We start from the raw sequence: 53,923 nt of genomic DNA, 5'->3' as shown, positions 1-53,923 counted from the left end.
AGCAGGCCGCGGAAGTATGGATATGGGTCGTCAATCTGTTTGAGGATGTCCAGGACCGCGCGGTCAAATAGACCGGCACCAGTGGCATTCTGCACCAGCGGCACTTCCGATATGCGTGTGACGAACCGGTAGTAGGCGCGTCGTGCAATAAACATCAGCCGCGACTCTTCGCTTTCCGGTTTAACTGCCATCACCGTCTTGAAGCCTTCCTCCCACTTTTTGACGAACTCCTCGATCATCTCGGGTGGGTCCTGCAGGTCGGAGGCGATCAGCACGGCGGCGTCGCCACGAGCCTGAAGCAGCGCATGGTAGGGCGAGCGGATGTGACCGAAGTTGCGCGCGTTCAAGATGAGTTTCACGCGCTGGTCCTGTGCGGCCAAGGCGCGTAGCTTGACGATGCTTCCGTCAGTTGAACAATTGTCAATGAAAATATGTTCGTAGTCGTAGTCAAGGCGGGACATCACCTCGACGATGCGCTGATAAAGCTCATCAATATTGGCTTCTTCGTTGTAGCAAGGTGTCACTATGCTGATGAGCTTACGCATAATTGAAAACATACCTGTTATTAATGACAAATGAGAGAAGTGCCATGGGCACGATCAGCGCTATACCGGCTAGGTAGGGACTTACCCCGAATAGCTTGAGTGCCGCAATTCCTGCAACGTTGGCGCCGTAAACAACCGCATACCCGAGCACAAAGCGAAAGATCAGCTTGTTGTTCTTCGAGCCAAACACCAGGGCACCGGTGCTTTTAAAGTTGAATAGAACGCCTAAAATTGTTGCCAGCAGCAAGGCCGCGCTGTAATGCAGGCCGACGTAAAGGAAGCCAGCAAAACAGCCGTAGCCGAATACCGCGTTCATTACCCCTACTAGTAGGAATCGAACCAATTTCATTTTCAACAGCGCACGCAGCCGCGGCAGTCCTTTTTCAATCTCTTGCATTCAGCGCCTGCCTGATTTCACGCAATACGCCGCTCAGCGAGGATTCGCCGGGTAGGTAGCCGAACAACTGTTCGGCTTTGCGATTGTGCGAATAGTAATGTGCCTTGGGGCCGGTGGCATTAACACGCGCTTGGTCTCCCGCTACGGTAAATCGCAGGCCAAATTGCTCGGCCAGGGCTGTCAGTAACTCGAATTTACCCACAGGCGCCAAGCTGTAGCAGTCCACTGCTGTATTACACGCGGGACCCCGAAGTACCTTGTCGATCAACTGCATGAAGTCGGCAGGGGTGAGGTAATCCCGGAGCATGTCATCTGGTGCGACCTCCAGCAATGTTCCCGCGCGCAGCGCTCGCAGGATATCGCTGAGGAAAAAGCGTGCTTCGGGCGCCTGGCGATAGCTGAAATAGCTGAACACCCGCACATCGACGATTGCGGCATCCGGCAGCGCCCGATGGCGGCACTCGGCTTGAAACTTTGCAGCGCCGTACCAATCCTGGGGCTGCAGCGAATTGATCGGGAAGACTGCAGCAGAGGCTGCAGTGACGGGGGTAGCGAAGTTGCTGCCATAGGCAGCGCCACTGCTCAGGTACACATATCGGCATGCGGGGTGGTTGCGCAGGTAGGCCAAGGCCAGGTTGTCATACTGCTCGGTGATGGTGAAGATGGCCGAGCCCATTTGAACGGCCCTGGCCGGATCTCCTACTCCGACGAAGTTGATGACCGCGTCAAACTGGCAGCTTTCATTGAACGCTGTGTAGTCGGACACGGCAAATCCACTGTTTGCGACAATCGCTTGAAACTCTGCATCCAGTGTCCCCGGTGTACGCACGAACAAGGTACAGCGGTAAGCGGTGTGCTTGGCCAGGCTGGCGATCAAGTCCTTGGCGATATGGCTGCTCGCTCCAAGGATGGCCAGCTTCATTGGCCTAATTCCAGCAGGGGCGACTGCTCATTGATCGGGCGGCCGAACTCCAGACGGGGGCGGCATTCCCGCGCATCAGGCATCAATACCTCGATGAGCGTGGGCTTTCGGTCGGCCAGGAATTCAGCCACCGCAGCCTTGAATGCTTCCAGGCCAATCACGCTGAGTGAATGCAATCCATAGGCGGCCCCCAGCGCCTTGAACTGCGAGGTGTAACCGTCCCAATAGGTTGATGAGTTACGACCTTCAAAATACATTTCTTGGAAGCCGCGAACCATGCCTAGCGAATGGTTATTTAGCACAACGGTCAGGATGGGCAGCCGCTCACGGGAGATAATATCGAGCTCCTGAATATTGAGCTGGGCGCCGCCATCGCCAGTAATTACTACTACCGGCTTATCGCCCGCTATGCAGGCGCCCACGGCAGCTGGAATGGCAAAGCCCATCGTACCTAGTCCGCCGGAGTGGTGCATGGCCTGGCGCGGGCCTAGGCGCAATGTGTGAGCCGCCCACATCTGGTTGTTACCCACATCAACGACGTAATCCAACGGCTGGTTGGCAGCAAGCTCATTGAGTGTATTGAACAGTTGGAAAGGACTAATGCTCCACTCTAGGTACTCGTCCATGAAGGACTGTTCGAACACCTGTGCCAAACGTGCGCGCCAGATCGCCTGGGTGGGACTTGCTTTAGGAGCGGTGGCGATGAACGAGGCAAATACCGCCTCCAGGTTGGCGCTTATCGACTGCTGTGCCTTTACCCGATTATCCAGCTGGGCAGGATCCAGATCGAATTGCACGATGTGTGCATTTGCTGCGAAGGTTTCTGTCTTGGCGCCAGTTTGGCGAACATCCATGCGGCTGCCGAACACGACCAGCAAATCGCAGTTCTGCACGGCGTAGTTGGCTGCGCGGGTACCGTACGCACCGAGCATTCCAAGGTAGTGCTCGCTGGCAGTAACTTTTTCTGCGCCCTTGAGGCTGGCAACATGAGGAATTCCTAGCTTTTTGACCTCGCTCAGCCATTGGTCGAAGCCCGGCATGTTTACCGCGCCTCCACCAATCAGGAACAATGGCTTCTGTGCCGTCTCAAGCATCGTCCAGACGTCGTCGAACGAGCTGTTTTGTACTGGGGCAGGCGCCGAGGCATGGGCCCAGGTAGTCAATAGCTCATCGAGTGTTGCTTCATCAATTTCAGCGCGCTGGATATCCATGGGGATATCCAACAGCACGGGGCCCGGGCGCCCCTCGCGAGCGATAGTAATCGCCTTGAGCAGGCAGGGAATCAAATCGTCGACGTGGGTAACCTGGTGAGCGTATTTAGTAATACTGCTAACCAGTGCAACGCTATCGAGCTCTTGAAAACCCTGCTGCCGGATCGCCCGTTCGCCCTTCAATTCGTGGGTGTTGACTTGGCCGGTCAAAAACAGGCACGGATGGCTGTCCAGCCAGCAGTCTGCAATACCGGTGATCAGGTTCGTGGCGCCGGGGCCGCTAGTGCCCAGCGCCACGCCCATGACTTTGTGATTGGTCGCGCGAGCGACAGCGGATGCAGCGAAGGAGGCGCCTTGCTCGTGGTGCATGGACAGCAACTTGGTCTTGCCTAGCAAGTTAATACTGTCGACCAGATGGGCAATCATTCCACCAATGAGCTCAAAACCATAGAGGACCTGGGTGTCCGCCAAAACCTTTGCTACTGCATCCGATGCTTTCATAAGTTAGAAACCGATCCCGAAGAACTCTTCCAGTTTTTCACCGACATAGTTGAAATGTTCCTGACCGAGCGACGGCTGCACACCCAGCCAGAAGGTCTGGTTCATGGTGCGGTCGGTATTGGTCAACTCGCCTACGACGCGGTATTCCACGTTGTGGAAATACGGTTGGCGAATCAGGTTGCCGGCAAACAGCAATCTGCTGCCGATCTTGTGCTGGTCGAGGAACTTCAGCAGGTCAACACGCTTGACGCCGGCGCTTTCTTTCAGGGTGACTGGGAAGCCGAACCAGGAAGGGTCGCTGTTGGGCGTAGGCTCGGCAATCTCCAGGAAATCGCTGAGGCTGGACAGGCGCTCTTTCAGCAGCTTGAAGTTACGCTTGCGAGTCTCGATGAATTCCGGTGCGCGGTCCAATTGGGCCAAGCCGCACGCGGCTTGCATGTCGGTAATTTTCAAGTTGTAGCCGAGGTGGGCGTACACGTACTTATGGTCGTAGCCATGAGGCAGGCTGCCGAACTGTTGGCCGAAACGGTTGCCACAGGTGTCGTCGCAACCCGGGGCGCAATAGCAATCGCGGCCCCAGTCACGGAACGATTCAGCGATCATTCTGAGTTGGGCGTTATTGGTGAATACCGCACCGCCTTCGCCCATGGTGATGTGGTGTGCCGGATAGAAGCTGAGGGTGGCGATATCGCCAAAGGTGCCCACCATCTTGCCGTCGTAGGTGGCGCCCAACGCATCGCAGCAGTCTTCGACCAGCCACAGGTTGTACTTCTCGCACAGAGCCTTGACCTTGCCCAAGTTGAATGGGTTACCCAAGGTGTGGGCAAGCATGATTGCCTTGGTTTTCGGCGTAATGGCCGCCTCGATCAGGTCCGCATCGATGTTATGCGTCGCCATATCTACATCGACGAACACCGGAATGGCGCCGAACTGTACGATTGGGTTGACAGTTGTCGGGAAACCAGCGGCGACGCCAATGACCTCGTCGCCTTTCTTGATAGCGCGGTCACCCAGTTTTGGCGAGGTGAGAGTGCTGAAGGCGACCAGGTTCGCGGAAGAGCCCGAGTTGACGGTCAGCAAGTAGTTCACGCCGAGGAATGCGGCCAACTTCTTTTCAAACTCTGCGTTGAAGCGGCCAGTCGTGAGCCAGCCGTCCAGCGACGCCTCGACCATCAATTGCAGTTCGCGGGCGCCGATCACCTTGCCCGAGGGAGGGATGACGGTTTCGCCCCCAACAAACGGTTTGGTCGCCAGGGCAGTCTGGGCGTAACGCTCTACGAGCTGGCTGATTTCCTGACGGAGCATATCGGGGGTCATAGTAATTCCTGCTCAAGCTAATTATCGGTTAGGCGCCAGAGTCCATGGCGGCCATGTAGCTATTGATTTCGTCCACGCACCGGGCGTGCATATCGTCACCTTGCAACCAGCGGCGATGCCAGTCGACGATATGGGTCAACGTAGTTTCCAAGTCCCATGTGGGCTCCCATTTCAGATGGGTGCGAGCCTTGGAAATATCCAACTTCAAATAACGTGCTTCGTGTGGCTGCGGATTCTCGTCGAGCTGCCAGCTCGCACCCGCCCCCCACGCTTGCACCATATGATCAAGGATCCATTCGACGGGCCTTGCGTCTTCATCTCTGGGGCCGAAGTTCCAGCCTTGTGCGACTGCATGGCCATGCTCCCACAGGTGCTGGGCCAGGACAAGGTAGCCGCTGAGTGGCTCCAGAACGTGCTGCCAGGGGCGTGTCGCCTTGGGGTTGCGCACAATCACGGGGGAGCCCTGTTCCACTGCGCGCAGGATGTCCGGGATCAATCTATCTTCGGCCCAGTCACCGCCGCCGATTACGTTGCCAGCTCTCGCCGAGGCCAGCGCAGCGCTGTGTTCTGAATTGAAGAATGAATTGCGGTAAGCGCTAGTGACCAGTTCTACACAGCCCTTACTGTTACTGTACGGGTCGTGGCCGCCCATGGGTTCATTTTCACGATACCCCCATTCCCATTCCTGGTTTTCGTAGCATTTGTCCGTGGTCACATTGACGATCGCGCGAAGCCCCGCGCATTTGCGTGCGGCCTCCAGCACGTGAACGGTACCCATCACGTTGGTTGCGTAGGTCTCGACCGGCTCCCTGTACGAAAGTCGCACTAGAGGCTGGGCCGCCATGTGGATAAGGATGTCCGGATCAAATGCGACCATGCTTTCGGTAATGGCCTGCAAATCGCGAATGTCACCGATTTCCGAAATCATCCCGTGCGCCACGTGCGCTTGCTCGAATAGCGCGGGTGTAGTGGGTGGGGCCAGGGCGAAGCCCTTAACCTGCGCGCCCATGCCCTGCAGCCAGAGGGCCAGCCAACTACCCTTGAAGCCAGTATGGCCCGTGAGAAACACCTTCTTGCCCATCCAGAAAGCGGGCGTCACAGAAGCTTTCATATGCGTACTCAGCTCCAGGATTTCCATGGCGCGGTGCCAGTCTGCCATAACTTCTCAAGCAGGGTTTTATCGTGGAGTGTGTCCATCGGTTGCCAGAAGCCAGGGTGTTCGAAAGCCATCAACTGGCCATTCTCGGCTAAACTCATCAACGGGTCCTGCTCCCAAACCGTGCTGTCATCCTTCAGGTATTCCAGCACTTGGGGGGAAAGCACAAAGAAACCGCCATTGATCATGGCGCCATCGCCCTTTGGTTTTTCCTTGAAGTTGAGTACCTGGCCGTCGCGAATGTCCAGTGCGCCAAACCGACCTGGCGGGTAGGTAGCGGTCAGAGTGGCAGCCTTGCCGTGGCGCTTGTGGAAGGCGATAGTGGCGCCAATGTCCATGCTCCCGACGCCATCGCCGTAGGTGAAGCAAAAGGCTTCATCATTGCGAACGTAGTCCGCCACACGGCGCAGGCGACCGCCCGTCATGGAGGTTTCACCGGTGTCCACCAGCGTGACGTTCCAATCTTCGGCGCGCTTATCGTGAACCTTCATGCTGTTGTCACGCATGTTGAACGTAATGTCCGAGGTGTGCAGGAAGTAGTTCGCGAAGTATTCCTTGATCATGTAGCCCTTGTAGCCACAGCAAATGATGAAGTCATTGATGCCATGAGAGGAATACATTTTCATGATGTGCCACAGAATCGGCTTCCCGCCGATCTCGACCATGGGCTTGGGCCGAGTACCTGTCTCTTCGCTCAAGCGAGTCCCCAGCCCACCCGCCAAAATGACTGCTTTCATAACCGCTCCTTGTTAGTTTGAACTCACGAATGCATCTGAGTAGAAGTGTTTGACGGGCAAGCCGGCAACCGTAAGTGCTTCACGAGCAGAATGAATCATTGACTCGGAACCGCAGGCGTAGACCACGGCCTGGGTAAGGTCGACGCCATCATCAAGCAACGCCGCCTGTACATAACCGGTGCGCCCTTGCCAGTCTTCGCCGTTGCGAGACAGCACAGGAATAAATGTTGCGTTGAGCCCTTCAAGTTGAGGGGTCCAGTAGATATCGGAAGGGGTGCGACCGCCCCAGTAGATAAGAACCCTCTTGCCTGCCGCCAGCTCTGGGCTACTCTGCAACTGCTCAAGCATCGCCTTGACAGGCGCTATTCCTGTGCCGGTGGCGAGAAATACCAGAGTGCTGGCGTTCTTGTCCCGCAGGCAGAAAGTACCAAGCGGGCCTTCCAGGCGTAGCAGATCGTTCGCCTTGGCCGCACCGAACCAGTATTGCGACATCGCGCCTTGCTCGACCTCGCGGATTTGCAGCTCAAGCTTGCCGTCGGCGCGGGTAGCGTTCGCGATCGAATAACTGCGACGCAGGCCACCCTCGCCAATGACGTCCAGATATTGGCCTGGCAGGTAATGAAGCTTGCTGGTGGGCGGGACCCGCAGCACGACTTGCACCACATTTTCGGCGAGCCGGGTAATTGTGTCGATCCGGCAGGGGAGGGTCTTGACCACTATGTCGCCAAGTGCGCCGATGTCTTCCGCGTCGATCTCCACATCGCTGAGCGCCTGGCGGCAGCAAGTTAGGATCATTCCGGCGGCAAGCTCCTCCGCGGTTAGTGAGGTTTCGCCTTTCAGGGCTTCAGTATCACCGCTGAGTACGGTGGTCTTGCACACACCGCAGCGGCCCGTGCGACAGCTGTATTCCAAGGTGACGCCTGCGGCTTTGGCGCTGTCCAGGAGCGATGTGCCAGCCTCTGAAGTGAACGTTTTCCCGTTGTGAAGTTTTACTGAAACCATGGGCCTACCGGGTTCGAAATACTGAAGGGCTTTATAAGCCACTCTCGGCTAATTGTGTCAAATAATTCCAGGCGAGAGCCATATGCGGAAGAGGCCTCGATGCAGGCGCAGACGGGCTCAATCTAATGCAGCAGGCACACCTGGAGTGTTTCTGACGTTTCGTCGGGAGCCGGAGTCTAACACCCCGATACCACTTTTGTGTTGGATTATGCCGGACAGCTTTCAGCTGGAGATTTTCCTGCCATCACGCTCTTTTCCCGTTGCTTGAGCATCTGTTCCGGCGCGCTTCGTCCAATATTGCGCGCTATTCCCGACCGATGGCGTGGGACGCCAGCTAGCCCCGCCAATCTTGTGCGAGATCACCAAGATGGCTGGTTGCAGTCCACTGGATGGAAAATTGTAATAAATCAATTCGGTCCCTTGTACGCAAGTAAATGGGGGGGCGCGCGTTGGGGCCGCGCCGTCCGTCCTCCTCTGGATGGCCACCGTGCCTGTGAAAGGCAACGTTTTATTCCTTGGCAAGATCGATTTTTTGCAAAGCTATGCCCAAAACCCTGTTGTCAGTCGAACCAGTCAACGCTTGCGGCGATGTAGCCTGGGGAATGGAGACCGAAAGAATTCGGGCGCCTCTGGCTCCGGAAAAGGGAATTGCGACTTCCATGGGGCTGCCGGAGGTTGCTTCAGCCTGAATATCCCAATGCCAGGACTCCTGCTCGCTGGCAAACCGAATGGAAACAGGGTTCGCCTGGCTTGCGTTGAATGGAACGAACCTGAGAATTGCAGTGCACGTCCTGTCTGCACAATCTGCCGGAATGGGTAGCATCAATTGGGCGGTTCCGCTCGACCAGACAGACTTTGCTTCCAGCCCGTACCACCCTTTTCGAAGTATGAGAGTGCTGCCTTCTAAAACAGGACTGATTTCGATCGGGTACTGAGTGTCTTGAAGCATCGAAATTTCGGCTTTTTCGCGATGTCCCCTGAATTCCGGCCGTAAGCGTGCCACCGCGAAAAGCCTGGTCTCTGAAACTTCCATGGGGGCTAGTTTTTTCAAGGCGTCGACGAAGGGCTGTCTTACGAGCCTGGTATCGCCAGGGCAACGGAAGTCAGGAATGCCTCGCAGCTGTTGCTGCTGCTCTTCAGTCAGTTGTGCTGAAGTTTGAGTGAGGCAAGGCCATACGTGGGGGGCCCACAGCATGTGGAAGTACGGGATGACGATAGCGTCAGTTGTTCCCCTGATAAGCGTCATGGCTGCAGCTTGTGCGTTCACGGGGCTCAAATCCCCCCCAAGGCCGTTCAGGTCCTCTGGCCAGCCCGTTTGGGCAGCGGCGAGATTTTTGTCTCCGCCAATGTTGAAAGTGCGAAAGCCGACTTTTGGAGCTAGGTAGTTGGCGATGAAATCATTGCCCCACGGTAAGAACAGCGCTTTCTCTCCTCGCTGCATATGTGTGGCTAGAGCCTGTGCAAGCTGGTTGTCAATTTGTAGGAACATATCCCGGTTATCAGTCCCGTTTTGCCAACGGTCATGGAGGTTTGGAAGGTTGATGACAATCACGGCTGCCAATGCCAGCTTCCAGGCCGAGTGCAATTTGTTCTCTGCCCGTGCAGCCCCCATCATCGTCAGTGCCCACAGCGCAAATATGCCCAGTGCACACCAGCGGTAGGACGCTCGCATGACATTGAAGCCGGGCAGCTTCTCGGACATCCAGGCGTTCCCAGTTGGCATGACTGCGAGGTCTGCCGGCATCAGGGCGCTTTGTTGTTGCGGGTGGCTGGCTTGCAGGAGTGCAGGTTTCGTCGAGTCGATCTTTAGCGACGGCCCGAGGCCCATATAGATGCCGAACAGGCTGATGAGCAAGAAGCAGGAGGCAAGCTTCAGCTGGGACCTGGTCCTCCACCACCCGGCGATACCTAGTATCAGTATCGGTAGGAAAAAAGTGGTGGTCCATACGGAGGCGTCGCCGAAGTGGGCTTCATCGGTGCGCTTAAAGCTCAATCCCAGCGTGTCGGCGAGCCATAGCACTCCACGCGTAGGGGTGGTGATATAAGTCAGGTCTACGCCCCAGCCCCTGAAGAATTCGATGGGCGGGGTATCGAAACTGGATTTACCGATGTATGAACTGTAGAGAAGGTAGGCCGCGCCGAAGCTGGCGATATGGATGGGCGTGGTGAATGTCAATGCTGATTTGCGCAGCGTTGGCTGAGTAAGAACGGTGTAAAGGAGAATAAGGCTGGTGCCGCTTGCAAACATCACGAACGTGTAACCGTCCATGAAAATTGCGATAATGGTTGCGCAGAAATACAGAGTGATCGACGCCAAGGGCGGGGTGGTTGGTGCTGATTGAGCCGGAAATAGTTTCAAGGCAGCAAGAAAATAGAACGGCAGTAACGCGATTCCCCAAGACAGCATGCTGTAGCCGGCATGTGCCCAGATGATCGGCATGGTGGTCCACACGGCAGCGCCAAGCAGGGCGATCGTTCTCGTGGCGCCAAACCGATAAGCTAATTTATAAGCTGATAGGAATGCCAGCCCCAGCCATAGGGCAGCTACCATTGAGTACGCGTCAGCCGCTGACAGCCCCAATCTAATGAAAAAACTTGCCGGCCAGGCGCCTGATAGTCCGAAAGCGATCGCGGCGGGTTTGGGAATTCCAAAGTCATGAGCGAACAGGCTGAACAGGGGGCCGTTCGCCAGCGATTGGGAGAACCCCATCGACCATACGGCCTGGCCAAGCGTCGGCATCATCAAGAATGGCACTGTTTCTTGGACGAAGAGCACAAAAAAAACTGCTGCAAAGGCGAGTAGGACCTCCCAAGGCGTCCAATTCATACGTTTAAGCATTATGGGTGTCCGTGGTGGTTTTTTTTGGTATGAGGCATGAAGCGGCGACAAAAAATAATAGGTCGCCGGTGACGGTTACCAGTCTGCCGAGAAGAGTGGCCATGAGCAGGTCAGCTTCGTTCACGGCACTCTTCAGGAGTAAAAGTAAAATCATCTCGCGTATGCCCACTCCCGCAGGAGCCCCCGGGGTCACCAGCCCAGCGAGCCAGGCCACGATATACGCCCCTGCAAGGGCTGGCCAAAGTTGGAAGGGGATCATTTTATTTGCTGAAATGACATTGACCAGTACAGCGAATATCCCGCCTGATATTGCCAGGAATGCTGCCTGTTGGCTAAACGCTAATACGGTTTGTTTGCCCGTTAATCGCCGCAGTATCAAAGCGAAGACCGCAGCAGAACAAAGTAGTATCGGGACGCTCAAGGCTTCTTCGAACGTCGGAAACAGAATGGGAAACACGAGCGAAGTGAAAATCGCAGCGGTAACGACGAGCAGTCCTAGTTCCCATAGGGTGGATCGGGCTAGTGGGCCGGCGGGCAAGCCGGCCGCCATGCCTAGCGCCTGGCGTCCGGCCAGATGAAAAATATTTCCAGGCAAGTACTTGGCCAGTTGGGATATTCCATAGATCTTGATGGACTGTCGTCGGGGTAGGGATACCCCCAAATACGTCAGAAGGTGTCGCCATGCTGATGCCAGTAATACGTTGGCCAAGCCATAGATGACGGCGAGGATGCTAATGGCTAGCCAGACCTTCAAGTTGATTTTTGAAAAATCCAGGTCAAGCCAATAGGTGCGCATCCGAAGGATGACAAAAAAAATGCCTATGAGAGCGAGTCCGCTTCCAAGCCAATGTAGTTTTTTCCGGAGGCTCGGTTTGATGCTTACGTTTTTGCGCGGCATAACACCATTGTCCAAGGCAGCGGGTTGCTAGTTTCTATCACGTCAAAATACTGTGAAACTAGCTGGATGAAGCGTTGTTTCGACCAGTGTTGGAGATGTCCAGGCGTATTGCCGAGTTGTGTGATGTACTTTCCGCGGGAAAAGTTCAGTGCCCTCCAGAGAGGCTCGCGTGGGACACTGAGGATCACGTGTCGGGTAGTGACGCGTTGCAGCGCCCGTAGCCCCGCTTCAGGGTTCTCCAGATGCTCAAGGACTTCGCAGCAAACAATCAGGTCGGCACTGTCTTTGTTCGGGTCGAGGTCATAGATGCTGCGGGGTTCAAAGATCGTTGGTGGCAGCCCCCGCGCGATGGAGTTTTCTCGTGCCAGGGCAATCACGGATTTGGAGAAGTCACAGCCTCGAGCTGTCAGTCCTTGCTCCGTCCACCTGAGTACCCAGTACCCCTCTCCGCAGCCAATCTCATGTATTGATTGGGGCGCGGCTTGTGTGACAAAGTTGGACAGAGCAGTTTCAAAACCTTTCATCATCCATTGGACGATAGGGTTTGTTGAACCGTATTTGTCATAAGCATTGCCAGTAACAACACCGTCTTCTTCCGTGCCCCCGGAGATCTTTATTTTCATGATGGTTTGTTCACGTTGATTGTTGAAGGGTCCGCTTCAAGCGTGTCGTCGGTGTGGCCTGATTTAGCACCGGATTCGCGCGTGCTGGCCACTTTGAAGCGTATATCTTCAAGTAGTTTTCTGTTGGCTGCGAGCAAGTCCGCTACGAATGCGACGAGCAGTGTTTGAAAGCCGATGCCTAAAAATACAGACGCCAGGATCAAGGATTGGACATGGCCTTCGCCAGCGCCAGTCATATAGAACCATATGAAGCGCAAACCAATCAGTGTGCCGATTCCGAATAGCACGGCACCGATTGAGCCAAAAAAGGTGAAGGGGCGATAGATGATGAAGATTCGAATGATGGTGACGATGCTGCGCTGGATGTAAGAGGGTATGCTTTTGACGAGCCGTGAGGGGCGAAGGTCTTCATTGACACGAACAGGCACAGACGTTATTGCCATGTTCTTCTGGCCAGCCTGGATAATGGTTTCGAGGGTATACGTGTAGTCATTGAATACCATAAGGCGTTGCGCTGCGGAGCGGCTGATCGCGCGGAATCCGCTTGGTGCATCCGGGATGGCGGTCTTGCTGGCTACCCGTACTACCCAACTTCCTAGTTTTTGCAGTAATTTTTTTACCGGGGAGAAGTGATCAATCGTGTGTATGGGGCGGGCACCTACGACTAGCTCTGCTCTATGTTGCAGGATGGGTTCAACCAGTGCTGGTATATCGTCGGCGTTATATTGGTTGTCGGCGTCGGTGTTCACAATAACGTCGGCGCCCAGGCGCAGGCACGCATCTAGTCCAGTCATGAACGCTCTAGCCAGTCCCTTGTTGCTAGGGTGTCGAACGATATGATCTACACCGTTTTTACTGGCAACCTCTACTGTGTCATCTTGACTCCCATCATCAATAATCAGCCATTCAACCGAACTAAATCCCGGGATCGTACGCGGCAGGGCTGCCAGCGCAATGGAGAGGGTCTTAGCTTCATTGTAACAAGGTATTTGTATGATCAGTTTCATTGATTATGTTTTTGGTTACCAATGCCGAATTTCAGTTGGTAGGCGGGGAAACGTTACCCTTCTTGTCGCATTTTTGCACATTCCTTCGCTCGCAAGTAGCCTGGCAGAGTGGACAGTCACCGATGGTGCCTGCGATTATCAGCGCCTTGTTCGGGCAGGGTTGGCCTCTGAATGGCTGCCCTCGGCGAAATCACGACAACTGTCCCGGCGAGTCAGGGGCTTGAGCCAGGGTATGGTCCTCGGGTTGGCTTGGGCCTGCTGGGGGAGCATGCCGTCGAGCCAATAGCGTCACGGTTAGTCGAGCTGGCTGACCCTTGGATGTATACTGCCGATCCGTCGTGCATGCGTTCAGATTCAGTGCGGAGCTTTGCGTAGCGCTCGTTTGTCGAAGCCCCTTGTGGAACATAATGGAGTAGGTCAATTCACATGAAAGCAATCGTTACTGGTATCACGGGTCAAGACGGCGCCTACCTGGCAGAGCTGCTGCTGGAAAAGGGCTATACCGTCTATGGCACCTACCGCCGTACCAGCTCAGTCAATTTCTGGCGTATCGAAGAGCTGGGGATCCAAAACAACCCCAACCTTCACCTGGTGGAATACGACCTGACCGACCTGTCGGCCAGCATCCGCCTGCTGCAAACCACCGAGGCAACCGAGGTGTACAACCTTGCGGCCCAGAGTTTCGTGGGTGTTTCGTTCGAGCAGCCGCTGACCACCGCCGAAATCACTGGCCTGGGTGCCGTGAACCTGCTGGAAGCCATCCGCATCGTCAACCCGAAAGCGCGTTTCTACCAAGCGTCGACCTCGGAGATGTTCGGCAAGGTCCAGGCTATCCCGCAAATCGAAAGCACGCCTTTCTACCCGCGGAGCCCGTACGGCGTTGCCAAGCTCTACGCCCACTGGATGACCATCAACTACCGCGAGTCCTACGGCATCTTCGCCACCAGCGGCATCCTGTTCAACCACGAGTCGCCCCTGCGTGGCCGCGAATTCGTGACCCGCAAGATCACCGACTCTGTCGCGAAGATCAAGCTGGGCCTGCTGGACAAGATGGAACTGGGCAACATGGACGCCAAGCGCGATTGGGGTTTTGCCAAGGAGTACGTGGAAGGCATGTGGCGTATGCTGCAGGCCGATGAGCCGGACACTTTCGTCCTGGCCACCAACCGTACTGAAACCGTGCGTGACTTCGTCACCATGGCGTTCAAGGCTGCCAATATTGAGATCGAATGGCACGGTGAAGCCGAGGGTGAGCACGCCATCGACAAGGCTACTGGCAATGTGGTTGTCGCGGTGAACCCGAAGTTCTACCGCCCGACCGAGGTTGACCTGCTGATCGGTAACCCCGCGAAAGCTAAAGAAGTTTTGGGCTGGGAGCCGAAAACTTCTCTCGAAGAACTGTGTCGAATGATGGTCCTGGCCGACCTGCGCCGTAACGAAAAAGGATTTTCCTTCTGATGACCACTGCCGGCAAACGTGTACTGATAACAGGGATTCATGGTTTCACCGGTCGCTATATGGCGGCCGAGCTTCAAGCCCAGGGCTATGAAGTGCTGGGGATGGGGACTCATCCATCGCCGGAAGCCAATTACTATCAGATGGACCTGGCGGATGCGTCGGGCCTTGGCAAGTTGCTGGCAGTGATTCAACCAGACATCGTCGTGCACCTCGCGGCCTTGGCCTTCGTCGCGCATGGCGCGGCGGAAGCGTTCTACCAGGTGAACTTGATCGGCACCCGCAACCTGCTGGAGGCCATCGCTTCCTGCGGCAAGACGTTGGATTGCGTCCTGGTTGCCAGCAGCGCCAACGTCTATGGCAATGCCTCCGAGGGCTTGCTGGATGAAGCGACGGCGCCAGCGCCAGCCAACGACTATGCAGTGAGCAAGCTGGCCATGGAGTATATGGTCAACCTGTGGCATGGCCGCTTGCCTATTGTGGTCACCCGGCCGTTCAACTACACCGGGGTAGGGCAGGCCGACAATTTCCTGTTGCCCAAGATCGTTTCCCACTTCCGCCGCAAAGCGGAGAAGATCGAGTTGGGCAACCTGGACGTATGGCGTGATTTCAGCGATGTGCGGGCGCTGGTCAAGGCTTACCGTGGGCTGATCGAGGCTCGGCCGTTGGGCCAGACCGTCAACGTCAGTTCCGGAAAGGCTTACTCGCTACGCGAAGTCATCGACATGTGCAGCACCATCACCGGGCACCGCTTGCAGGTTGAAGTGAACCCGGCATTCGTGCGTGCCAATGAAGTGAAGACCCTGTGTGGTGACAACCGCAAATTGAAGGGCTTGGTGCCAGGTTGGCATACCCCTCCCTTGGAAGACACCCTGGGTTGGATGCTGGCTGAATAGATGAAGGTCATACTCTCTGTAGAGCCGGTTCGCTTTCCGCTGACCGGCATTGGCCGCTATACCTACGAACTTGCGCTCAGGCTGCAGCAAAATCCGGAAATCACGGAACTGCAGTACTTTGCCGGTCGCCGATTTCTCCCGGCCTTGCCGACGGCTGCCGAATCATCCGGCACCGGGTATGGCCTCAAGCGGGCGGTGCAGAAAAATTTCCTGGCAATCGAAGCCTATCGATTGCTGATGCCTTTTTTGCGCAAGCAAGCGCTCAAAGGGCACGGTGATTTCCTGTATCACAGCCCCAATTACTACCTGCCGCCTTTCAAGGGCCGCAGCGTGGCTACGTTCCACGATTTGTCGCCTTTTACCTGGGCGCATTGCCATGCGCCGCAGATGGCGCGGTACCTGCAAAAAGAGTTGAGTGTGACGGTGGCCCGCGCCGACGCGCTAATTACTGACTCCCATTACACCCGCAACGAGCTGGCCAATTTCTTCAATTGGCCGCTGGAGCGTATCCATGCGGTGCCATTGGCCAGCTCCCCCGAGTTTTTCCCCCGTGACGCCGAGGCGTTGCTCGCGCCGCTTGCCCGCCACGGCCTTGAGCCTGGTGGCTACAGCCTGTTCGTAGGGACGATAGAACCACGCAAGAATATCCAGACGTTGTTGGATGCCTATAGCCGCCTGCCTGTGGCGACCCGCACGCGCTGGCCGCTTATCCTGACGGGTTACCATGGTTGGGCGAACGAGGCTATCCACCAGCGGTTGGAAACCGCCAAGCGCGAAGGCTGGGCGCGCTACCTGGGCTTTGTGCCCAGCGAGGATCTGCCGTTGTTGTTTGCAGGGGCTCGGTTGTTCGCGTTTCCGTCGTTGTACGAGGGTTTTGGCTTGCCGGTCCTGGAAGCCATGAGTTCGGGGGTGCCAGTGGTTTGTTCCAACAGCTCGTCGCTGCCCGAGGTGGCAGGCGATGCGGCACTGATGTGCGACCCCCTGGATATCGATCAGCTAACGGCCCATTTGCAGCGCGGGCTTGAAGATGAAGCCTGGCGCGACCAGGCTCGCGCCATGGGTATCGCCCATGCAGCTGGGTTTTCCTGGGAGCGGTGCGCCGAGCAGACGTTCGAGGTTTACAAGAAGGTGGGCTTGGGGCAATGAGCAAGATCCTGCATTTTTTCAAGACCTATTACCCCGACAGCATGGGGGGAATCGAGCAGGTCATTTTCCAGATCGCCGAGGGTTGCAGTTCCCTTGGGTTCGATGCCGAGGTGTTATACCTCAGTGAGCGCGGCGCAGCGCGCAACGAGGCGCTCGCTCATCATGTAACTCACCGCTCGAAGTTGGACTTGCATGTTGCGTCTACCGGTTTTTCGATGTCGGCTTTCAAGGACTTCGCTGAGCTGGCCGCAGGCGCCGACCTGGTTCACTACCATTTCCCCTGGCCCTTCATGGACCTGGTGCATTTTGCCAGCCGGGTGCGCAAGCCCACCGTGGTCAGCTATCACTCCGATATCGTCAAGCAGAAGTACCTGCTCAAGCTGTACGAGCCGCTGATGAACCGTTTCCTGGCAAGCGCCGATGCGGTAGTGGCGTCGTCCCCCAATTACGCGCAGAGCAGCCCTGTGCTTCGCCGGTTGGGTGGCAAGGTTCGCATCATCCCGTATGGCCTTGACCAGGCAACCTACCCGGTACCGGATGCCGCGCGCTTGGCGCATTGGCGGCAGCAGTTGGGCGAGCGCTTCTTCCTGTTCGTGGGGGCGCTGCGTTACTACAAGGGCATCGACTATCTGCTGGAGGCCGCCAAGCTCACCGGTTTGCCCGTGGCCATCGTCGGCGGTGGTCATCTGGAATTGGAGTTGAAGGGCAAGGCGAGCGCGCTCGGGCTGAGCCACGTGCATTTCCTCGGTGGCCTGCCTGATGCGGACAAGGCTGCGCTGTTGCAGCTGTGCACCGGGTTCGTCTTTCCTTCCCACCTGCGCTCGGAATCATTCGGCATTTCGTTGCTGGAAGCAGCCATGTATGGCAAACCGATGATTTCCTGTGACATCGGCACGGGTACCTCATTCATCAACCTTGACGGGGTTACCGGGCGCCTGGTGCCGCCGCGCGATGCGCAGGCGCTCGCCGCTGCGATGGCCCAGCTGTGGGGCGCGCCGGAGCTGGCCGGCGAGTGGGGGCGCAATGCGCGCGCTCGGTATGAAAAAGTGTTTTCGGCCAATGACATGGCGGGCGCCTACGCCGGTCTTTATGATGAGCTGCTCGCCAAGGCTTAGCCTGTTGGCGGTCGACTTCCATCGGGTACGTGTTCATGTCATGCAGATCCATTCTGGTTACCGGTGGTTCGGGGTTCGTCGGGGGGGCGTTGTTACGCCACCTGGCCAGCAACAGGGGTGAGCGAATTCACGCGGCAGTGCGCAGGGCTGGTATTGCGTTGCCCGCCGGGGTCGCGCCCTTCGTGGTAGGTGAGATTGGCGCAGGCACCGACTGGTCGGCTGCACTCCAGGGCGTTGATGTGGTAGTGCATGCGGCAGCTCGTGTGCATGTCATGAACGAGCGTTCCAGTGATCCGCTTGACGCCTTCCGCCAGGTCAACGTGCAAGGCACCCTCGCCCTTGCGACCCAAGCCGCTGCGCAGGGTGTGCGCCGCTTCGTGTTTCTCAGCTCCATCAAGGTCAATGGCGAGCAGAGTGCCGAGGGGCGGCCGTTCATGGCCGATGATGAGCCCGTCTCGGTCGACCCCTACGGTCAATCAAAACGTGAGGCCGAGCAGGCATTGCTCGGCCTGGGCTCGCGGACAGGTATGGAGATCGTCATCATTCGCCCGGTGCTGGTCTACGGCCCCGGCGTGAAGGCCAACTTCCGTAGCATGATGGGCTGGCTCGATCGTGGCCTGCCTTTGCCGTTTGGCGCCGTGGGCAATCGCCGCAGCCTGGTGTACGTGGACAACCTCGTTGACCTGATCAGCGCCTGCATTGACCACCCGGCCGCCCGTGGGCAGATTTTCCTCGCCAGCGATGGTCAGGACTTGTCCACCACCCAATTGCTGCAACAGTTAGGGCAAGCGCTAGGCAGCCGGACCCGGCTGCTACCCGTTCCCGCCGCCTGGTTGGCCTTCGCGGGACGGTTGTGTGGCAAGGCGGCGCTCGTCCAGCGGCTGCTCGGGAGTTTGCAGGTGGATATAAGCAAGAACCGTGAGTTGCTGGGGTGGGAACCACCCGTGGCTGTCGAAGTGGCAATGAGGCGAACGGCGGCAGCCTATAAGGAGTCGGGGCAAGCATGAGTCATTGGATTTTGCTGTTGGTTGCACTGGTGGTTGCTTGCGGCTTGACGGGCGTCCTGCGCCGCTATGCACTGAAACGAAGCCTGATGGACGTACCTAACGGTCGCAGTTCACACACGGTGCCTACGCCGCGGGGTGGCGGGGTGGCGATCGTGCTGAGCTTCCTGCTAGTGCTGAGCGCCTTGTGGATGCTTGGGCCAGATAGTGGCCGCGGCTACCTGGCGATCGCCGGCGCCGGGGTGCTGGTGGCTGTGCTGGGGTTCATGGACGACCACGGGCACATTGCCGCGCGTTGGCGGTTGTTGGGGCATTTCGCCGCTGCAGCGTTGGCTTTGGCTTGTGTCGGTGGCATGCCCGCAGTGCCCCTGCCCGGGTTTGAGCTCGCCCCGGCTTGGTGGTTGAGCGCTGCAGGTGCGCTGTACCTGGTATGGATGCTCAACCTGTACAACTTCATGGACGGCATCGATGGCATTGCCAGCGTGCAAGCCATCACCGTTTGCCTGGGCATCTGCCTGGTGTACGCCCTGGCGGGCCAGGTGCAGTTGCTGTGGCCGCCGCTGCTGTTGGCCGCGGCCGTGGCAGGCTTCTTGCTCTGGAATTTTCCACCGGCCAGAATCTTCATGGGCGATGCCGGCAGTGGCTTCCTGGGTATCGTGCTGGCCGTGATGTCGCTGCAGGGTGCAGCCGTGGACGGGCGTTACCTGTGGGTATGGCTCATCCTGATGGGTGTTTTCATTGTCGATGCGACCTTCACCCTGATTCGCCGGCTGTTGCGCGGTGAAAAAGTCTACGAGGCGCACCGCAGCCATGCCTACCAGTACGCCTCTCGCCGCTGGGGTGCCCACCGCCCGGTGACGCTGGCCGTGGCAGCCCTGAACGTCGGCTGGTTGCTGCCGGTCGCATTGGCAGTGGCGGTACTTGGGTTGGATGGCCTGACCGGGCTGGTGGTGGCCTATGTGCCTTTGCTGCTATTGGCCTGGAAATACCGCGCCGGTGCGCGTGAGGCCCTGAATACAGCGGTGTGAGCGCCCCGTGCGACATTCCCGCTACAATGGAGTCGGACTAATGAATGCCAGACCATGAAGGTTGAGAAGTTATGGATCGATTTAGAGCATTTCTACTGAGTCTCCCGCGCCGCCAGAAGCGCATCATTCAAGTGGCGACGGACGTGGTGCTTGTCTGGATGGCGCTGTGGCTTGCGTTCATGGTGCGTCTTGGCATCGATGACATGTACAACCCGATCAGGGTGCACGGTTGGCTGTTCCTGTGCGCACCGGTCGTGGCTATCCCGCTGTTCATTCGTTTCGGCATGTACCGGGCGGTCATGCGTTATTTCGGCAACGATGCGCTGGTTGCCATCGTCAAGGCCGTCAGTTTGTCCTCGCTGATCCTGGCCGTTGTCGTCTATTGGTACAGCAACCATCAAGCGATCGTGCCGCGCTCGATCATTTTCAACTATTGGTGGTTGAGCATGGTGATCATCGGCGGCCTGCGCCTGGCCATGCGGCAATATTTCATGGGGGACTGGTTCACCTCCAACTACGTACCGTTTCGCAGCCGTGACGAAGGGCTCACCAAGGTCGCCGTCTATGGTGCAGGGGTGGCCGGAAACCAGCTGGTAGCGGCGCTGCGCATGGGGCGCACCATGCGTCCGGTAGCCTTTATCGACGATGACAGCAGTATCGCTGACAGGATCATTTCCGGGCTTCAGGTGTTCAATCCCAAGCATATCCAGCAAATGATCGATGTCACCGGGGCTCAGGAACTGCTGCTGGCACTGCCTTCCACCAGTCGCGCCAGGCGTCGGGAAATCCTCGGTTTCCTGGAAGGTTTTCCCTTGCACGTGCGCAGCGTCCCCAACTTTACCGACCTGGCCGCAGGCCGCGTGAAGGTGGACGATATCCAGGAGGTCGACATCGCTGACCTGCTGGGGCGCGACCCCGTGCCCGCCCAGGATGATTTGCTGGAGCACTGCGTGACCGGCAAAGCAGTCATGGTGACTGGCGCTGGTGGCTCCATCGGGTCGGAGCTTTGCCGGCAGATTCTTTCGCTGCGCCCCACGCTTCTGGTGCTGTTCGAGCACAGCGAGTTCAACCTCTACACCATCATGAGCGAGCTGGAGCCGCGGCTGGCGCGTGAAGCCTTGACTGTGCGGCTGCTGCCGATCCTGGGCTCTGTGCGGCACCCGCACAAGTTACTGGAGGTGATGAGGACCTGGAACATCAATACGGTTTACCACGCCGCGGCCTACAAGCACGTGCCAATGGTTGAACACAATATTGCAGAGGGCGTGCTCAACAACGTCATGGGCAGCCTCAATGCTGCTCAGGCAGCGCTGCAGGCCGGGGTGGCGAACTTTGTGCTGGTGTCCACCGACAAGGCGGTCAGGCCCACCAATGTCATGGGTAGCACCAAGCGCCTGGCGGAAATGACGCTTCAGGCAATTAGCCGGGAAGTGGCGCCGGTGCTCTATGGCGACCCGGGGAACGTGGCGCGGGTCAACAAGACCCGCTTCACCATGGTGCGGTTCGGCAACGTGCTGGGCTCCTCGGGCTCGGTGATTCCGCTGTTCCATAAGCAGATCAAGTCCGGCGGCCCGCTGACGGTTACCCATCCCAAGATTACGCGTTACTTCATGACAATTCCGGAAGCCGCACAACTGGTGATTCAGGCCGGCTCGATGGGGCAGGGCGGTGATGTCTTCGTCCTGGATATGGGCGAGCCGGTGCGCATTGCGGAATTGGCCGAAAAGATGGTTCACCTCTCCGGTCTCAGCATTCGCTCGGAAAAAAACCCTCAAGGCGACATAGCCATCGAGTTCACTGGCCTGCGCCCGGGGGAAAAACTCTACGAAGAGCTTCTGATCGGTGACAACGTGGCGATGACCCGCCACCCCATGATCATGAGTGCCCATGAAGAGCACCTTCATTGGGATCAGTTGAAAGAAAAACTCTTTGCATTAATGCAGGCCGTTGAGAGCAACGACTACGACCTGGTGCGCCAGCTATTGCGCGACACTGTCAGCGGGTATGCACCGGATGGCGAGATAGTCGACTGGGTGCATCTGCACCAGCGCCAGGAGCTTTGAACGAGGATGATGAGCGGGATGTAAGGCCTCTGGAAACATCCCCTAACCAGTCCTTTTTGGACAAGCTCCCCGGAGCAGCTAGGTTATGAAGGCGGCTTAGGAAAGCCGCCTCAGAACCCACTGACGTCAAGGAGCTTCACCCATGCGTAACCTCTCTCTCTCGGCCCTGCTGGCCGCTATCCTGTTCACCGCTTCCATTGCCGCGCACGCCGCACCTGCTGCCGCTGGGCAACCCATGGCCCCGGCGACGATGCAGGCCACCCAGGTGAACCTCAACAAGGCTGACGCCGACACCCTCCAGCGCGAGCTTACCGGCATAGGCATGGCCAAGGCCGAGGCGATCGTGGCCCACCGTGAGGCCAACGGAGTGTTTACTTCCGTGGACGAGTTGCTTGAGGTGAAAGGTATCGGCAAGTCCTTGCTGGACAAGAACCGCGAGCGGTTGGCAGTAGAGTAACCTCGACGGTAAAGGCCGGTGTGCTCCGGCCTTTACCCCATGGCGTTGGTCAGCGGACTTCGATGCTGCCTTCAGTGCTCTGCCGGACAATCGTGTAAGGCAGTGCAAGGGTGTCAAGAACGCCCGAGATCCCCATGTCCACCAGCAATCCCAGGGTATTGCCAGCGGAGGGCTTGAAGTCATTCGTTTCGGGTTGTGGCGCGTTCAACGAGCAAAAGTTGTACATGACGCCACTGTATACCCGAGGCACTGCCCCGCAGTAAGTTTTGACCTTGGTGAGATTTTGCTTCGTTACCGCGTCATCCCTGAATACCGTGTTGATGGTCCCACAGCCCGATAGCAGCGCCGCGGTGGCCAATACCAGTGCCACTAGCTTCATGATTGATGTCCTTCTTGATGAGGCAGTCCATTGTTCGTGTGCATGATGTTACGTCTGCGCAGCGGATATGGACGTGGAAATCTGTATCAAGCCTTGACCAAATTACTCATCTCTTCCCGGTACCGCCCACGGCTATCCACCAGCAACCGCGCATTCTCGCCAATCATCCCGTAGTCAAACCGATCATGGTCCGTAGCCAGCACCACGGCGTCGTACCCCGCCAGCCCTTCGGCAGTCAGCGCCACGCTGTCCATCTGGAAGTCGTAGACGCCGTGGCCATGGAACGCCGGGATATGCGGATCGCTGTAGCCCGCCAATGCCCCGCGCTCGCGAATCAGCTTGATGATCTCCAGCGCCGGTGACTCACGCATGTCATCGATGTTCTTCTTGTAGGCGATGCCCAGCACCAGCACCTTGCTGTTTTTCAGCGCCTTGCCGTGGTCGTTGAGGCCGTCCACCAGCTTGCTGACCACGTATTCGGGCATGCCTTGGTTGATCTCGCCCGACAGTTCGATGAAGCGGGTGTGCAGCCCGTAGGCCCTGGCTTTCCAGGTGAGGTAGAAGGGGTCGATGGGAATGCAGTGGCCGCCCAGGCCGGGGCCCGGGTAGTAGGGGGTGAAGCCGAAGGGTTTGGTGGAGGCGGCGTCGACGACTTCGAAGATGTCGATGCCCATTTTGTCAGCGACGATTTTCATTTCGTTCACCAGGCCGATGTTGACGGCGCGGTGGATGTTTTCCAGCAGCTTGGTCAGTTCGGCGGCCTTGGTGGAGCTGACGGGGACTACGCGGTCGATGGCCACCTGGTACAGGGCCACGCCCACTTCCAGGCAGGCCTTGGTGGCACCGCCCACTACCTTGGGGATGGTCTGCGTGTCGAAGTGCTGGTTGCCTGGGTCTTCGCGCTCTGGGGAGTAAAGCACGAACACGTCGGTGCCCACGGTCAGGCCCTGATGGATGATGCGCGGGATGATTTCTTCGTCGGTGGTGCCGGGGTAGGTGGTGCTTTCCAGGGACACGACCTGGCCAGGCCGAAGGAAGGGTGCGATGGCGTCGGCGGTGTTGGTGACGTAGCTGATGTCGGGTTCGCGGTATTCGTTGAGCGGCGTGGGCACGCAAAGGATCAGGGCGTCGCATTCGGCGACGCGACTGAAATCACGGGTAGCGTGAAAACCTGCTTCGCGCGCCTGGGCGATGCTGGCGCCGGGAATATGCTCGATGTAGCTCAGGCCGTCGTTGAGCATGTCGACTTTATGGGCATCGATGTCCAGGCCCAGCACACGAAAGCCGGCGGCGGTGTAGCGCAGCATCAGCGGTAGCCCCACGTAGCCCAGGCCAACGATGCCGATGAGGGCCTCGCGGCTGTCGATTCGGGCGAGGAGGGTGGTTTTGGCGTCCATTACGAAGGTGTCCTGTGTTTAAAGTGGCGCGTGGCGTGGCGTGGCGTGGCTTCAGGCGGTCAGGCGGGGCAGCCATCGAGCGATGCGCTGGTACCAATTGGGGGTGCGGGTGGGCAAGGGCTGGGCGGGCAGCTGCAGCACGTGGGCAAAGTCGCCGACCCGCTGTGACAGCCGATGACGCTCGCGCACCAGGGCCAGGCCATTGGCGGCAATGCGTTGCAGGCGCTCGGGCTGGGCTTGCAGCTCCTGGAGCTTGGCGGCGGCTTCTTCAAAGCTGTCGTAGTGCACCACGTTGTGCATGTCCACCAGGCCCAGGGCTGCGTCTTCCGACGCTTGGCGCTTGGCCATCAGCAGGCAGCCGCAGCTCATGGCCTCGAAGTTCTTGGCCATGTATTCGTTAAAGCCGATGTCAGCGCTGAGGAAGACGGCGATGCGGTTGAGCAGGTGCAGGTATTCGTCCGGGGTCTGCGTGCGCAAGGCCTGCAGGCCGTGCTGGGCACTCATGCGCTCGAGCAGGTGGCGGCGCTCGTTGTAGACCTGGCTCTTGGTACGGCCTATGAAGCCCAGGCCGATGTCGCGGGGTATGCCCAGGTCGTGCAAGGCGGCGTCGTCGTAGGCCTTGGGAATGCACCAGGTGTCGATGCCACGGGCGTTGAAGTAATCGCGCATGTGGTAGCTGGTGACAATGATGCGGGCGTTGCCCAGTTGCTTGAAACCGTTGGCGAACTGATTGCGGAATTTGCTTTCGGCCACCAGCTCCTGGCAGGCATCTTCTTCGTAGAACACCAGGCCCTGGATGCCTGCCAGGCCCTTGGCGGCATTGCCCAGGCGTCGCAGGGGGACGTCGAACAGCACGCGGTCCCAGGCGCTGAAGTCGGTCTGCCGCAGGTAGGGCCGGATGTCGTGAACCTGGGCCTTGGTCAGCTTGTGCACGGTGACCTGGGCGAAGCGCTCCTGAAGCCCGGCGAACAGCGTGTCGAACGAACGGGCGCGGCCTTGGCGGCTGACGATTAGTAATTTCATGTCACAGTCCTGCGGTGGAGGGCGGTACGCGGTAGTGCTCGCTGGCCAGCAATTGCTGGTAGTACTGCGCTTCGGCGCGGTCATCGGTGCCGTGCAGCCAGTTCTGCTTGCCGTAACGGCGTGACAGGTTTTTTCGCAACTCGAGCTTGATGGCCGCGCTAGCCCCTTGGGGCAGCAGGCAGGTGATGGCGGTGCCGGGCGCGCTCAGGGTGTACTGCTTGGCTGCCAGCCAGTTGCCACCCCGGGCCCACCACAGCAGGCGTTGCTGTTGAGCAGGGTTCAGTGGCTGGCGCGCCAGCACCGTGCCGTGACGGCTGAGCGTCTCGACGATTTCCTGTTCCTGTTGGTGGTCGGCGGTTTCCTGGCGGGTCACCAACACCACCAGGTCGTGGGGTGCGTTGGAGGTAGCGGCTTGCAGGCGTGCGTTTTCAAGCGTGTAAAGGGCAGCCAGCCACGCGTCCTGGTCAGGCCAACGGTGGATCAGGTCGAAGGGCATCGACCACCCTTGTTCGTGCAACCATTGATGGGCCTCCACCAGGCTGTCGAGGGCGGGCAGTGGCACTTGCTCGCGCGCGGCCTCGGCCAGCAGGCGTTGCCGATAGTCTTTCTTGGCGGGCAGGCGGCTGGCATCCGTGTCCCCGGGGCGCATGCGCAGGCCGCTGGCCTGGCGCTTGTGGTAGGCCAGGTGGTACACCAATGCCGGCAGGTAGTCGGCCGGTGCGATGCGGTACCAGCCCCGCGGATCGGCCACACGGGTGTCCAGCAGGTGCCGGGCGCGCACCGGCGGGTAGTAAGGCATGTGCCGGTAGGACAAGCCACTGCGGCCGGAGTCGCTATAGATATCGAACTTGACCTTGCTGGTCTTGCGCCCGAAGTTGAACAGCGGCATGGCGGCAGCAATGCGCGGCAGCGAGCCATGTGCCACGAGGATGTCGATGTCGTCTGCCAGTTGCCTGTCCAGTACCAGGGGCACCTCGTCATACCAGCGCAGCACTACATATTCCACCTCCTCGCGGGCCAGGCCCTGGAGGAATTGCCTGGGGTTGCGCAGGCGCAGGCTGAAGCCCTTGTCTGCCTTGAGCTTCTTGCGCCAGCGCGCCAGGCGCAGCCGTGCGACCAGTTGAGTAAAGAGGCTCATGCAAACATCCGGTAGCGTTGGGTGCGCGACAGTTCCACGTGTTTGCCAAGCTGGTAGTGGGTGAGCAGGTCGTGCGTTGCCGTGTCGAATTGCGCTACCTGGCGTTGGAGTACGCCATGGGCCCATTGGTCGAATGACGCTTCGTCGACAAATTCCCTGGCCCATTTCTGCAATAGGTAGCCCAGGTAATAGCCGTATAGCTCGGCAGTGCGGGTCCGCTCCCAGGCCATGTATTCAAAGTCGATGATGCGCACGTCACCCTGGTCGTCGAGCATGATGTTGCGGGTGTTGAGGTCCAGGTGGAATACGCCGGCCTGGGCCAGGCGCAGGATAACCGGCTCCACGGCGTCCAGCGCTTCGAACGGGCTGGTATCAAGGCGTTGGTGCAAGGTGCGGAATTGGCGCAGGTAGGGGTATGCGACGATCTGTTGGTTGCACAGCAGCGGGCTGCGTTTTTCCAGGTAGGCGCGCACTTCCAGGCCAGGCAGGCCCAGGGCCTGGAAGCGTTCGGCATTGGCGCGCTCCGCCCAGCCGTGCCGTTTGCCGTGCACTGGGCACTCGTGTTTCCAGCGCGCCCGCCAGCGCTGTTTCAGCCTGCGCATGGCGAATACCTTGAACACCAGGGCGCCATTGTCGCGGGCCCACACCTGGGTCTCATCGCCCCGTGGGTTGAGGGCCGTAAAACTGTCGCGTTGCTGGAGAAAGTGCGTTAGGTCCTGCTGTTCGCCAGCGGACAGGTCGCTTGGGACCAGTATCGAAGTAAGCATTGAATCCATTCATTGTTTGACGCGCGAGGCCGTAGGCCGGGGGGCAGGACTGCGGCAGTGGAAATGTTTCGATTTTGTGACTGTTTGGTACATTCTCCATTGTTGGGTCCTTGGCGTCAAATTGCCATCACTGTACCGCTTTGTTGGAAGGCAGTTATCGGGCCTGGCTATTTTAAATTAAGGTTGTAATACTATCGGCGTAGTATTTCGATTGTAATCTAATAGATTCGGTCCCGTAGCAGCTGCCGCCAGGCTGCGTCCATCGGTGTACCAAGTGAAATGCAGCGCCTGTGACGCGGCCTGGCGGCCGCTGCTACGGGTTGAGGAAGGGAGACAGTATGAACAACCGCAGAATCGTGATTACCGGCATGGGCCTGGTTTCGCCGCTGGGTACCGGTGTGGAAACCGTGTGGGGCCGCCTGCTGGCCGGCCAATCGGGCTTGCGTGAGTTGCCCGAAGCCGTAGTCGCGGACCTGCCCGCGCGGGTAGGCGGGGTAGTGCCAACCGTCGAAGAAGACCCACACGCTGGCTTCGATCCAGACCTTGCCGCAGCGCCCAAGGAGCAGAAGAAGATGGACCGTTTCATTCTCTTCGCCCTCGCAGCAGCCCGCGAGGCCTTGGCCCAGGCCGGCTGGGCGCCCACGGACGAGGCGTCGCGGCAGCGCACGGCCACGGTGATCGGGTCGGGCATTGGTGGCTTTGGCACGATCGTCGACGCCGTGCGCACCACCGACAGCCGCGGGCCACGCAAGCTGTCGCCGTTCACCATTCCGGCGTTTCTGGTCAACCTGGCGGCCGGGCAGGTGTCGATCCAGCATGGCTTCAAGGGGCCGCTGGGGGCACCGGTCACGGCCTGTGCCGCTGGCGTGCAGGCCATCGGCGATGCGGCGCGGCTGATTCGCGCCGGCGAGGCCGACATTGCCGTGTGTGGCGGCGCCGAAGCGGCCATCGACCGGGTCAGCCTGGGCGGCTTCGCTGCGGCGCGGGCGTTGTCCAGTGGCTTCAACGCCACGCCCAGCCGCGCCTCGCGGCCGTTTGACCGCGACCGTGACGGTTTCGTGATGGGCGAGGGCGCAGGGATCCTGGTGATCGAGTCCCTGGAACATGCCTTGGCCCGCGGTGCCACGCCCTTGGCCGAATTGGTGGGCTACGGCACCAGCGCCGACGCGTATCACCTCACGGCCGGGCCGGAAGATGGCAGCGGTGCCCGGCGGGCCATGGAGCAGGCGCTGGCCCAGGGTGGCATCACCCCTGGCCAGGTCCAGCACCTCAACGCCCATGCCACCTCCACTCCGGTGGGAGACAAGGGCGAGCTGGCGGCCATTCGTTCACTGTTCGGTGCCGGCCAGGGCCCGGCGATCACCTCGACCAAGTCGGCCACCGGTCACTTGCTGGGCGCGGCGGGCGGTATCGAGGCGATCTTCACGGTGCTGGCGTTGCGTGACCAGGTTGCCCCGGCCACGTTGAACCTCGAGCACCCGGATGAACTGGCCGAGGGGCTGGACCTGGTGCGTGGCCAGCCGCGGGCCATGAACATGGAGCACGCGCTGTCCAACGGCTTCGGGTTTGGCGGGGTGAACGCCAGCGTGTTGTTCAAGCGGTGGGTGTGAGGGCCGCGCTCGACCCCTTGCAGCATCTGACAGGTTCGGGGTTAGCCGAAGGCTGATCTACTGCAGTCCTGGCCACTTCAGGCCAGGACGAGGGATCCTGGACATGAAAAACCTAGCAACCGGCCCACGGGCAGAAGACTTCCTTGACCTTGAGTTTGGCCAGTCTGGCTGGCTGAAACTTGCGCGTGGCCTGCAGACGTTCAATCAACTGCGGGCACTGAAGCCTGCGCCTGGCAACGCAGGGGAGCTGTGGGTCGCCGCGTCCCGGACGGATGCGGCTTCGCCCCGGCCTTTTTCCTTCGCCCGGTTGGGGCGTACCGGCGAGCTGGCAATGGAATGGCAGGATGATCATTTTGTTGCCGGCCAAGACGCCACCTGCACCGACATTCAGGCGTTGCCCGATGGTCGTATTCTGGTAGTGGGGCGTAGCGGGGCGCCTGATGAACCCGCGGCGCTGGCGGTAGCCTGTTACCACCGTGACGGGTCGCTGTCTGACGCTTACGGTCAAGGTGGCAGGGCCATCATACCGTTGAGCCTTTTTGCCCAACCCGGGCAGCGGGTCGACTTGGCGTTGGCCCCGCAAGGGCCCCGCTCGGGCATTGCCCGGGATGTGGTGTCCAGCCTCACTCGCGCCAATGAACTGCTACTGGGCTTCAGCCTGCGTATCACCGGGGGGCGCAATGATGTCAGGTCGGTGGTTGTACGCCTGACACCGGTTGGGGCGTTGGACCGGGGCTTCGGGCAGAACGGGCGGCTGACCTTGACGCTGACGGAGTTGGGGGACCCCACCAACTGGCTGATGGATATCGTGGCCTCGCCAGGCGGCGCCATCAGCCTGCTCAGCTTTCACGAGAGTGCGCACCCAGGTTTCGTCCTGGCCAGGTTCACCTGTGATGGCGAACGCGATTTCAGCTTCGGACACGTTGGCGCCGTCGAGCTGCGTCCCGAGCAATGGGCACCCAATTTCAGGGCACTGGTTGCCGACGGTGACGAACGCGTGAAGATTTCAGGCTACTGGAATTCCTCTATTTCCAACCCTTACACCGCCACTCTCATCGGCGTTGACCGACTGGGCTTCGACCCCTCGTTTGCAGGTGCCGTAGGCGCCGAGCTGCCAGGTGTGAGCGCGATCTGGGACAGCTGTGGCGTTGAGCCGGGCATCAACCCCCGTTTCATTGTCGCAGGTTACGCCCCGCCACCTTTGCGCCTCGCCGTGGCCAGGTACCGTGGCGACGCTTCCCTGGACCCGGAGTTTGGGGGAGGCTGGTTGGCGTTTGCGCGGGAAGGCATGGGGGGGGGCGTGAGGTGTGCGGTGATGCCTGACCGTCGGATCATCATTGGCGTATTGGTAGGCAGCGCCGTTGGCGCCCCCAGCCATGTCGAATTGCTGAGCCTGCTGCCAGAGCGGCAGCTGTGAGGCGCTTCAGCTCGCCGCATCCGCCTGCAACTTGAGCGCCTTGCGCGCGCTGTCGAGGATGCGCAGCGACAACTGCGGGTCCTCGACGCTGCGCGACAGCATCAGTGCGCCCACCAGTGTCGATAGCATCACCACGGCCTGCTCGTCGGCATCTTCTGCCTTCAAGGTAGCGGCGATACGCGCCAAGCGGTCTTCCACGCCTTGGTCGGTGATGGCGCTGGGCTGGCCGCGCTGACCCAGTTCGGCGGCCATGGTCGGTAGCGGGCAGCCTTTTTCCGGGCTGTCGCGATGGGCGGGGCTCAGGTAAGTGTCGATGAAGCTCTGCAACGGCTGGGGCGTGGCGAAGGCCTTCTCGCACACCTCGGTCAGCTCTTCGGTGGCCGCGCGCAGGGCGGTTTCCACCAGTTCGTCCTTGGATTTGAAGTGCGCGTAGAAGCCGCCATGGGTCAGCCCCAGCGCCTTCATCAACGGCTGCAGGCCGGTGGCGCCGATGCCGTCGCGGCGAAAGCGCGCCGAGGCTTCCTTGACGATGCGTTCGTGGGTCTGGGCTTTGTGGTCGGCGGAGTAGCGCATGGGAATGGCCCGGTCAGGATGGGATGTTAATCATCATTCTAACAGAAGCGGCCACCCGTAGCAGCTGCCGCAGGCTGCGTCCAAGGCGCCCCGATTCAACCGGTATACTTGGGCGCCTGTGACGCGGCCTTGCGGCCGCTGCCAAGCAGGTTTAGCGGTTCTGCGCATCCTTGGCGTCCGCCTCGGCATTGCGCTGCGCCACCTTGCGGCGCTGTTCTTCGGTGAGTTCCACTTTGCTGGCGCTGTCGCGCAACATCATCAGGCCGCCAACGATGGAGCCGATCGCTACTACCAAAATCAACCAGGCGTACCAGGGCATGGCCACTTCTCCTTGCGGGCCGGGCTCGCCGCCCGGGTGGCGGCGAATACAGGCTTGTACTCATTGGAGGCAAGCGCCCGGCAGTGGTTCCATTATAGGGCGCTGGCTACAGGCCCGTGAGCATGGCGTCTGCCGGGGCGCTGGCACGGGCGGCGCCGGTGAGCAGGAAGTAGACGAAGCCTGCCAGCATGAAGCCCAGGAAGATCACGCCGATCAGGGTGTTGAACCAGGCCATGGCCACCAGGCACACCACCGCCAGCACCAGGGCGATGCCCGGCACGATGGGGTAGCCGGGGGCGCGGAAGCTGCGGGCCAGGCCGGGTTCGCTGCGGCGCAGCTTGAACAGGCTGAGCATGCTCATGATGTACATGACGATGGCGCCGAACACGGCCATGGTGATCATGGCGGCGGTCAGGCTCATGCCGCCCAGGTTGATCAGGCCGTCGCTGTAGATGGCGGCGATGCCCACCACGCCGCCGGCGATGATGGCCCGGTGCGGGGTTTGAAAGCGCGACAGCTTGGCCAGGCCCTTGGGCAGGTAGCCGGCACGGGCGAGGGCGAAGCACTGGCGCGAATAGCCGAGGATGATGCCGTGGAAGCTGGCCACCAGGCCGAACAGGCCGATCCACACCAGCATGTGCAGCCAGCCGGAACCTTCGCCCACCACGGCCTTCATGGCCTGGGGCAGGGGGTCATTGATGTTGGCCAGGGCGCGCCAGTCGCCCACGCCGCCGGCGAAGACCATCACGCCCAGGGCCAGCAGCACCAGGGTGAGGATGCCGCTGATGTAGGCCTTGGGGATGGTGCGCCGCGGATCTTTCGCTTCCTCGGCAGCCATGGCCGCCCCCTCGATGGCCAGGAAAAACCAGATGGCGAACGGAATGGCAGCGAACATGCCACTCACTGCGCCCAGGCTGAAGGTGCTGTCCCCGGCCCAGCCGTTGGCGACGAAGTTGCTGACGCTGAAGCCCGGCGCCACCACGCCCATGAACACCAGCAGCTCGATCACGGCGAGGATGCACACCACCAGTTCAAAGGTGGCGGCCAGTTGCACGCCGAGGATGTTCAGCAGCATGAACACGATGTACGCGCCCAGCGCCGCGTGGCGTGGGTCCAGGGCCGGCCACTGGACGTTGAGGTAGGCGCCGATGGCCAGGGCGATGGCCGGCGGTGCGAAGACGAATTCGATCAGGGTGGCCAGGCCGGCGATCAGCCCGCCTTTTTCGCCGAACGCACGGCGGCTGTAGGCAAAGGGCCCGCCTGCGTGGGGAATGGCCGTGGTCAGCTCGGTGAAACTGAAGATGAAGCAGGTGTAGAGCGTGGCCACCATCAGCGAGGTCACCAGGAACCCCAGGGTGCCAGCCACGCCCCAGCCATAGCTCCAGCCAAAATACTCGCCGGAAATCACCAGCCCTACGGCGATGCCCCACAGGTGCAGCGTGCCCAAGGTGGGCTTGAGTTGCGTAGTCATGACGGCTCCCTCGTGTGGATTGGAACGTTCGTGCTGTTTGCGTGCAGTGGCCGTGCCAGCCGGGCAAAAGGGGTCGCAATGGTGGGATTGGTGTCGCAGGTGGGGATGCGTGGGCTAGGCTATGGGCAGGTAGTGCCTGTTTGTGGGGCGCCAGCGCCCCTAAAATCCGCTACAATGCGCGCCGATTTCGACTTGCCCCCTGAGAGCCCGCCCATGTCCGCTTGCCAGACTCCTATCATCGTCGCCCTGGATTTCCCCACCCGCGACGCCGCCCTGAAACTGGCTGACCAGCTGGACCCCAAGCTGTGCCGCGTGAAGGTCGGCAAGGAGCTGTTCACCAGCAGCGCATCGGGCATCGTCGAGACCCTGAACGACAAGGGCTTCGAAGTGTTCCTGGACCTGAAATTCCACGACATTCCCAACACCACCGCCATGGCCGTCAAGGCCGCAGCGGAAATGGGCGTGTGGATGGTGAACGTGCACTGTTCCGGCGGCCTGCGCATGATGGCCGCCTGCCGCGACGTACTCGACCAGCGCAGCGGCCCCAAGCCACTGCTGATCGGCGTGACCGTGCTGACCAGCATGGAGCGTGAAGACCTGGCCGCCATCGGCCTGGACATCGAGCCGCAAGAGCAGGTGCTGCGCCTGGCTGCGCTGGCCGAGAAGGCTGGCATGGACGGCCTGGTGTGCTCGGCCCTGGAAGCCCAGGCGCTGAAGGCCGCGCACCCGTCGCTGCAACTGGTGACCCCGGGCATTCGCCCGGCTGGCAGCGCCCAGGACGACCAACGTCGCATCCTCACCCCGCGCCAGGCACTGGACGCAGGTTCCGACTACCTGGTGATCGGCCGCCCGATCAGCCAGGCCAAAGACCCGGCGCAAGCGCTGGCTGACGTTGTGGCACAAATCAACGCCTGACGGCCGGCGCCATTCAACTACTCAACGCCGATCACCCGTAGCCGCTGCCGCCAGGCTGCGCTTGCCCTCAAATTCACCGGAGATCTCCAGTGGCGCAAAGGGCCAGCGCAGCCTGGCGGCAGCGGCTACGTGATAACCGCAGGCGATTGATCAAACTTTCAACACCAGCTTGCCGAAATTCTCCCCGCTGAACAGCTTCTGTAGCGTCTCGGGGAACGTCTCCAGCCCCTCCACCACGTGCTCCTTGCTCTTGAGCTGCCCCTTGGCCAGCCAGCCGGCAATCTCCTGCCCGGCTGCGGCGAAGTTGGCGGCGTGGTCCATCACCACGAAACCTTCCATGCGCGCGCGGTTCACCAGCAACGACAGGTAGTTGGCCGGGCCTTTCACGCCGGTCTTGCTGTTGTACTGGCTGATGGCGCCGCAGATCACCACCCGCGCACGGGGTGCCAGTCGGCTGAGGACGGCGTCGAGAATGTCGCCCCCTACGTTGTCGAAGAACACGTCCACGCCCTTGGGGCATTCGCGCTTGAGCCCGGCGGCGACGTCTTCGGCCTTGTAGTCGATGGCGCCGTCAAAGCCCAGTTCATCGATCAGCGACTGGCATTTGTCCTTGCCGCCGGCGATGCCGATCACCCGGCAGCCCTTGATCTTGGCGATCTGCCCGGCCACGCTGCCCACCGCCCCCGCAGCGCCGGAGATCACCACGGTGTCGCCGGCCTTGGGTGCGCCGGTTTCCAGCAACGCGAAGTAGGCGGTCATGCCGGTCATGCCCAGCGCCGACAGGTACAGCGGCAGCGGCGCAACCTTGGGGTCTACCTTGTAGAAGCCCTTGGGCTCGCCCTGGAAGAAGTCCTGTACGCCCAGCGCGCCGTTGACGTGGTCACCCACGGCGAACGCCGGGTTGTTGGAGGCCACCACCTGGCCTACGCCCAGGGCGCGCATCACTTCGCCCAGGCCCACCGGTGGGATGTAGGACTTGCCCTCGTTCATCCAGCCGCGCATGGCCGGGTCCAGGGACAGGTAGAGGTTTTTCACGCGGACCTGGCCGGCGCCCAGTTCGGGCAGCGGCACGGTCTGGAAGGTGAAGTCTTCGCGGCTGGCGGCGCCGGAAGGGCGGCGGGCCAGCAGGAATTGGCGGTTGGCGTCGGTCATGGCAGGTGCTTCCAAATGTGGACGGTGGACTGTTGATAGGCCGCGCGGGCGCCACTGGCAAGGGTAACGGCCGCGCCGAATACGGCGAAATACAGGGCGCCAATAGTGCTGCGTGGCGTGCTGGCGCCTTGGCTAGACTGCGCCCATCACTTCCAATTCACAGAGGTTCGACCATGGGCATGGCATTTTCCGGACAAGTGGCGCTGGTGACCGGTGCGGCGGCAGGCATCGGCCGCGCCACCGCGCAGGCGTTCGCCGCCGAGGGCCTGAAGGTAGTGGTGGTGGACCTGGACGCCGCCGGAGGCGAAGGCACCGTGGCGCTGATTCGCGAAGCGGGTGGCCAGGCGCAGTTCCTGCGCTGCGACGTCACCGTGGAGGCCCAGGTGCGCGCCATGACCGAGCAGGCCGTGGCCCTTTGGGGCCGCCTGGACTACGCCTTCAACAACGCCGGCATCGAGATCGAGAACAGCCGCCTGGCCGAAGGCACCGAGGCGCAGTTCGACGCCATCATGGGCGTCAACGTCAAGGGCGTGTGGCTGTGCATGAAGTATCAGTTGCCGGTGATGCTGGCCCAAGGCGGCGCCATCGTCAACACCGCCTCGGTGGCGGGCGTGGGCGCGGCGCCGAAGATGAGTATCTACGCGGCGTCCAAGCACGCGGTCATCGGCCTGACCCAGTCGGCCGCCATCGAATACGCGAAGAAACACATCCGCGTGAACGCCGTGTGCCCGGCCGTGATCGACACCGACATGTTCCGCCGCGCCCACGAAGCCGACCCGCGCAAGGCCGAGTACGCCGCCGCCATGCACCCGGTCGGGCGCGTGGGGCGGGTGGAGGAGGTGGCCAGTGCGGTGTTGTACCTGTGCAGCGATGGCGCAGCGTTCACCACGGGGCATTCGTTGTTGGTGGACGGGGGCGCCACGGCGATTTGATGGCAGGGCAAAACGCCCTCCGCTTTGCTGAAAACGACACCTTCATAGCTTTTTGCCATTATTCCGACGCCAGGATCTTGTGCCTGCCCCCGTGCCATTGCCACTCTCCGTGCATTGACTCTGGGAGCGCGCGCAATGACATCGGCCAGCAGTGGACGTTTTGCCAACCTGGGCATGGCCCGCAAGCTGGGCCTGGGCTTTGCCTTGGTGCTGGCGCTGACGGTGCTGGTGGCGGCCATCGGCGTGTGGTCGCTGGCCAGCATCAGCCAGCGTTTCGACGGCTTGAAGCAGATGTCGGTGCTCAACAGCGGCCTGCTGCGGGTGCGCCTGCAGGAGCAGGAGTTCGCCCTGCACGCCGACCCCAAGACCGCCGATGCCCTGCGCAAGAGCGTGGAGGCGCTGGCCGCCAGCGCGGGCGCTGTAGAAGGCGTGCAACCCGCACTGGCCGCGTACCGCAAGGCGTTCGACCAGTTCGTGGAGATCAGCCAGGCCAAGGATTTGGCCTTGGACATGGCCAGCTGGTCGGTGTCTACCGTGGCCAATAACCTCGACGTACTGCAGGCCGGGTTGTCCGACGACGGCACCTACGCGCTGAAGGACTCCAAGGGCGAGAAGGGCAGCGAATTCATCACCCAGGCCAACGAGGTGGCGCAGGTGGCGCGGCTGATGCTGCAGGCCATGGACGCCGCGCGGGTGCGCCTGGACCAGAGCCGCAAGGGCGTCGACGACGATACCGGCAGCGGCCGGATCGAGCAGGCGGCCGAGGCCCTCAAGCAAGCCAACGCCTTGAAGAGCGAGGTACAGGACGCCGGCTACCAGACGGTGTTGAACGAAGTCAGCGACCACATCGCCAGCTTCAGCGACAAGCTGGGCGAATACACCGACCTGCTGGCCAAGGAAAAACAGGTCTATGCACAGCTCAAGGCGCGCGCCGATGAAGTGGTGAGCCGTGTCGACCAGGCCGCTGCGGCCCAGGACCAGGCCATGCAGGCCGAGTTGAAACAGAATACCTTGCTGATCGTTGGCTCATCCTTGGTGGCGCTGCTGGTGGGCGTGCTCGCCGCGTGGCTGATCACCCGGCTGATCGTGGGGCCGCTGCGCCGGGTGATCAGCCGTGCCCAACAAATCGCCGGCGGCGACCTCAGCGGCAGCATCGAGGTGGACCGCCGCGACGAGATTGGCCAGTTGCTGGCTGCCATGCAGCAGATGGGCGCCGGCCTGAGCAGCATCGTCAGTGGCCTGCAGGCGGGCATCGAGCAACTTTCCAGTTCGGCGCACTCGCTGTCGGCGGTCACCGAACAGACCAACCTGGAGGTCAGCAGCCAGCAGCAGGAAACCGAGCAGGTGGCCACCGCCATGAACCAGATGACCGCTACCGTGCATGACGTGGCCCGCAACGCCGAGCAGGCGGCCTTGGCCGCGCAGTCAGCGGATACCCGCGTGGACAACGGCCAGCAGGTGGTACGTCAGAGCATGCAGCGCATTGAGCAGTTGGCCGGCGCGGCGGATTCGGCGAGCCACAGCATCGAGCACCTGAGCAACGAAATCCAGAGCATCGGCACCGTGGTGGCAGTGATCAAGAGCGTGGCCGAACAGACCAACCTGCTGGCGCTGAACGCGGCCATCGAAGCGGCGAGGGCCGGGGAGCAGGGGCGCGGTTTTGCGGTAGTGGCGGATGAAGTGCGGGCCCTGGCCCAGCGCACCCAGCAGTCCACCGCCGAGATCGAGCGGCTGGTCAGCACCTTGCGCGCCAGCGCCGCGGCGTCGGTGGCGCAGATCCAGGGCAGTGGCGAACTGGTCAAGCTGGCGGTCAGCGACGCGCTGCAGACCGAGAGCGCGCTGGGCAGCATTGCCAGCGCGGTGTCACAGATCCAGCAGATGAACCAGCAGATTGCCGCGGCAGCCGAGCAGCAAAGCTCGGTGGCGGAGGAGATCAACCGCAGCGTCACCAACATCCGCGCCAGTGCCGATCAGTCGGCACTGGCGATGCGTGGCAATGCGGCGTCGAGCATCGAGCTGGCGCAGCTGGGCAGCGAGCTGCGCGGCATGGTCGGCCATTTCCGCCTGTAACCCGTAGCAGCTGCCGAAGGCTGCGTCCGGCCTGGACGCGGCCTGTGGCCGCTGCTACGGGTTATTGCTTTTGCCAGTTGAGGATCAGCAGGGTCAACACCCCCGCCACGATGCCCCAGAACGCCGAACCCACCGAGAACAGCGTGAAGCCCGAGGCCGTCACCATGAAGGTGATCAGCGCCGCTTCGCGCTCCTTCGGCTCGTTCATGGCAATGCTCAAACCGTTGATGATCGAGCCAAACAGCGCCAAGGCGGCGATGGACAGCACCAGTTCCTTCGGCAAGGCGGCGAACAGCGCCGCCAGGGTGGCGCCGAACACGCCGGCGATGCCGTAGAAAATCCCGCACCACACCGCGGCGGTGTAGCGTTTGCTTGGGTCTTCGTGGGCGTGCGGGCCGGTGCAGATGGCGGCGCTGATGGCCGCCAGGTTGATGCCGTGGGAACCGAACGGCGCCAGCAGCAGCGAAGCGAAGCCGGTCACCGAGATCAGTGGCGAGGCGGGCACCTGGTAGCCGTCGGCGCGCAGCACGGCGATGCCGGGCATGTTCTGCGAGGTCATGGCCACCACGAACAGCGGGATGCCGATGCTGATGGTCGCGGCCAGCGAGAACGATGGCGTGGTCCACACCGGGGTGGCCACTTCCAGGTGGAACTGGCTGAAGTCCAGAAGGCCCATGAAGCCCGACAGCAGGGTGCCCAGCACCAGCGCCGACAGCACGGCGTAGCGCGGCGACACGCGCTTGACCAGCAGGTAGGTGAAGAACATGCCCAGCACCAGCAGCGTGCGGTGCTGGGCGGCGACGAAGATTTCGCTGCCGATCTTGAACAGAATGCCGGCCAGCAACGCTGCGGCCAGGGAAGAGGGCAGGCGCTTGACCAGTTTCTCGAAGCTGCCGGTAAGCCCGCAGATCACCACCAGCACTGCGCAGGTGATGTAGGCACCGATGGCCTCGCTGTAGTTCACATGGCCCAGGCTTGTGATCAGCAGCGCCGCGCCGGGCGTCGACCAGGCCACGGTGATGGGCGTGCGGTAGCGCAGCGACAGGCCGATGCTGCACACCGCCATGCCGATGGACAGTGCCCAGATCCACGAGGAAATCTGCGCGCTGGTCAGCCCTGCGGCCTGGCCGGCCTGGAACATCAGCACCAGGGAGCTGGTGTAGCCGGTCATCATGGCGATGAAGCCGGCGACCACGGCGGAAGGGGAAGTGTCGGCCAACGGGCGCAAATGCACGGGGGAGGCGTCGGTCATGCTGCAAATCCTTGAGCGAGGTGGTGGCAGGCCTGAAAGACTAAACCCGCCGCCTTGTACCGTTGCAGTACAGCAACCGTAACATTTGGCCATACAGTCAAACTGTACCTGCCCCCGTAGCAGCTGCCGAAGGCTGCGTCCCGGCCAATCAATAATCCGCAGCGTTCATGACGCAGCCTGCGGCAGCTGCTACGGGCGGTTGGTGGTCTTGCCCAGCGCGGCATTCACCGCCAACCAGCCGTCCACCGCCGCCGGGCCCGCCTCGGCGAACACCCGTTGCAGCAGCTTCACCTGCTCCTTGCGCAACGCCTCTTCAAACCGCAGCCCCTCGGGCGTCAGCCCCAGCAGGCGCTTGCGCTTGTCGCTGGCGGGCGCGGTGCTGGTCACCAGCTGCATCTCGATCAGCTGGCGCAGGGGCATGTTCAGCGCCTGCTTGCTTACCCCCAGTTTTTCCAGCAGCTCGCTCACGCCAATGTCCGGGTAGCGCGCGATGAAGAACACCACCCGCTGGTGCACCCGGCTCAGGCCCCGGCGGGCCAGCATTTCGTCGGCCTTGGCGGTGAAGGCCTGGTAGCCGTAGAAAAACGCTTCCATGGCGATTTGTTGAGTGGCGGTATTTTTAAGGTCAAGCATATTGACGTATCCATGCCCGGCGTCGTAATTTCGGTCAAGCAGTTTGACGTATCTTCCGATGACTTTGCCAGTGGTGGTCCCATGGCTTTCTCTGAACGTGTCACACGCCTCAAAAGTTCGCTGATCCGCGAGATCCTCGCCGCGGCCCAGCGCCCCGAAGTCATGTCGTTCGCCGGCGGCCTGCCGGCCGAGGCCATGCTGCCCACCCTGGACTGGACGGGCCTGCCCGCCAGCATGAGCCAGTACGGCACCAGCGAAGGCGAGCCGCAGCTGCGCGAGCAGCTGGCCGCTGACGCCCGCGCCCTGGGCATCGATTGCCAGGCCAGCCAGGTGCTGGTGCTCAGCGGCTCGCAGCAGGCGCTGGACCTGGCCGCCAAGCTGTACATCGACAAGGGCACGGAAATTGTCGTCGAGGGCCCCACCTACCTGGCCGCCCTGCAGACCTTCCAGCTGTTCGGCGCCGATTGCCTGAGCGTGCCGCTGCAGGCCGATGGCCCCGACCTGGACGCCTTGCGCGCCCACCTGCAGCGCAAGGCGCCGGCCTTTGCCTACCTGATCCCGACCTTCCAGAACCCTTCGGGCGTGCGCTACAGCGAAGCGGCCCGGGCGGGCGTGGCGGCGCTGCTGGACGAGTTCGCGGTGACCCTGATCGAAGACGAGCCCTACCGCGAGCTGACCTACGACGGCGGCCACGCGCAGCCCATCGCCGGGCGCCTGCGCACCGCCAGCTGGATCTACATGGGCAGCGTGTCGAAAACCCTGCTGCCCGGCGTGCGTGTGGGCTACCTGATCGCCAGCCCCGACCTGTTCCCGCACCTGCTGCGGCTGAAGCAGGCCGCCGACCTGCACACCAACCGCATCGGCCAGTGGCAGGCCATGCAGTGGCTGGGTACGGACAAGTACCGCCAGCACCTGGGCGAGTTGCGCAGTTTCTACCGTGAGCGTCGCGACGCGATGCAGGCGGCGCTGCTCGAGCATTTCGCCGGTCTGGCCGATTGGCACGTGCCGCAAGGGGGCTTATTCTTCTGGCTGACCTTGAAACAGCCGATCGATACCCGCACCTTGTTGGCCGACGCCATGGCCCAGGACGTGGCGTTCATGCCGGGGGAGCCGTTTTTCGCCGACCCCGCGGCCCACCCGGGTTGCCTGCGGTTGAATTTCAGTCATGTCGCCCCGCACCGCCTGCACGAAGGGCTGGCGCGGTTGGCCCACGTTATCCGCAAGGCTCAGGCCGCTCAGGCAGCGGCGTAGAAGGAGAGGTTCATGTACAAGGTTTACGGCGATTACCGCTCGGGCAACTGCTACAAGGTCAAGCTGATGCTGCACCTGCTGAACCTGCCGTATGAATGGGTGGACATCGACATTCTCGGCGGCGACACCCAGACCCCGGAGTTCCTGGCCAAGAACCCCAACGGCAAGATCCCGGTGCTGGAACTGGAAGATGGCACCTGCCTGTGGGAGTCCAACGCGATTCTCAACTTCCTCGCCGATGGCACCGCGTTCCTGCCCACCGAGCCGCGCCTGCGCACCCAGGTGCTGCAGTGGCAGTTCTTCGAACAGTACAGCCATGAGCCGTACATTGCCGTGGCGCGGTTTATCCAGTTTTACCTGAATATGCCCGAAGATCGCCTGCAGGAGTACCAGGACTGCCAGGTGCGCGGCAAAAAGGCATTGCGGGTGATGGAGCGGCAGCTGCAGCTGACGCCGTTCCTGGTGGGGGACCAGTATTCGATCGCGGATATCGCGCTGTACGCCTACACCCATGTGGCTCACGAGGGGGGCTTTGATCTGGCCGGCTACCCGGGCATCCAGGCGTGGCTCAAGCGGGTTGAATCACAACCGCGGCATGTGACCATGCTCGGTTGAGGCTGGAAACACAAAACCCGTAGCCGCTGCCGCAGGCTGCGCTGGCCCTGATCCACGCCGAAGATCCTCGGTGTAATCAGGGGCCAGCGCAGCCTATCGGCAGCGGCTACGGGTTTGTTGTATCTCGCTTAAGCAAACCGCTGCTGCAGGTACGCGATGATCGCCTTGGACTCGTACATCCAGGTGGTCTGCCCGTGCTCTTCAATGCGCAGGCACGGCACCTTGATACGGCCGCCCTCGGCCAGCAGCGCCTGGCGGTGCTGCTCGTCGTGCTTCGCGTCGCGCAGGGCCACCGGCACGTTGAGCTTGTGCAGGGCGCGGCGGGTCTTGACGCAGAACGGGCAGGCGTGGAACTGGTAGAGGCTCAGGCCCTTGGCCTGTTGCTCCACGTCGGCCTGGGCCTGGGCGCTGCGTTTCTGCTTGGGGCCGCGGGTCAGCAGGTCGCCAATCACGATCAGCTGGCCCAGCCCCACGCGCAATGCTTTCATCAACATGTCGGTACCCTTGGGATCACTTGATCAGGCTGAGGAATTCGCTGCGAGTAGCGGCGTTTTCGCGGAACTCGCCCAGCATCACCGAGGTGATCATCGACGAATTCTGCTTTTCCACGCCGCGCATCATCATGCACATGTGCTTGGCCTCGATGACCACGGCAACGCCCAGGGCACCGGTGACCTGCTGGATCGCGTCGGCGATCTGGCGGCTGAGGTTTTCCTGGATCTGCAGGCGGCGGGCGTACATGTCGACGATGCGCGCGACCTTGGACAGGCCCAGCACCTTGCCGCTCGGGATGTAGGCCACGTGGGCCTTGCCGATGAACGGCAGCAGGTGGTGTTCGCACAGCGAGTACAGCTCGATGTCCTTGACCAGCACCATCTCGCTGTTGTCGGAGCTGAAGAGCGCACCGTTGGTGACGTCTTCCAGGGTTTGTTCATAACCGCGGCAAAGGTACTGCATGGCTTTGGCGGCACGCTTCGGCGTGTCGAGCAGGCCCTCGCGGGATACGTCCTCGCCGAGTTTGCCGAGAATCGCGGTGTAGTGCTGTTCCAGGGACATGGATCTAAACCTGTGGGAATTTTCGCAAACGCGAAGGGTACGGCGCTGGCCGCGTCGCTGCAAGCGCGAGGTTATTCGTCGCGCCCTTCAAGCATGGTGCGCTTGAGCATCACGTACACCGCGCCAGCGCCGCCGTGGCGCGGTTGGCAGGACGTGAAGCCCAGCACCTGGGCATGTTGTCGCAGCCAGGTGTTGACGTGGCTCTTGATCATGGGGCGCTTGCCGTCCAGGCGCACGGCCTTGCCGTGAGTGACGCGCACGCAGCGGATTTCGAACTTCACCGCCTCGGCCAGGAAGGCCCAGAGGGTTTCCCGGGCCTTTTCCACGCTCATGCCGTGCAGGTCCAGGCTGCCCTCGAACGGTATCTGGCCGACCTTGAGCTTGCGCATCTGGCTTTCCTGCACGCCGTCGCGGGCCCAGTGCAGGTCGTCCTCGGGGCCCACGTCGATGACGAACTGGTCGCTCAGGCCATCGACGGTGGTGGCGTCCTGGCGCACGGTCGCGGCCTGGCGCAGGGTGGCCAGGTTCTTGCGGTCGGTCTTGGGTTTGCCCGTGTCGGCGCGGTCATGCTTGATCGGCTTTACGCCGCGCATTTCGCTTGTAAACAGGGAAAAATCATCGTCTTGCATGTCAGCCTCCACCAGGAAGGCCTAGTTTACGCGACTCAGTCGTGTTTTTTCATCAGGTGCGGCGCCAGGTTCAATTCGCGGTTGCGATGGCGACGCCGACGGCAGCGGCGCCACAGGCCCACGCCCAGGTACAGAATCAGCAGGCCGAACACCACCAGCAGGGCGGCGCCGGTCTTGCTGGCGTTCAGGTCGCCCAGGGCCGGGGGGTGGCCCAGCAGGCTGGCGGCGCCGGCCATGGCCAGCATTACCCCAAGGGCTGCCAGCAGCGCGGCGAAGGCCTGGCCCAGGCGTGTTCCCCAGTTACGTTGGCCGCGTGGGCGAAGGCGGCGAGCGTCAAAACCATCGGATAACTTCATTCCGATTTCCTCAGTGAATATCCGGCCTTCGACTCGCCAGCGGCGTCGGGGTTCCGACACGGGGGGCAATTAGGAAAAATGAACGCTTTTATCGGATGGGCGGCCACGTCGCGCGGCCGCCGGGTCATGCACTGCCGGTGGGGTCAGACCAGTTCGTCGGTCTGGGCCACGCAGGCGAAGTTGTCATTCATGGTGGCCATGCCGACCTGCTTCACGGTGGCAGCCGGTACCACGCCGCCCTTGAAGGGTAGGTCGCGGGTGGCGCAGGCATCTTCCACCAGGGTGCTGCGGTAGCCGTAGTCCTTGGCCGCGCGCACGGTGGTGCTGATGCTGGAATGGGTCATGAAACCGCAGACGATCAGGTCGATCGGGCCTTTTTCCTGCAGGGTCTGGTGCAGGGCGGTGTTGTTGAACGCGTTGGGCATGTTCTTTTCGATGATCGGCTCGTCAGCCAGTGGCTCGAGGCCGGGGATGAACTTGCCGCGGTCGCCCTGGGGGTCGAACAGGCCGCCCACGGTGCCCAGGTGGCGCACGTGCACGATGGGGCGGTGGGCAGCGCGCGCCGCCTTGAGCAGGCGGGCAATGTTGGCCACCGCTTCGTCAATGCCTACCAGGGCCAGGGGGCCCTTCAGGTATTCACGCTGGGCGTCGATGATCACAAGGCTGGCGCGGCTGAGATCGGCAGGGGGATGGCCGCGGCCAGTCAATTGGAACATCGTCTTTGTATCGGACATCGGGGGCTCCTTTGGATAGGGCTTTTGCCACATTCTCCACTGCTGGAGCCTTTCTGTGAATCGCTACGCGCACTTGCGGTGCAGATTCGGGGCGGTAGTCGGGTGCCGCGCTGCTGCAAAATGCCAGCAGGGGCCCCACGGGCCGGGCTTCACTGGTAGAATGCGCGGCTGTATTCAAAGGAGTCTGCCGTGATCACTTCCCGCCTGCGCACCCTGCGCGACCACATTCGTTGGGCTGTCAGCCGTTTCCACGGGGAAGACCTGTACTTTGGCCACGGCACCGACAACGCCTGGGACGAAGCCCGGCTGCTGGTGCTGGGGGCCGTGCACCTGCCTTACCAGATCGCCGACAGCTACCTGGACTGCGCCCTGGAAGAAGACGAGATCGTGCACATCCAGGGGTTGCTCAAGCGCCGCATCGAAGACCGCGTGCCGGTGCCGTACCTGCTGAACGAGGCGTGGTTCTGCGGCATGTCGTTCATCGTCGACGAGCGCGTGCTGATTCCGCGTTCGCCCATCGGCGAGCTGATCGAGGACGGCTTCAGCCCGTGGCTGGCCAACCCGCCGGCGCGCATCCTCGACCTGTGCACCGGCTCGGGTTGCATCGGCATCGCCTGCGCCGACGTGTTCCCCAACGCCGAAGTGGCGCTGGGCGACCTGTCGTTCGAAGCCCTTGAGGTGGCGAACCAGAACATCGAGCGCCATGGCGTGGAAGACCGCGTGTACACCGTGCAGGGTGATGGCTTCGACGGCCTGCCGGGCCAGCGCTTCGACCTGATCGTGTCGAACCCGCCCTACGTGGATGCCGAAGACTTCGCCGACATGCCCGACGAATACCAGCACGAGCCGGAACTGGGCCTGGCCTGCGGCGACGATGGCCTGAACCTGGTGCGGCGCATGCTGGCCGAAGCGGCCGACCACCTGACCGAGAAGGGCCTGCTGATCGTGGAAGTGGGCAACAGCCAGGTGCACGTCGAAGCCCTGTACCCGGAGGTGGACTTCCACTGGCTGGAATTCCAGCGCGGCGGCCACGGCGTGTTCATGCTCAGCGCGGCGCAGTGCCGCGAGCACCAGGCGCTGTTCGCCTCGCGCGTGTAAAACCCCGCCGCCATCGCGTAGCCGCTGCCGCAGGCTGCGCTGGCCCTGATCCACGCTGAAGATCCTCAGTGTAATCAGGGGCCAGCGCAGCCTGCCGGCAGCGGCTACGGAACCGATGTGACCAAGAGGCTATCGGTGGGTCGCGATCCAGATCAACAGCCCCGCCTGGAACACCGCGAAAGCCACCAGGCAGGTGATGGTGAAGCGCAAGCCCGAGTCCTCGCGCTTGAATTTGCTGACCCGCTCTTCCTGCTGGCGCAGCTTCACTTCCAGTTCCTGCAGGTTCTGCTCGGCCAACTGCAGCATGTTGGCCGCGTCGAGAATCTCCACCACCTGCACCTTGTCACCGTTCCAGGTGGCAATCAGTTCGCCCACCTGCACGCCTTCGTAGCTGGCCTTGAGGTGCTGGGCGTCGGCATAGCTGACGGTCAGGCCATGGCTTTTCAGCACGTGGTCGCGGCGCAGGCGGGTGTCTTCGTTGAGGGCGTCCTTGCTGGCCAGCGCAGCGCCCTCGACCCGGTAGTGCGCCCATTTGCGCTGGGCCCAGATCACCCCCTGGGCAATCAGGAAGCGCCCCAGGCCGCGGTTCAGCGGTTCCATGAACAGGCCGGATTCAGGGCCGAAGCTGACGGTGCGGGCCTGGTGGTTGGCCCATACTTCCAGGCGGTTCTGGTCCTTGCGCACCTTCTGGCCCGGCAGCTGGATGTCCATGCGCAACAGGCTGTAGTCCTTGTTGTGGCGTTCGGCGCGGCCAAACTGCACGAAGCGCAACGGCCGCGCACCGGTGGCGCGGTCCACCGGCAGGGGCACCAGACGCAGCATCTTGAAGTGTTCAGGCTGTACGTCCGCCCACGGCAATTCCACCGGTGCGGGGGCCTGTTCAGGTTCGACAGCCACTTCGGGTGACTCTGGGGTTTGCGTATCGGTCATCTCGGCGATCCTCTTTCGCGCAGCGCTGCGGGTATCAAAGTGGATACCTGCATCGGCGTATCGGCAGGCTTTGCCGATACTTGCGTGCTATTTGCGCGATCAATGCACCGATTGGATAAACGCCACCAGGTTGCGCCCCAGTGCATCGGCCAGCGGCAGGTTGCGGTCGTTGTAGGACGCCACCTGGGCCTTGAGGTCGTTGGGCACGATGCGCAGCACGTGGTTCATGCCGTCGATCAGCACCAGCCTGGCCTTGGGCTGGGCAGCCTTGAGCGCCTGGGCGTCGGCGACGCCGACCTGGATGTCGTTGCGGCCCTGGATGATCAGCGCCGGCACCGTCAGGCGGGCGAAGGCGGCGGCCGGGTCCTGGCGCAGCAGCGACACCAGGTAGGGCTGCACGCTGGGGCGGAACACCACTTGTAAGGGTGCGGGTACATCCGCGTCGTACTGGCCGGCCTTGAGGCGGTCCAGCAGCTGCCCGGCGCGCTGCTCCAGGTCGGGGGGCAGGCGGCCCTTGAGCTGCTCGCGAATCACCTGGTCCAGGGGGCGGCCGCTGCCGGCCACGGAAACCACGGCGTCGGCGCCGGCCTGGGGCGCGGCCAGGGCGGCGATCAGCGCGCCTTCGCTGTGGCCCAGCAGAATCAGCGGGCCGTAGTGCGGGTCGGCCTTGAGCTGCCGGGCCCAGGCCTGGGCGTCGGCCACGTAGCCTTCCACGCTCAGGGTGCGCTCGTCCGGCGCCAGCGGCTGGCCGCTGGCCACGCCGCGCTTGTCGTAGCGCACGCTGGCGATGCCGTGGTTGGCCAGCAGCAGTGCCAGCTTGCGCAGGCTGTCGTTGCGCCCGCCCTGGGGGTTGTTGCCGTCGCGGTCGGTGGGGCCGGAGCCGGAGATCATCAGCACCACCGGCACCGGCTTGTCGGCCATGGGCAGCAGCAGCGAGCCGTGCAGCACGCCGCTGCCGGTGTCCAGGTCGATGGGGCGCTGGGCAATCACGGGGGCGGCCTGCAGCAGGGGGGAGACGAAGCAAATCAGCAGCGCAACAATACGTAACATCATCAAGCCAGTATCCGGAAGGTGGCAATTGGACTTATACCAAGGGCGAAGGTTCGCACATCCAGGGATGAATCAGGCCACTAGCGTGCGTATACTGCCCGTCTGATCTGATTTCGCGGAGCGTCCTGCATGTCCGGCAATACCTACGGCAAGCTGTTCACTGTCACCACCGCTGGCGAGAGCCATGGCCCGGCGTTGGTCGCCATTGTCGATGGCTGCCCACCGGGCATGGAGCTGTCCCAGCAAGACCTGCAGCGCGACCTTGACCGGCGCAAGCCGGGCACCAGCCGCCACACCACCCAGCGCCAGGAGCCCGACGAGGTCGAGATCCTGTCCGGCGTGTTCGAGGGCCGCACCACCGGTTGCGCCATCGGCCTGCTGATTCGCAACACCGACCAGAAGTCCAAGGACTACTCGGCGATCAAGGACCTGTTCCGCCCGGCCCACGCCGACTACACCCTGCACCACAAGTTCGGTGAGCGCGACTACCGTGGCGGTGGCCGCAGCTCGGCGCGCGAGACCGCCATGCGCGTGGCCGCCGGCGCCATCGCGAAGAAATACCTGGCCACCCAGGGCATCGTCATTCGCGGCTACATGAGCCAGCTGGGCCCCATCGAGATCCCGTTCAAGACCTGGGACAGCGTGGAAGAGAACGCCTTCTTCAGCCCCGACCCCGACAAGGTGCCGGAGCTGGAGGCCTACATGGACCAGCTGCGCCGTGACCAGGATTCGGTCGGCGCGAAAATCACCGTGGTCGCCGAAGGCGTCAAGCCGGGCCTGGGCGAGCCGATCTTCGACCGCCTGGACGCCGAACTGGCCCACGCGCTGATGAGCATCAACGCCGTCAAGGGCGTGGAAATCGGCGCCGGCTTTGCCTGCGTGTCCCAGCGCGGCACCGAGCACCGCGACGAGATGACCCCCGAAGGTTTCCTCAGCAACAACGCTGGCGGCATCCTGGGCGGCATCTCCTCGGGCCAGCCGATCGTCGCCCACCTGGCGCTGAAGCCAACTTCCAGCATCACCACCCCGGGCCGTTCCATCGACGTGCACGGCAACCCGGTGGAAGTCATCACCAAGGGCCGCCACGACCCGTGCGTGGGCATCCGCGCCACGCCGATCGCCGAGGCCATGATGGCCATCGTGCTGATGGACCACCTGCTGCGCAACCGCGGCCAGAACGCCGACGTGCGCGTCACCACTCCGGTGCTGGGCCAGCTGTAATGACCCTGGCCCCCGGGGCTGCCGGGGTTCCCTACTGGCGGCTCTCGGGGTTCTACCTGTTCTATTTCGCCTTGCTGGGCGCCACCGCGCCCTTCCTGGCGATGTACTTCGACCACCTGGGCTTCGCCAGCGCGCGCATCGGCGAGCTGGTGGCCATTCCCATGCTGATGCGCTGCATCGCCCCCAACCTGTGGGGCTGGCTGGGTGACCACACAGGCCAGCGCCTGGCCATCGTGCGTTTCGGCGCCCTCTGCACCCTGGGCTGTTTCTCGCTGATCTTCGTCAGCAAGACCTACGCCTGGCTGGCCATGGTCATGGCCCTGCACGCCTTTTTCTGGCACGCGGTGCTGCCGCAGTTCGAGACCATCACCCTGGCGCACCTGCACGCCCAGCCGGCGCGCTACAGCCAGGTGCGGCTGTGGGGCTCGATCGGCTTCATCCTCACCGTGGTCGGCATGGGCCGCCTGTACGAGTGGTGGAGCCTGGACGCCTATCCGTATGCGCTGGTGGTGATCATGGCCGGCATAGTTGCCGCCAGCTTCTGGGTGCCGAACATCCAGCCCCAGGTGGACCCGCGGCGGCCGGCGGGCGAGGGCTTCCTCAGCCAACTGCTGCGCCCCGGCGTGCTGGCCTTCTATGTGTGCGTGGCGCTGATGCAGGTCAGCCACGGGCCGTACTACACCTTCCTCAGCCTGCACCTGGAACACCTGGGCTACAGCCGTGGGGTGATTGGCGTGCTGTGGGCGTTGGGGGTGGTGGCCGAGGTGCTGATGTTCCTGGCCATGAGCCGCATCCTGGGGCGTTATTCGGTGCGCCAGGTGCTGGCCGCAAGCTTCCTGCTGGCCGCGCTGCGCTGGCTGTTGCTGGGCAGTTTTGCCGACCACCTGGGCCTGCTGGTGCTGGCCCAGTTGATGCACGCAGCCACCTTTGGCAGCTTCCATGCGGCCTGCATTCATTTTGTCCAGCGCACCTTCGGTGGCCGCCAGCAGGGCCAGGGCCAGGCGTTGTACGCCGCCCTGGCCGGCACCGGCGGCGCCCTGGGTGCGCTGTATTCGGGCTACAGCTGGAACAGCCTGGGGCCGGCGACGACCTTTGCGCTGGCCAGCCTCGCCGCGCTGGCCGCGGCAGTCATCATTGCCACACGGCTCAAGGAGGAGGCGGCATGAGCGTTGAGCGCGACACCCTGGCCCTGCAGATCATCGAAGCCGGACGCCTGCTGTACGGGCGTGGCTGGTCCCCGGCCACCAGCAGCAACTATTCCGCCCGCCTGGGCGCCGACCAGGCCCTGCTGACCGTCTCCGGCAAGCACAAGGGCCAGTTGGGGCCAGACGATGTGCTGGCCACCGACATGGCCGGCAACAGCCTGGAGCCGGGCAAGAAACCGTCGGCAGAGACCTTGCTGCACACCCAGTTGTACGCCTGGCAAGCGCAAATCGGCGCGGTGTTGCACACCCATTCTGTGAATGCCACGGTGTTGTCACGGCTCAGCCCGGGCACTTTCCTGGAGTTTGAAGGTTATGAGCTGCAGAAGGCCTTCAGCGGCGTGACCAGCCACCAGTCGATCGTGCGCGTGCCGATTTTCGACAACGACCAGGACATCGCCCGCCTGGCCAGCCAGGTGCAGCCCTGGCTGGACGCCCACCCCGAGTGCGTGGGCTACCTGATTCGCGGCCACGGCCTGTACACCTGGGGCGCGGCCATGAGCGACGCGCTGCGCCAGGTCGAGGCTTTCGAGTTTTTGTTCGAGTGTGAATTGAAAGTGCGATCGGTCACCGGTCGCTAGAAAAAGGAGTTGCCCCTGATGAGCAGCCTGACCGTGTACCACGTTTCCACCCCCGGCATCCCCAACAAGGTCCTGACCCACGCCGAGGACATCAGCGCCACCCTGGCCGAGCAAGGCGTGCGCTTCGAGCGCTGGCAGGCCAACGCGCCGATCCAGCCCGGCGCCAGCCAGGAACAGGTGATCGACGCCTACCGTGGGCAGATCGACCAGCTGATGACTGAATGCGGCTACCAGACCGTGGATGTCATCAGCCTGGACCGTGACCACCCGCAGAAGGCGCAGTTGCGCGCCAAGTTCCTCGACGAGCACGTGCATGGCGAGGACGAAGTGCGCTTCTTCGTCGCCGGCCGTGGCCTGTTCACCCTGCACATCGACGACTACGTCTATGCCGTGCTGTGCGAGAAGAACGACCTGATCTCGGTGCCGGCCGGCACGCCGCACTGGTTCGACATGGGCGAGCAGCCGCATTTCGTTGCCATCCGCCTGTTCAACAATGCCGAAGGCTGGGTGGCGAAGTTCACCGGCGAGCAGATCGCCAGCCTGTTCCCGCGCCTCGACGACTGACCCCGGAGCCTGCATGCCCATCACTGCCATCCTCACCGACATCGAAGGCACCACCAGCGCGGTGAGCTTCGTGTTCGATGTGCTGTTTCCCTTCGCCGCCCAGCACTTGCCCAGCTATGTGCGCGCCAACGCCGCCGAGCCTGCCGTGGCCGCGCAGTTGGACGCCGTGCGCCAGGCCAGCGGCGAGCCGGGTGCCGATGTGGAACGGGTGATCGCCATCCTGCTCGGGTGGCTGGCTGAAGACCGCAAGGCCACGCCGCTCAAGGCGTTGCAGGGGATGGTCTGGGCCCAGGGCTATAACGCCGGCCTGCTCAAGGGCCATGTGTACCCCGACGCCGTGGAGGCACTGACCCGTTGGCACGCCCAGGGCCTGCCGCTGTACGTGTATTCATCGGGCTCGGTGCAGGCGCAGCGGCTGATTTTCGGCTGCTCCCAGGCGGGGGACCTGACGCCGTTGTTCAGTGGCTACTTCGACACCACCTCGGGCGGCAAGCGTGAGGCGCAGTCGTACCGCACCATCAGCGCGGCCATGGGCGTGGCGGCGGGGCAGGTGCTGTTCCTGTCGGACGTGGTGGAGGAGTTGGATGCCGCGCGGGCGGCGGGGATGCAGACCGTGGGATTGGTGAGAGAGGGTGGGGAACTCGGCGATCACTGCTGCGTCGAAACGTTTGCCGGAATCAATCCATAAGCAACCGCGTGGCCTGCATCGCGGCCAAGGCCGGCTCCTACCACGGAACGCGTAGGAGCCGGCCTTGGCCGCGATGGGGTCAACGCGAGCTCAAGCCGAGTGATAGGTCGGCAACGCGAAGCGGTTCTGGCTCTGCAGCATGTTGATCGCCGGCAGCTCGCTGGCGGCACCCGCCAGGTCACGGCGAATGGCGCTGATCACCCAGGTCAGTTGCTCGGCGGTGTGCAGTTGCTGGTACGAGATCGACCGGCGGGTCACTTTGCCTTCGCTGTCACGCAGGGTCAGCAACACGGCGCCATCGGGGCGCGGCTGGGTGGTGACTTCATAGCCTGCGAATACGGAAGCGAATTTTTCTTGAATGAAGTTCATGTCAGCTCCTGGCTCTTTGGTTGGCAAACCTGTGAGTAAGGAGTGCAGAGCCCGTGCCAGCTTTGCCATCAGGGCGAGACCCAATGAAACCGGGCACTTCAGGAAAATCGTGAATTTCAGATCCGTGCAAAATGCATGACTGGTCATTTGTTGCACGGCATTTTGCGCGACGGGTTCGGACAAACCCGGGGGAGGGTGGGGCGACTTTTCAGCCATCCCTATGGTCTATGACAACGTATTGCCAATTAATTCCCTTGTCCGCCGCCATCGGCAGGTTCTGTTGACCACCTGTCGCCGCCCCCGGACACTGAACAGCATTAGCCAGCCAGGAGAGCCCACCATGACCGACGCCCAACCCGCCCGCCAGATGACCCCGGACGAAGCTGCCGAATTCGCCGCGCAAGTGTTCGACGTGGCCCGCAGCGGCGACGCCGAGATGCTGGGCCGCCTGCTGGACAAGGGCCTGCCGGTGAACCTGCGCAACCACAAGGGCGACACCCTGCTGATGCTGGCCGCCTACCATGGCCATCAGGACGCCGTGCGCGTGCTGCTGGCCCACGGCGCCGATCCTGAAATTCGCAACGATAACAACCAGAGCCCGGTGGCCGGTGCCGCGTTCAAGGGCGACCTGGCGGTGGTGCAGCTGTTGATCGAGGGCGGCGCCAGCGTTGAAGGCGCCGGCGGCGATGGCCGCACCGCACTGATGATGGCGGCCATGTTCAACCGCACCGCCATCGTCGACTACCTGCTGGCCCAGGGCGCCGACCCCGATGCCCGCGACGCCAACGGCGCCACCGCCCTGGCCGCGGCACAGACCATGGGCGCCCAGGACACCGCCGCGCGGCTGGCCAGGCTCACGGCCTGATACCCTCGGGGCGCGAATGCGGCTATGCTTTGCGCCCTTTTTTCGTCCGCTGCAGGCTGCCCCCATGAAAGACCAACTGATTGAACTCATCACCAAGATCAGCTCGGGCTGCCTGGCGGACGCCGACATCGCGCGCATCGCCGACGAAGCGGCCCAAGCCTACGCCGACCCGCAGGCGTTCCTGGCGGCCAACCCGGACATCAACTACGACGACAGCTTCCCCATTGCCCTGGGCGAGTGGGTGGTGGTCGGCAGCCTGCCCGACACCGTGCTGTTCCAGGCCGACACCTACCAGGACCTGTTCCAGCAGATCACCGACTCGTTCGGCCCGGGCGTGGCGTTCAACTTCAAGGCCAAGCAACTGGCCAAGGTCGAGCCGCTGACCGCGCTCAACCGCATCCAGGTGCAGATGAGCAGCCTGGCCAAGGAAGACGGCGGCTACACCCTGGTCGACTTCAGCCAACCGCTGGATGACGAGCTGCAGTGCGTGCTGGTGTTCGGCAAGGACGTGGAGCGCGTACTGGAACTGTGCACCGCAGCGAACATCGCCGCCGCCGCCTCCCTGGAAGCCCTGAAAATCGCCGTGCACATCTAACCCGTAGCAGCTGCCGAAGGCTGCGTCCGTGTTCCAGGCACCCATTGCGGCGCTCCCGGACGCGGCCTGTGGCCGCTGCTACAACGTGGTGGGCTACGCTGAAGGGGGAATCCCTTTCTCGGAGCACTTCCCCATGGGTTCCACCTTCAATGGCCTGGTCGGCCTGATCATTCTGGCCCTGGATATCTGGGCGATCATCAATGTGCTGAAAAGCAGCGCCGAAGTCGGGATGAAAATCATCTGGGTGCTGCTGATCCTGCTGTTGCCGGTGCTGGGCCTGATTATCTGGGCCATCGCCGGCCCACGGGGCAATGTGCGCTTCTGAATTGTTACGCCGTGTGTGGGGGGGCAGCCCTGCCCCCTGTTTAGCAGGCCTTTCACACCGATATGACTTTTGCCTTGGCAAAATTATGCAGTGCATCCCCTGCCATCTTGATGCACCATTTGCCGCCTCGTGTTTCACGATTCCAATAAACTATCCACGGATTTTCTATCGACATGGCCAACACGGACGCCTTGGGTCCGGCGCAGGCGTATAAACGCCGGCAGCCGACCGTCAAATCCCACCTTGCCTACACGCTGCTCAGCGGCCTGGCCATCATGGTGCTGCTCAGCCTGCTACGCCTGGCATTGCTGATCTACAACCGTGAAATGATCCTCGACACCCCGGCTTCCACCTTTGTCGAGGCCTTCGGCAACGGCCTGCGCTTCGACGTGCGCCTGGTGGTGTACACCCTGGTACCGCTGGTGGT

Annotated in this window: 56 protein-coding genes and 1 pseudogene (2 of these 57 running past the window's edge); 26 read left to right on the top strand and 31 right to left on the bottom strand. The window is 61.9% G+C overall.

The features are described from left to right. The 12 genes from AC0Z2B_RS13240 to AC0Z2B_RS13185 form a co-directional block, all read right to left on the bottom strand. Positions 1 to 545, bottom strand: the 5' portion of a protein-coding gene (locus AC0Z2B_RS13240; protein WP_476297148.1) for a glycosyltransferase family 2 protein. The gene continues 388 nt to the left of window position 1, outside the view; 545 of the gene's 933 nt are visible here — the first part of the coding sequence; it begins with the start codon at positions 543 to 545; the stop codon falls past the left edge of the window. Further along, the gene (locus AC0Z2B_RS13235) at positions 538 to 942 is read right to left on the bottom strand and encodes a GtrA family protein (RefSeq protein ID WP_476297146.1); all 405 of its coding nucleotides are present in this window, start codon (positions 940 to 942) and stop codon (positions 538 to 540) included. The genes AC0Z2B_RS13240 and AC0Z2B_RS13235 overlap by 8 nt, the downstream gene beginning before the upstream one ends. Next, entirely contained in the window at positions 929 to 1,864 is a 936-nt protein-coding gene (locus tag AC0Z2B_RS13230; protein ID WP_476297144.1) for an NAD-dependent epimerase/dehydratase family protein, read from the bottom strand. Before AC0Z2B_RS13230 ends, AC0Z2B_RS13235 begins: the two co-directional genes overlap by 14 nt. Then, the gene (locus AC0Z2B_RS13225; RefSeq protein ID WP_476297142.1) at positions 1,861 to 3,576 is read right to left on the bottom strand and encodes a thiamine pyrophosphate-binding protein; all 1,716 of its coding nucleotides are present in this window, start codon (positions 3,574 to 3,576) and stop codon (positions 1,861 to 1,863) included. Before AC0Z2B_RS13225 ends, AC0Z2B_RS13230 begins: the two co-directional genes overlap by 4 nt. Before the next feature lie 3 nt (positions 3,577 to 3,579). Beyond that, positions 3,580 to 4,893, bottom strand: coding sequence for a lipopolysaccharide biosynthesis protein RfbH (gene rfbH / locus AC0Z2B_RS13220; RefSeq protein ID WP_476297140.1), 1,314 nt, complete (start codon positions 4,891 to 4,893; stop codon positions 3,580 to 3,582). A 28-nt stretch (positions 4,894 to 4,921) separates the two neighbouring features. Continuing rightward, positions 4,922 to 6,004 (bottom strand): CDP-glucose 4,6-dehydratase, encoded by a 1,083-nt coding sequence (gene rfbG / locus AC0Z2B_RS13215; RefSeq protein WP_476297200.1) that lies wholly within the window; start codon positions 6,002 to 6,004, stop codon positions 4,922 to 4,924. A gap of 8 nt (positions 6,005 to 6,012) precedes the next feature. Beyond that, positions 6,013 to 6,786 carry a glucose-1-phosphate cytidylyltransferase gene (gene rfbF / locus AC0Z2B_RS13210; protein WP_476297138.1) on the bottom strand — a complete coding sequence of 258 codons (774 nt, stop codon included), beginning with the start codon at positions 6,784 to 6,786 and terminating at the stop codon, positions 6,013 to 6,015. Positions 6,787 to 6,798: 12 nt separating this feature from the next. Beyond that, complete coding sequence (locus AC0Z2B_RS13205) at positions 6,799 to 7,788, bottom strand: FAD-binding oxidoreductase (RefSeq protein ID WP_476297136.1); 990 nt, start codon at positions 7,786 to 7,788, stop codon at positions 6,799 to 6,801. 508 nt (positions 7,789 to 8,296) lie between these two features. Then, positions 8,297 to 10,627 carry a hypothetical protein gene (locus AC0Z2B_RS13200; protein ID WP_476297134.1) on the bottom strand — a complete coding sequence of 777 codons (2,331 nt, stop codon included), beginning with the start codon at positions 10,625 to 10,627 and terminating at the stop codon, positions 8,297 to 8,299. Next, a complete protein-coding gene (locus AC0Z2B_RS13195) occupies positions 10,620 to 11,525 on the bottom strand; it encodes a hypothetical protein (RefSeq protein ID WP_476297132.1) in 906 nt (301 codons plus the stop codon). Before AC0Z2B_RS13195 ends, AC0Z2B_RS13200 begins: the two co-directional genes overlap by 8 nt. Next, the gene (locus tag AC0Z2B_RS13190) at positions 11,507 to 12,148 is read right to left on the bottom strand and encodes a class I SAM-dependent methyltransferase (RefSeq protein ID WP_476297130.1); all 642 of its coding nucleotides are present in this window, start codon (positions 12,146 to 12,148) and stop codon (positions 11,507 to 11,509) included. Before AC0Z2B_RS13190 ends, AC0Z2B_RS13195 begins: the two co-directional genes overlap by 19 nt. After that, complete coding sequence (locus AC0Z2B_RS13185; RefSeq protein ID WP_476297128.1) at positions 12,145 to 13,155, bottom strand: glycosyltransferase family 2 protein; 1,011 nt, start codon at positions 13,153 to 13,155, stop codon at positions 12,145 to 12,147. The genes AC0Z2B_RS13190 and AC0Z2B_RS13185 overlap by 4 nt, the downstream gene beginning before the upstream one ends. A gap of 426 nt (positions 13,156 to 13,581) precedes the next feature. Between AC0Z2B_RS13185 and gmd the strand changes: the two genes are divergently transcribed. The 8 genes from gmd (at position 13,582) to AC0Z2B_RS13145 (ending at position 22,319) form a co-directional block, all read left to right on the top strand. After that, complete coding sequence (gene gmd / locus AC0Z2B_RS13180; RefSeq protein WP_476297126.1) at positions 13,582 to 14,613, top strand: GDP-mannose 4,6-dehydratase; 1,032 nt, start codon at positions 13,582 to 13,584, stop codon at positions 14,611 to 14,613. Further along, a complete protein-coding gene (locus AC0Z2B_RS13175) occupies positions 14,613 to 15,506 on the top strand; it encodes a GDP-mannose 4,6-dehydratase (RefSeq protein ID WP_476297124.1) in 894 nt (297 codons plus the stop codon). Before gmd ends, AC0Z2B_RS13175 begins: the two co-directional genes overlap by 1 nt. Continuing rightward, the gene (locus AC0Z2B_RS13170) at positions 15,507 to 16,652 is read left to right on the top strand and encodes a glycosyltransferase family 4 protein (RefSeq protein WP_476297122.1); all 1,146 of its coding nucleotides are present in this window, start codon (positions 15,507 to 15,509) and stop codon (positions 16,650 to 16,652) included. It begins immediately after the preceding gene. After that, entirely contained in the window at positions 16,649 to 17,767 is a 1,119-nt protein-coding gene (locus AC0Z2B_RS13165) for a glycosyltransferase family 4 protein (RefSeq protein WP_476297120.1), read from the top strand. Before AC0Z2B_RS13170 ends, AC0Z2B_RS13165 begins: the two co-directional genes overlap by 4 nt. A 35-nt stretch (positions 17,768 to 17,802) precedes the next feature. Continuing rightward, entirely contained in the window at positions 17,803 to 18,774 is a 972-nt protein-coding gene (locus AC0Z2B_RS13160) for an NAD-dependent epimerase/dehydratase family protein (RefSeq protein ID WP_476297118.1), read from the top strand. Continuing rightward, the gene (locus AC0Z2B_RS13155) at positions 18,771 to 19,799 is read left to right on the top strand and encodes an MraY family glycosyltransferase (protein ID WP_476297116.1); all 1,029 of its coding nucleotides are present in this window, start codon (positions 18,771 to 18,773) and stop codon (positions 19,797 to 19,799) included. The genes AC0Z2B_RS13160 and AC0Z2B_RS13155 overlap by 4 nt, the downstream gene beginning before the upstream one ends. Positions 19,800 to 19,870: 71 nt before the next feature. Beyond that, positions 19,871 to 21,862 (top strand): polysaccharide biosynthesis protein, encoded by a 1,992-nt coding sequence (locus tag AC0Z2B_RS13150; protein ID WP_476297114.1) that lies wholly within the window; start codon positions 19,871 to 19,873, stop codon positions 21,860 to 21,862. 142 nt (positions 21,863 to 22,004) lie between these two features. After that, positions 22,005 to 22,319, top strand: coding sequence for a ComEA family DNA-binding protein (locus AC0Z2B_RS13145; RefSeq protein WP_476297112.1), 315 nt, complete (start codon positions 22,005 to 22,007; stop codon positions 22,317 to 22,319). A 49-nt stretch (positions 22,320 to 22,368) separates the two neighbouring features. On the opposite strand, the gene AC0Z2B_RS13140 is transcribed toward AC0Z2B_RS13145, so the two are convergent. From AC0Z2B_RS13140 to AC0Z2B_RS13120, 5 genes are all read right to left on the bottom strand, one after another. After that, entirely contained in the window at positions 22,369 to 22,698 is a 330-nt protein-coding gene (locus AC0Z2B_RS13140; protein ID WP_476297110.1) for a YceK/YidQ family lipoprotein, read from the bottom strand. A gap of 86 nt (positions 22,699 to 22,784) precedes the next feature. After that, positions 22,785 to 24,095: a nucleotide sugar dehydrogenase gene (locus tag AC0Z2B_RS13135; protein ID WP_476297108.1), complete on the bottom strand. Its 1,311-nt coding sequence runs from the start codon at positions 24,093 to 24,095 to the stop codon at positions 22,785 to 22,787. Positions 24,096 to 24,146: 51 nt separating this feature from the next. Further along, complete coding sequence (locus AC0Z2B_RS13130; RefSeq protein ID WP_476297106.1) at positions 24,147 to 25,118, bottom strand: glycosyltransferase; 972 nt, start codon at positions 25,116 to 25,118, stop codon at positions 24,147 to 24,149. 1 nt (position 25,119) lies between these two features. Next, complete coding sequence (locus AC0Z2B_RS13125; RefSeq protein ID WP_476297104.1) at positions 25,120 to 26,256, bottom strand: hypothetical protein; 1,137 nt, start codon at positions 26,254 to 26,256, stop codon at positions 25,120 to 25,122. Continuing rightward, positions 26,253 to 27,023, bottom strand: a complete 771-nt coding sequence (locus AC0Z2B_RS13120; RefSeq protein WP_476297102.1) for an RIO2 family protein — start codon at positions 27,021 to 27,023, stop codon at positions 26,253 to 26,255. Before AC0Z2B_RS13120 ends, AC0Z2B_RS13125 begins: the two co-directional genes overlap by 4 nt. 338 nt (positions 27,024 to 27,361) lie before the next feature. Here AC0Z2B_RS13120 and fabF point away from each other — a divergent pair, with 338 nt between their 5' ends. Continuing rightward, positions 27,362 to 28,633 carry a beta-ketoacyl-ACP synthase II gene (gene fabF / locus AC0Z2B_RS13115; RefSeq protein ID WP_476297100.1) on the top strand — a complete coding sequence of 424 codons (1,272 nt, stop codon included), beginning with the start codon at positions 27,362 to 27,364 and terminating at the stop codon, positions 28,631 to 28,633. Between the two features lie 103 nt (positions 28,634 to 28,736). Beyond that, complete coding sequence (locus tag AC0Z2B_RS13110) at positions 28,737 to 30,050, top strand: delta-60 repeat domain-containing protein (protein ID WP_476297098.1); 1,314 nt, start codon at positions 28,737 to 28,739, stop codon at positions 30,048 to 30,050. Positions 30,051 to 30,056: 6 nt separating this feature from the next. Here the strand turns inward: AC0Z2B_RS13110 and AC0Z2B_RS13105 are convergent, their stop codons facing one another. The 3 genes from AC0Z2B_RS13105 to eat form a co-directional block, all read right to left on the bottom strand. Further along, on the bottom strand, positions 30,057 to 30,623 hold the full coding sequence (locus AC0Z2B_RS13105) for a TetR/AcrR family transcriptional regulator (protein WP_476297096.1): 567 nt from the start codon (positions 30,621 to 30,623) through the stop codon (positions 30,057 to 30,059). A gap of 151 nt (positions 30,624 to 30,774) precedes the next feature. Beyond that, positions 30,775 to 30,942 carry a DUF2897 family protein gene (locus AC0Z2B_RS13100; protein ID WP_416423061.1) on the bottom strand — a complete coding sequence of 56 codons (168 nt, stop codon included), beginning with the start codon at positions 30,940 to 30,942 and terminating at the stop codon, positions 30,775 to 30,777. Between the two features lie 106 nt (positions 30,943 to 31,048). Next, positions 31,049 to 32,413, bottom strand: a complete 1,365-nt coding sequence (gene eat, locus AC0Z2B_RS13095) for an ethanolamine permease (protein ID WP_476297094.1) — start codon at positions 32,411 to 32,413, stop codon at positions 31,049 to 31,051. 213 nt (positions 32,414 to 32,626) lie between these two features. Here eat and pyrF point away from each other — a divergent pair, with 213 nt between their 5' ends. Further along, positions 32,627 to 33,328, top strand: a complete 702-nt coding sequence (gene pyrF, locus AC0Z2B_RS13090) for an orotidine-5'-phosphate decarboxylase (protein ID WP_475505811.1) — start codon at positions 32,627 to 32,629, stop codon at positions 33,326 to 33,328. 150 nt (positions 33,329 to 33,478) lie between these two features. Here the strand turns inward: pyrF and AC0Z2B_RS13085 are convergent, their stop codons facing one another. Beyond that, positions 33,479 to 34,480 (bottom strand): NADP-dependent oxidoreductase, encoded by a 1,002-nt coding sequence (locus tag AC0Z2B_RS13085; protein ID WP_476297092.1) that lies wholly within the window; start codon positions 34,478 to 34,480, stop codon positions 33,479 to 33,481. 173 nt (positions 34,481 to 34,653) lie between these two features. On the opposite strand from AC0Z2B_RS13085, the gene AC0Z2B_RS13080 reads away from it, so the two are divergent. The 3 genes and pseudogenes from AC0Z2B_RS13080 (at position 34,654) to AC0Z2B_RS13070 (ending at position 37,482) form a co-directional block, all read left to right on the top strand. Beyond that, positions 34,654 to 35,412: an SDR family oxidoreductase gene (locus tag AC0Z2B_RS13080; protein WP_476297090.1), complete on the top strand. Its 759-nt coding sequence runs from the start codon at positions 34,654 to 34,656 to the stop codon at positions 35,410 to 35,412. 135 nt (positions 35,413 to 35,547) lie between these two features. Next, a pseudogene (locus tag AC0Z2B_RS13075) lies at positions 35,548 to 36,621 on the top strand (HAMP domain-containing protein); the annotation flags it as partial. Continuing rightward, positions 36,610 to 37,482: a methyl-accepting chemotaxis protein gene (locus AC0Z2B_RS13070; protein ID WP_476297198.1), complete on the top strand. Its 873-nt coding sequence runs from the start codon at positions 36,610 to 36,612 to the stop codon at positions 37,480 to 37,482. The pseudogene AC0Z2B_RS13075 and the gene AC0Z2B_RS13070, both read left to right, overlap by 12 nt. Positions 37,483 to 37,543: 61 nt before the next feature. Here AC0Z2B_RS13070 and AC0Z2B_RS13065 read toward each other — a convergent pair whose 3' ends face one another. Beyond that, positions 37,544 to 38,734, bottom strand: a complete 1,191-nt coding sequence (locus tag AC0Z2B_RS13065) for a benzoate/H(+) symporter BenE family transporter (RefSeq protein ID WP_476297088.1) — start codon at positions 38,732 to 38,734, stop codon at positions 37,544 to 37,546. Between the two features lie 189 nt (positions 38,735 to 38,923). Then, the gene (locus tag AC0Z2B_RS13060) at positions 38,924 to 39,367 is read right to left on the bottom strand and encodes a MarR family winged helix-turn-helix transcriptional regulator (RefSeq protein WP_416423067.1); all 444 of its coding nucleotides are present in this window, start codon (positions 39,365 to 39,367) and stop codon (positions 38,924 to 38,926) included. 81 nt (positions 39,368 to 39,448) lie between these two features. Here AC0Z2B_RS13060 and AC0Z2B_RS13055 point away from each other — a divergent pair, with 81 nt between their 5' ends. Together AC0Z2B_RS13055 and AC0Z2B_RS13050 are read left to right on the top strand one after the other, a co-directional pair. Further along, on the top strand, positions 39,449 to 40,618 hold the full coding sequence (locus AC0Z2B_RS13055) for an aminotransferase-like domain-containing protein (RefSeq protein WP_476297086.1): 1,170 nt from the start codon (positions 39,449 to 39,451) through the stop codon (positions 40,616 to 40,618). Between the two features lie 12 nt (positions 40,619 to 40,630). Then, the gene (locus AC0Z2B_RS13050) at positions 40,631 to 41,233 is read left to right on the top strand and encodes a glutathione S-transferase family protein (RefSeq protein ID WP_416423069.1); all 603 of its coding nucleotides are present in this window, start codon (positions 40,631 to 40,633) and stop codon (positions 41,231 to 41,233) included. 128 nt (positions 41,234 to 41,361) lie between these two features. Here AC0Z2B_RS13050 and AC0Z2B_RS13045 read toward each other — a convergent pair whose 3' ends face one another. From AC0Z2B_RS13045 to AC0Z2B_RS13025, 5 genes are all read right to left on the bottom strand, one after another. After that, positions 41,362 to 41,727, bottom strand: coding sequence for a glutaredoxin family protein (locus AC0Z2B_RS13045; RefSeq protein ID WP_416423070.1), 366 nt, complete (start codon positions 41,725 to 41,727; stop codon positions 41,362 to 41,364). Between the two features lie 16 nt (positions 41,728 to 41,743). Next, positions 41,744 to 42,289, bottom strand: a complete 546-nt coding sequence (folE, locus tag AC0Z2B_RS13040; RefSeq protein WP_416423071.1) for a GTP cyclohydrolase I FolE — start codon at positions 42,287 to 42,289, stop codon at positions 41,744 to 41,746. A gap of 71 nt (positions 42,290 to 42,360) precedes the next feature. Then, a complete protein-coding gene (locus AC0Z2B_RS13035) occupies positions 42,361 to 42,918 on the bottom strand; it encodes a Smr/MutS family protein (RefSeq protein WP_416423072.1) in 558 nt (185 codons plus the stop codon). A 35-nt stretch (positions 42,919 to 42,953) separates the two neighbouring features. Further along, positions 42,954 to 43,274, bottom strand: coding sequence for a hypothetical protein (locus AC0Z2B_RS13030; RefSeq protein ID WP_416423073.1), 321 nt, complete (start codon positions 43,272 to 43,274; stop codon positions 42,954 to 42,956). A 143-nt stretch (positions 43,275 to 43,417) separates the two neighbouring features. Then, positions 43,418 to 44,008 carry a cysteine hydrolase family protein gene (locus tag AC0Z2B_RS13025; RefSeq protein ID WP_476297084.1) on the bottom strand — a complete coding sequence of 197 codons (591 nt, stop codon included), beginning with the start codon at positions 44,006 to 44,008 and terminating at the stop codon, positions 43,418 to 43,420. 189 nt (positions 44,009 to 44,197) lie between these two features. Between AC0Z2B_RS13025 and prmB the strand changes: the two genes are divergently transcribed. Beyond that, a complete protein-coding gene (gene prmB / locus AC0Z2B_RS13020; protein WP_476297082.1) occupies positions 44,198 to 45,106 on the top strand; it encodes a 50S ribosomal protein L3 N(5)-glutamine methyltransferase in 909 nt (302 codons plus the stop codon). 129 nt (positions 45,107 to 45,235) lie between these two features. Here prmB and AC0Z2B_RS13015 read toward each other — a convergent pair whose 3' ends face one another. Both AC0Z2B_RS13015 and AC0Z2B_RS13010 read right to left on the bottom strand, forming a co-directional pair. Beyond that, positions 45,236 to 46,036, bottom strand: coding sequence for a hypothetical protein (locus tag AC0Z2B_RS13015; RefSeq protein WP_476297080.1), 801 nt, complete (start codon positions 46,034 to 46,036; stop codon positions 45,236 to 45,238). A 99-nt stretch (positions 46,037 to 46,135) separates the two neighbouring features. Next, positions 46,136 to 47,089, bottom strand: coding sequence for an alpha/beta hydrolase (locus AC0Z2B_RS13010; protein ID WP_476297078.1), 954 nt, complete (start codon positions 47,087 to 47,089; stop codon positions 46,136 to 46,138). 126 nt (positions 47,090 to 47,215) lie between these two features. Here AC0Z2B_RS13010 and aroC point away from each other — a divergent pair, with 126 nt between their 5' ends. Genes aroC through mtnC form a run of 5 tightly spaced genes read left to right on the top strand, consistent with a single transcriptional unit; the run spans position 47,216 to position 51,342 of the window. Next, complete coding sequence (aroC, locus tag AC0Z2B_RS13005) at positions 47,216 to 48,307, top strand: chorismate synthase (protein ID WP_416423078.1); 1,092 nt, start codon at positions 47,216 to 47,218, stop codon at positions 48,305 to 48,307. Next, positions 48,307 to 49,473, top strand: coding sequence for an MFS transporter (locus tag AC0Z2B_RS13000; protein WP_476297076.1), 1,167 nt, complete (start codon positions 48,307 to 48,309; stop codon positions 49,471 to 49,473). Before aroC ends, AC0Z2B_RS13000 begins: the two co-directional genes overlap by 1 nt. Continuing rightward, positions 49,470 to 50,090 (top strand): methylthioribulose 1-phosphate dehydratase, encoded by a 621-nt coding sequence (locus tag AC0Z2B_RS12995; RefSeq protein ID WP_476297074.1) that lies wholly within the window; start codon positions 49,470 to 49,472, stop codon positions 50,088 to 50,090. The genes AC0Z2B_RS13000 and AC0Z2B_RS12995 overlap by 4 nt, the downstream gene beginning before the upstream one ends. A gap of 18 nt (positions 50,091 to 50,108) precedes the next feature. Continuing rightward, a complete protein-coding gene (locus AC0Z2B_RS12990) occupies positions 50,109 to 50,654 on the top strand; it encodes a 1,2-dihydroxy-3-keto-5-methylthiopentene dioxygenase (RefSeq protein WP_476297072.1) in 546 nt (181 codons plus the stop codon). Between the two features lie 13 nt (positions 50,655 to 50,667). Then, on the top strand, positions 50,668 to 51,342 hold the full coding sequence (gene mtnC / locus AC0Z2B_RS12985; protein ID WP_476297070.1) for an acireductone synthase: 675 nt from the start codon (positions 50,668 to 50,670) through the stop codon (positions 51,340 to 51,342). A gap of 90 nt (positions 51,343 to 51,432) precedes the next feature. Here mtnC and AC0Z2B_RS12980 read toward each other — a convergent pair whose 3' ends face one another. Continuing rightward, positions 51,433 to 51,711, bottom strand: coding sequence for a DUF3509 domain-containing protein (locus AC0Z2B_RS12980; RefSeq protein WP_416423083.1), 279 nt, complete (start codon positions 51,709 to 51,711; stop codon positions 51,433 to 51,435). A gap of 340 nt (positions 51,712 to 52,051) precedes the next feature. Here AC0Z2B_RS12980 and AC0Z2B_RS12975 point away from each other — a divergent pair, with 340 nt between their 5' ends. The 4 genes from AC0Z2B_RS12975 to AC0Z2B_RS12960 form a co-directional block, all read left to right on the top strand. Beyond that, a complete protein-coding gene (locus AC0Z2B_RS12975; RefSeq protein WP_476297068.1) occupies positions 52,052 to 52,576 on the top strand; it encodes an ankyrin repeat domain-containing protein in 525 nt (174 codons plus the stop codon). Positions 52,577 to 52,640: 64 nt separating this feature from the next. Next, the gene (locus tag AC0Z2B_RS12970) at positions 52,641 to 53,171 is read left to right on the top strand and encodes a hypothetical protein (protein ID WP_476297066.1); all 531 of its coding nucleotides are present in this window, start codon (positions 52,641 to 52,643) and stop codon (positions 53,169 to 53,171) included. A gap of 133 nt (positions 53,172 to 53,304) precedes the next feature. Continuing rightward, complete coding sequence (locus tag AC0Z2B_RS12965; protein ID WP_476297196.1) at positions 53,305 to 53,496, top strand: PLDc N-terminal domain-containing protein; 192 nt, start codon at positions 53,305 to 53,307, stop codon at positions 53,494 to 53,496. 173 nt (positions 53,497 to 53,669) lie between these two features. After that, a protein-coding gene (locus AC0Z2B_RS12960; protein ID WP_476297064.1) for an LTA synthase family protein crosses the window boundary here: on the top strand, positions 53,670 to 53,923 show its beginning. Its footprint extends 1,825 nt past the window's final position; the window shows 254 of its 2,079 coding nt (coding positions 1-254); it begins with the start codon at positions 53,670 to 53,672; its stop codon lies beyond the right edge, outside the window.

The organism is Pseudomonas sp. GYB4201 (assembly GCF_056312595.1).
The sequence above is the reverse complement of the archived record's forward strand: the minus strand, read 5'-3'. Positions and strand labels throughout refer to the sequence as shown.

Excerpts from the sequence above, each read along its gene's own strand:
- AC0Z2B_RS13130 (WP_476297106.1), bottom strand. The coding sequence starts at position 25,118 with ATGAAATTACTAATCGTCAGCCGCCAAGGCCGCGCCCGTTCGTTCGAC.
- AC0Z2B_RS12965 (WP_476297196.1), top strand. The coding sequence starts at position 53,305 with ATGGGTTCCACCTTCAATGGCCTGGTCGGCCTGATCATTCTGGCCCTG.
- AC0Z2B_RS13170 (WP_476297122.1), top strand. The coding sequence starts at position 15,507 with ATGAAGGTCATACTCTCTGTAGAGCCGGTTCGCTTTCCGCTGACCGGC.
- AC0Z2B_RS13150 (WP_476297114.1), top strand. The coding sequence starts at position 19,871 with ATGGATCGATTTAGAGCATTTCTACTGAGTCTCCCGCGCCGCCAGAAG.
- AC0Z2B_RS12975 (WP_476297068.1), top strand. The coding sequence starts at position 52,052 with ATGACCGACGCCCAACCCGCCCGCCAGATGACCCCGGACGAAGCTGCC.
- AC0Z2B_RS13025 (WP_476297084.1), bottom strand. The coding sequence starts at position 44,008 with ATGTCCGATACAAAGACGATGTTCCAATTGACTGGCCGCGGCCATCCC.
- AC0Z2B_RS13105 (WP_476297096.1), bottom strand. The coding sequence starts at position 30,623 with ATGCGCTACTCCGCCGACCACAAAGCCCAGACCCACGAACGCATCGTC.
- AC0Z2B_RS13120 (WP_476297102.1), bottom strand. The coding sequence starts at position 27,023 with ATGCTTACTTCGATACTGGTCCCAAGCGACCTGTCCGCTGGCGAACAG.
- AC0Z2B_RS13140 (WP_476297110.1), bottom strand. The coding sequence starts at position 22,698 with ATGAAGCTAGTGGCACTGGTATTGGCCACCGCGGCGCTGCTATCGGGC.
- AC0Z2B_RS13100 (WP_416423061.1), bottom strand. The coding sequence starts at position 30,942 with ATGCCCTGGTACGCCTGGTTGATTTTGGTAGTAGCGATCGGCTCCATC.
- rfbF (WP_476297138.1), bottom strand. The coding sequence starts at position 6,786 with ATGAAAGCAGTCATTTTGGCGGGTGGGCTGGGGACTCGCTTGAGCGAA.
- aroC (WP_416423078.1), top strand. The coding sequence starts at position 47,216 with ATGTCCGGCAATACCTACGGCAAGCTGTTCACTGTCACCACCGCTGGC.
- AC0Z2B_RS13135 (WP_476297108.1), bottom strand. The coding sequence starts at position 24,095 with ATGGACGCCAAAACCACCCTCCTCGCCCGAATCGACAGCCGCGAGGCC.
- AC0Z2B_RS13175 (WP_476297124.1), top strand. The coding sequence starts at position 14,613 with ATGACCACTGCCGGCAAACGTGTACTGATAACAGGGATTCATGGTTTC.
- fabF (WP_476297100.1), top strand. The coding sequence starts at position 27,362 with ATGAACAACCGCAGAATCGTGATTACCGGCATGGGCCTGGTTTCGCCG.
- AC0Z2B_RS13200 (WP_476297134.1), bottom strand. The coding sequence starts at position 10,627 with ATGCTTAAACGTATGAATTGGACGCCTTGGGAGGTCCTACTCGCCTTT.
- AC0Z2B_RS13015 (WP_476297080.1), bottom strand. The coding sequence starts at position 46,036 with ATGACCGATACGCAAACCCCAGAGTCACCCGAAGTGGCTGTCGAACCT.
- rfbH (WP_476297140.1), bottom strand. The coding sequence starts at position 4,893 with ATGACCCCCGATATGCTCCGTCAGGAAATCAGCCAGCTCGTAGAGCGT.
- mtnC (WP_476297070.1), top strand. The coding sequence starts at position 50,668 with ATGCCCATCACTGCCATCCTCACCGACATCGAAGGCACCACCAGCGCG.
- AC0Z2B_RS13205 (WP_476297136.1), bottom strand. The coding sequence starts at position 7,788 with ATGGTTTCAGTAAAACTTCACAACGGGAAAACGTTCACTTCAGAGGCT.
- AC0Z2B_RS13145 (WP_476297112.1), top strand. The coding sequence starts at position 22,005 with ATGCGTAACCTCTCTCTCTCGGCCCTGCTGGCCGCTATCCTGTTCACC.
- AC0Z2B_RS13155 (WP_476297116.1), top strand. The coding sequence starts at position 18,771 with ATGAGTCATTGGATTTTGCTGTTGGTTGCACTGGTGGTTGCTTGCGGC.
- eat (WP_476297094.1), bottom strand. The coding sequence starts at position 32,413 with ATGACTACGCAACTCAAGCCCACCTTGGGCACGCTGCACCTGTGGGGC.
- AC0Z2B_RS13045 (WP_416423070.1), bottom strand. The coding sequence starts at position 41,727 with ATGTTGATGAAAGCATTGCGCGTGGGGCTGGGCCAGCTGATCGTGATT.
- AC0Z2B_RS13000 (WP_476297076.1), top strand. The coding sequence starts at position 48,307 with ATGACCCTGGCCCCCGGGGCTGCCGGGGTTCCCTACTGGCGGCTCTCG.
- AC0Z2B_RS13160 (WP_476297118.1), top strand. The coding sequence starts at position 17,803 with ATGTCATGCAGATCCATTCTGGTTACCGGTGGTTCGGGGTTCGTCGGG.
- AC0Z2B_RS13030 (WP_416423073.1), bottom strand. The coding sequence starts at position 43,274 with ATGAAGTTATCCGATGGTTTTGACGCTCGCCGCCTTCGCCCACGCGGC.
- AC0Z2B_RS13195 (WP_476297132.1), bottom strand. The coding sequence starts at position 11,525 with ATGCCGCGCAAAAACGTAAGCATCAAACCGAGCCTCCGGAAAAAACTA.
- AC0Z2B_RS13060 (WP_416423067.1), bottom strand. The coding sequence starts at position 39,367 with ATGCTTGACCTTAAAAATACCGCCACTCAACAAATCGCCATGGAAGCG.
- AC0Z2B_RS13225 (WP_476297142.1), bottom strand. The coding sequence starts at position 3,576 with ATGAAAGCATCGGATGCAGTAGCAAAGGTTTTGGCGGACACCCAGGTC.
- AC0Z2B_RS13190 (WP_476297130.1), bottom strand. The coding sequence starts at position 12,148 with ATGAAAATAAAGATCTCCGGGGGCACGGAAGAAGACGGTGTTGTTACT.
- AC0Z2B_RS13185 (WP_476297128.1), bottom strand. The coding sequence starts at position 13,155 with ATGAAACTGATCATACAAATACCTTGTTACAATGAAGCTAAGACCCTC.
- AC0Z2B_RS13010 (WP_476297078.1), bottom strand. The coding sequence starts at position 47,089 with ATGATGTTACGTATTGTTGCGCTGCTGATTTGCTTCGTCTCCCCCCTG.
- AC0Z2B_RS12995 (WP_476297074.1), top strand. The coding sequence starts at position 49,470 with ATGAGCGTTGAGCGCGACACCCTGGCCCTGCAGATCATCGAAGCCGGA.
- AC0Z2B_RS12980 (WP_416423083.1), bottom strand. The coding sequence starts at position 51,711 with ATGAACTTCATTCAAGAAAAATTCGCTTCCGTATTCGCAGGCTATGAA.
- AC0Z2B_RS13110 (WP_476297098.1), top strand. The coding sequence starts at position 28,737 with ATGAAAAACCTAGCAACCGGCCCACGGGCAGAAGACTTCCTTGACCTT.
- AC0Z2B_RS13055 (WP_476297086.1), top strand. The coding sequence starts at position 39,449 with ATGGCTTTCTCTGAACGTGTCACACGCCTCAAAAGTTCGCTGATCCGC.
- rfbG (WP_476297200.1), bottom strand. The coding sequence starts at position 6,004 with ATGAAAGCTTCTGTGACGCCCGCTTTCTGGATGGGCAAGAAGGTGTTT.
- AC0Z2B_RS12970 (WP_476297066.1), top strand. The coding sequence starts at position 52,641 with ATGAAAGACCAACTGATTGAACTCATCACCAAGATCAGCTCGGGCTGC.
- AC0Z2B_RS13035 (WP_416423072.1), bottom strand. The coding sequence starts at position 42,918 with ATGCAAGACGATGATTTTTCCCTGTTTACAAGCGAAATGCGCGGCGTA.
- AC0Z2B_RS13050 (WP_416423069.1), top strand. The coding sequence starts at position 40,631 with ATGTACAAGGTTTACGGCGATTACCGCTCGGGCAACTGCTACAAGGTC.
- gmd (WP_476297126.1), top strand. The coding sequence starts at position 13,582 with ATGAAAGCAATCGTTACTGGTATCACGGGTCAAGACGGCGCCTACCTG.
- AC0Z2B_RS13125 (WP_476297104.1), bottom strand. The coding sequence starts at position 26,256 with ATGAGCCTCTTTACTCAACTGGTCGCACGGCTGCGCCTGGCGCGCTGG.
- folE (WP_416423071.1), bottom strand. The coding sequence starts at position 42,289 with ATGTCCCTGGAACAGCACTACACCGCGATTCTCGGCAAACTCGGCGAG.
- pyrF (WP_475505811.1), top strand. The coding sequence starts at position 32,627 with ATGTCCGCTTGCCAGACTCCTATCATCGTCGCCCTGGATTTCCCCACC.
- AC0Z2B_RS13080 (WP_476297090.1), top strand. The coding sequence starts at position 34,654 with ATGGGCATGGCATTTTCCGGACAAGTGGCGCTGGTGACCGGTGCGGCG.
- AC0Z2B_RS13070 (WP_476297198.1), top strand. The coding sequence starts at position 36,610 with ATGCAGCAGATGGGCGCCGGCCTGAGCAGCATCGTCAGTGGCCTGCAG.
- AC0Z2B_RS12990 (WP_476297072.1), top strand. The coding sequence starts at position 50,109 with ATGAGCAGCCTGACCGTGTACCACGTTTCCACCCCCGGCATCCCCAAC.
- AC0Z2B_RS13235 (WP_476297146.1), bottom strand. The coding sequence starts at position 942 with ATGCAAGAGATTGAAAAAGGACTGCCGCGGCTGCGTGCGCTGTTGAAA.
- AC0Z2B_RS13085 (WP_476297092.1), bottom strand. The coding sequence starts at position 34,480 with ATGACCGACGCCAACCGCCAATTCCTGCTGGCCCGCCGCCCTTCCGGC.
- AC0Z2B_RS13065 (WP_476297088.1), bottom strand. The coding sequence starts at position 38,734 with ATGACCGACGCCTCCCCCGTGCATTTGCGCCCGTTGGCCGACACTTCC.
- AC0Z2B_RS13165 (WP_476297120.1), top strand. The coding sequence starts at position 16,649 with ATGAGCAAGATCCTGCATTTTTTCAAGACCTATTACCCCGACAGCATG.
- AC0Z2B_RS13230 (WP_476297144.1), bottom strand. The coding sequence starts at position 1,864 with ATGAAGCTGGCCATCCTTGGAGCGAGCAGCCATATCGCCAAGGACTTG.